Annotated in this window: 44 protein-coding genes and 1 tRNA gene; 16 read left to right on the top strand and 29 right to left on the bottom strand. The window is 69.9% G+C overall.

Going from position 1 to position 57,671, the window contains the following annotated elements; translation table 11 throughout:
• Positions 1-43: 43 nt before the first annotated feature.
• Positions 44-664 carry an ATP-dependent Clp protease proteolytic subunit gene (locus AB0E94_RS41890; RefSeq protein WP_360338343.1) on the top strand — a complete coding sequence of 207 codons (621 nt, stop codon included), beginning with the start codon at positions 44-46 and terminating at the stop codon, positions 662-664.
• Positions 665-703: 39 nt separating this feature from the next.
• Here AB0E94_RS41890 and AB0E94_RS41885 read toward each other — a convergent pair whose 3' ends face one another.
• On the bottom strand, positions 704-1,129 hold the full coding sequence (locus AB0E94_RS41885) for a 50S ribosomal protein L11 (RefSeq protein WP_360338340.1): 426 nt from the start codon (positions 1,127-1,129) through the stop codon (positions 704-706).
• A gap of 185 nt (positions 1,130-1,314) precedes the next feature.
• Positions 1,315-2,088, bottom strand: coding sequence for a transglycosylase SLT domain-containing protein (locus AB0E94_RS41880; protein WP_360338337.1), 774 nt, complete (start codon positions 2,086-2,088; stop codon positions 1,315-1,317).
• 150 nt (positions 2,089-2,238) lie between these two features.
• Here AB0E94_RS41880 and typA point away from each other — a divergent pair, with 150 nt between their 5' ends.
• The gene (gene typA, locus AB0E94_RS41875; protein WP_360338334.1) at positions 2,239-4,101 is read left to right on the top strand and encodes a translational GTPase TypA; all 1,863 of its coding nucleotides are present in this window, start codon (positions 2,239-2,241) and stop codon (positions 4,099-4,101) included.
• A gap of 1,162 nt (positions 4,102-5,263) precedes the next feature.
• Here the strand turns inward: typA and AB0E94_RS41870 are convergent.
• A complete protein-coding gene (locus AB0E94_RS41870) occupies positions 5,264-6,250 on the bottom strand; it encodes a TerC family protein (protein ID WP_360338361.1) in 987 nt (328 codons plus the stop codon).
• Positions 6,251-6,686: 436 nt separating this feature from the next.
• Between AB0E94_RS41870 and AB0E94_RS41865 the strand changes: the two genes are divergently transcribed.
• Positions 6,687-7,001 (top strand): antibiotic biosynthesis monooxygenase family protein, encoded by a 315-nt coding sequence (locus AB0E94_RS41865; protein ID WP_360338331.1) that lies wholly within the window; start codon positions 6,687-6,689, stop codon positions 6,999-7,001.
• Here AB0E94_RS41865 and AB0E94_RS41860 read toward each other — a convergent pair.
• The 4 genes from AB0E94_RS41860 to rpsA all read right to left on the bottom strand — a co-directional run bounded on the left by AB0E94_RS41860 (position 6,992) and on the right by rpsA (position 13,300).
• A complete protein-coding gene (locus tag AB0E94_RS41860; protein ID WP_360338328.1) occupies positions 6,992-8,029 on the bottom strand; it encodes a GNAT family N-acetyltransferase in 1,038 nt (345 codons plus the stop codon). The genes AB0E94_RS41865 and AB0E94_RS41860 overlap by 10 nt on opposite strands.
• Before the next feature lie 83 nt (positions 8,030-8,112).
• Entirely contained in the window at positions 8,113-10,215 is a 2,103-nt protein-coding gene (gene uvrB / locus AB0E94_RS41855) for an excinuclease ABC subunit UvrB (RefSeq protein ID WP_360338325.1), read from the bottom strand.
• Between the two features lie 348 nt (positions 10,216-10,563).
• Positions 10,564-11,664, bottom strand: coding sequence for a dephospho-CoA kinase (gene coaE / locus AB0E94_RS41850; RefSeq protein ID WP_360338322.1), 1,101 nt, complete (start codon positions 11,662-11,664; stop codon positions 10,564-10,566).
• A 130-nt stretch (positions 11,665-11,794) separates the two neighbouring features.
• Positions 11,795-13,300, bottom strand: coding sequence for a 30S ribosomal protein S1 (rpsA, locus tag AB0E94_RS41845; protein WP_360338319.1), 1,506 nt, complete (start codon positions 13,298-13,300; stop codon positions 11,795-11,797).
• A gap of 322 nt (positions 13,301-13,622) precedes the next feature.
• Between rpsA and AB0E94_RS41840 the strand changes: the two genes are divergently transcribed.
• Both AB0E94_RS41840 and AB0E94_RS41835 read left to right on the top strand, forming a co-directional pair.
• Positions 13,623-14,423, top strand: coding sequence for a class I SAM-dependent methyltransferase (locus AB0E94_RS41840; RefSeq protein WP_360338316.1), 801 nt, complete (start codon positions 13,623-13,625; stop codon positions 14,421-14,423).
• A 177-nt stretch (positions 14,424-14,600) separates the two neighbouring features.
• Entirely contained in the window at positions 14,601-14,780 is a 180-nt protein-coding gene (locus AB0E94_RS41835) for a DUF2945 domain-containing protein (RefSeq protein ID WP_360338313.1), read from the top strand.
• Between the two features lie 99 nt (positions 14,781-14,879).
• Here AB0E94_RS41835 and AB0E94_RS41830 read toward each other — a convergent pair whose 3' ends face one another.
• The gene (locus tag AB0E94_RS41830) at positions 14,880-15,197 is read right to left on the bottom strand and encodes a metalloregulator ArsR/SmtB family transcription factor (protein WP_360338358.1); all 318 of its coding nucleotides are present in this window, start codon (positions 15,195-15,197) and stop codon (positions 14,880-14,882) included.
• Between the two features lie 745 nt (positions 15,198-15,942).
• Positions 15,943-18,645, bottom strand: a complete 2,703-nt coding sequence (gene polA / locus AB0E94_RS41825; protein WP_360338310.1) for a DNA polymerase I — start codon at positions 18,643-18,645, stop codon at positions 15,943-15,945.
• Positions 18,646-18,876: 231 nt separating this feature from the next.
• Here polA and AB0E94_RS41820 point away from each other — a divergent pair, with 231 nt between their 5' ends.
• Complete coding sequence (locus AB0E94_RS41820) at positions 18,877-20,139, top strand: ABC transporter substrate-binding protein (RefSeq protein WP_360338307.1); 1,263 nt, start codon at positions 18,877-18,879, stop codon at positions 20,137-20,139.
• A 127-nt stretch (positions 20,140-20,266) separates the two neighbouring features.
• Here AB0E94_RS41820 and AB0E94_RS41815 read toward each other — a convergent pair whose 3' ends face one another.
• The 5 genes from AB0E94_RS41815 to AB0E94_RS41795 all read right to left on the bottom strand — a co-directional run bounded on the left by AB0E94_RS41815 (position 20,267) and on the right by AB0E94_RS41795 (position 25,055).
• Complete coding sequence (locus AB0E94_RS41815; RefSeq protein WP_317787575.1) at positions 20,267-21,046, bottom strand: ABC transporter ATP-binding protein; 780 nt, start codon at positions 21,044-21,046, stop codon at positions 20,267-20,269.
• Positions 21,039-21,962, bottom strand: coding sequence for an ABC transporter ATP-binding protein (locus AB0E94_RS41810; protein ID WP_360338304.1), 924 nt, complete (start codon positions 21,960-21,962; stop codon positions 21,039-21,041). The genes AB0E94_RS41815 and AB0E94_RS41810 overlap by 8 nt, the downstream gene beginning before the upstream one ends.
• Complete coding sequence (locus tag AB0E94_RS41805; RefSeq protein WP_360338301.1) at positions 21,952-22,944, bottom strand: branched-chain amino acid ABC transporter permease; 993 nt, start codon at positions 22,942-22,944, stop codon at positions 21,952-21,954. The genes AB0E94_RS41810 and AB0E94_RS41805 overlap by 11 nt, the downstream gene beginning before the upstream one ends.
• Before the next feature lie 10 nt (positions 22,945-22,954).
• Positions 22,955-24,247: a branched-chain amino acid ABC transporter permease gene (locus tag AB0E94_RS41800; RefSeq protein WP_360338298.1), complete on the bottom strand. Its 1,293-nt coding sequence runs from the start codon at positions 24,245-24,247 to the stop codon at positions 22,955-22,957.
• Between the two features lie 196 nt (positions 24,248-24,443).
• A complete protein-coding gene (locus AB0E94_RS41795; RefSeq protein WP_317787579.1) occupies positions 24,444-25,055 on the bottom strand; it encodes a response regulator in 612 nt (203 codons plus the stop codon).
• A gap of 146 nt (positions 25,056-25,201) precedes the next feature.
• Here AB0E94_RS41795 and AB0E94_RS41790 point away from each other — a divergent pair.
• Both AB0E94_RS41790 and AB0E94_RS41785 read left to right on the top strand, forming a co-directional pair.
• Positions 25,202-25,275, top strand: a tRNA-Leu gene (locus tag AB0E94_RS41790).
• A 273-nt stretch (positions 25,276-25,548) separates the two neighbouring features.
• A complete protein-coding gene (locus tag AB0E94_RS41785) occupies positions 25,549-26,433 on the top strand; it encodes a hypothetical protein (RefSeq protein ID WP_360338295.1) in 885 nt (294 codons plus the stop codon).
• 146 nt (positions 26,434-26,579) lie between these two features.
• Here AB0E94_RS41785 and AB0E94_RS41780 read toward each other — a convergent pair whose 3' ends face one another.
• The 4 genes from AB0E94_RS41780 to gltB form a co-directional block, all read right to left on the bottom strand.
• On the bottom strand, positions 26,580-27,449 hold the full coding sequence (locus AB0E94_RS41780) for an acyl-CoA thioesterase II (protein ID WP_360338355.1): 870 nt from the start codon (positions 27,447-27,449) through the stop codon (positions 26,580-26,582).
• 58 nt (positions 27,450-27,507) lie between these two features.
• Entirely contained in the window at positions 27,508-28,944 is a 1,437-nt protein-coding gene (pyk, locus tag AB0E94_RS41775) for a pyruvate kinase (RefSeq protein WP_360338292.1), read from the bottom strand.
• Between the two features lie 456 nt (positions 28,945-29,400).
• Positions 29,401-30,870, bottom strand: coding sequence for a glutamate synthase subunit beta (locus AB0E94_RS41770; RefSeq protein ID WP_360338289.1), 1,470 nt, complete (start codon positions 30,868-30,870; stop codon positions 29,401-29,403).
• On the bottom strand, positions 30,863-35,434 hold the full coding sequence (gene gltB / locus AB0E94_RS41765) for a glutamate synthase large subunit (protein ID WP_360338286.1): 4,572 nt from the start codon (positions 35,432-35,434) through the stop codon (positions 30,863-30,865). Before gltB ends, AB0E94_RS41770 begins: the two co-directional genes overlap by 8 nt.
• A gap of 172 nt (positions 35,435-35,606) precedes the next feature.
• Here gltB and AB0E94_RS41760 point away from each other — a divergent pair, with 172 nt between their 5' ends.
• Positions 35,607-36,479 carry a GNAT family N-acetyltransferase gene (locus tag AB0E94_RS41760; protein ID WP_360338283.1) on the top strand — a complete coding sequence of 291 codons (873 nt, stop codon included), beginning with the start codon at positions 35,607-35,609 and terminating at the stop codon, positions 36,477-36,479.
• A 484-nt stretch (positions 36,480-36,963) separates the two neighbouring features.
• Here AB0E94_RS41760 and AB0E94_RS41755 read toward each other — a convergent pair whose 3' ends face one another.
• The 5 genes from AB0E94_RS41755 to trpC all read right to left on the bottom strand — a co-directional run bounded on the left by AB0E94_RS41755 (position 36,964) and on the right by trpC (position 42,201).
• Positions 36,964-38,151 (bottom strand): NAD(P)/FAD-dependent oxidoreductase, encoded by a 1,188-nt coding sequence (locus tag AB0E94_RS41755; protein WP_360338280.1) that lies wholly within the window; start codon positions 38,149-38,151, stop codon positions 36,964-36,966.
• A gap of 5 nt (positions 38,152-38,156) precedes the next feature.
• Positions 38,157-39,260 (bottom strand): prolipoprotein diacylglyceryl transferase, encoded by a 1,104-nt coding sequence (gene lgt, locus AB0E94_RS41750; RefSeq protein ID WP_360338277.1) that lies wholly within the window; start codon positions 39,258-39,260, stop codon positions 38,157-38,159.
• 75 nt (positions 39,261-39,335) lie between these two features.
• The gene (gene trpA / locus AB0E94_RS41745; RefSeq protein WP_360338274.1) at positions 39,336-40,139 is read right to left on the bottom strand and encodes a tryptophan synthase subunit alpha; all 804 of its coding nucleotides are present in this window, start codon (positions 40,137-40,139) and stop codon (positions 39,336-39,338) included.
• Positions 40,140-40,171: 32 nt separating this feature from the next.
• Positions 40,172-41,413 (bottom strand): tryptophan synthase subunit beta, encoded by a 1,242-nt coding sequence (gene trpB / locus AB0E94_RS41740; protein WP_360338271.1) that lies wholly within the window; start codon positions 41,411-41,413, stop codon positions 40,172-40,174.
• Positions 41,410-42,201, bottom strand: a complete 792-nt coding sequence (gene trpC, locus AB0E94_RS41735) for an indole-3-glycerol phosphate synthase TrpC (RefSeq protein ID WP_360338352.1) — start codon at positions 42,199-42,201, stop codon at positions 41,410-41,412. Before trpC ends, trpB begins: the two co-directional genes overlap by 4 nt.
• 449 nt (positions 42,202-42,650) lie before the next feature.
• Between trpC and AB0E94_RS41730 the strand changes: the two genes are divergently transcribed.
• On the top strand, positions 42,651-42,881 hold the full coding sequence (locus AB0E94_RS41730; RefSeq protein WP_360338268.1) for a hypothetical protein: 231 nt from the start codon (positions 42,651-42,653) through the stop codon (positions 42,879-42,881).
• 8 nt (positions 42,882-42,889) lie between these two features.
• Here AB0E94_RS41730 and AB0E94_RS41725 read toward each other — a convergent pair whose 3' ends face one another.
• The 3 genes from AB0E94_RS41725 to hisI are packed head-to-tail and all read right to left on the bottom strand — an operon-like array spanning position 42,890 to position 45,311.
• Complete coding sequence (locus tag AB0E94_RS41725; protein ID WP_360338265.1) at positions 42,890-43,450, bottom strand: Trp biosynthesis-associated membrane protein; 561 nt, start codon at positions 43,448-43,450, stop codon at positions 42,890-42,892.
• Positions 43,447-44,949 carry an anthranilate synthase component I gene (locus tag AB0E94_RS41720; RefSeq protein WP_360338262.1) on the bottom strand — a complete coding sequence of 501 codons (1,503 nt, stop codon included), beginning with the start codon at positions 44,947-44,949 and terminating at the stop codon, positions 43,447-43,449. The genes AB0E94_RS41725 and AB0E94_RS41720 overlap by 4 nt, the downstream gene beginning before the upstream one ends.
• Entirely contained in the window at positions 44,946-45,311 is a 366-nt protein-coding gene (gene hisI, locus AB0E94_RS41715; protein WP_360338259.1) for a phosphoribosyl-AMP cyclohydrolase, read from the bottom strand. Before hisI ends, AB0E94_RS41720 begins: the two co-directional genes overlap by 4 nt.
• A 227-nt stretch (positions 45,312-45,538) precedes the next feature.
• Here hisI and AB0E94_RS41710 point away from each other — a divergent pair, with 227 nt between their 5' ends.
• Entirely contained in the window at positions 45,539-47,206 is a 1,668-nt protein-coding gene (locus AB0E94_RS41710; protein WP_360338256.1) for a hypothetical protein, read from the top strand.
• A 153-nt stretch (positions 47,207-47,359) separates the two neighbouring features.
• On the opposite strand, the gene AB0E94_RS41705 is transcribed toward AB0E94_RS41710, so the two are convergent.
• Positions 47,360-48,097, bottom strand: coding sequence for a DUF2470 domain-containing protein (locus tag AB0E94_RS41705; protein ID WP_360338253.1), 738 nt, complete (start codon positions 48,095-48,097; stop codon positions 47,360-47,362).
• 70 nt (positions 48,098-48,167) lie between these two features.
• On the opposite strand from AB0E94_RS41705, the gene rpsD reads away from it, so the two are divergent.
• Positions 48,168-48,776 carry a 30S ribosomal protein S4 gene (rpsD, locus tag AB0E94_RS41700; RefSeq protein ID WP_360338250.1) on the top strand — a complete coding sequence of 203 codons (609 nt, stop codon included), beginning with the start codon at positions 48,168-48,170 and terminating at the stop codon, positions 48,774-48,776.
• A gap of 118 nt (positions 48,777-48,894) precedes the next feature.
• On the opposite strand, the gene AB0E94_RS41695 is transcribed toward rpsD, so the two are convergent.
• Both AB0E94_RS41695 and AB0E94_RS41690 read right to left on the bottom strand, forming a co-directional pair.
• Positions 48,895-50,655, bottom strand: a complete 1,761-nt coding sequence (locus AB0E94_RS41695; protein WP_360338247.1) for an ABC transporter ATP-binding protein — start codon at positions 50,653-50,655, stop codon at positions 48,895-48,897.
• Positions 50,652-52,415 carry an ABC transporter ATP-binding protein gene (locus AB0E94_RS41690; protein WP_360338244.1) on the bottom strand — a complete coding sequence of 588 codons (1,764 nt, stop codon included), beginning with the start codon at positions 52,413-52,415 and terminating at the stop codon, positions 50,652-50,654. Before AB0E94_RS41690 ends, AB0E94_RS41695 begins: the two co-directional genes overlap by 4 nt.
• A 116-nt stretch (positions 52,416-52,531) precedes the next feature.
• Here AB0E94_RS41690 and AB0E94_RS41685 point away from each other — a divergent pair, with 116 nt between their 5' ends.
• From AB0E94_RS41685 to AB0E94_RS41670, 4 genes are all read left to right on the top strand, one after another.
• On the top strand, positions 52,532-53,158 hold the full coding sequence (locus tag AB0E94_RS41685; protein WP_360338241.1) for a TIGR03085 family metal-binding protein: 627 nt from the start codon (positions 52,532-52,534) through the stop codon (positions 53,156-53,158).
• Between the two features lie 42 nt (positions 53,159-53,200).
• Positions 53,201-54,427 carry an amino acid permease gene (locus tag AB0E94_RS41680; protein WP_360338238.1) on the top strand — a complete coding sequence of 409 codons (1,227 nt, stop codon included), beginning with the start codon at positions 53,201-53,203 and terminating at the stop codon, positions 54,425-54,427.
• Between the two features lie 238 nt (positions 54,428-54,665).
• Entirely contained in the window at positions 54,666-56,489 is a 1,824-nt protein-coding gene (locus AB0E94_RS41675; RefSeq protein ID WP_360338235.1) for a long-chain fatty acid--CoA ligase, read from the top strand.
• Positions 56,490-56,793: 304 nt separating this feature from the next.
• Positions 56,794-57,237, top strand: coding sequence for a pyridoxamine 5'-phosphate oxidase family protein (locus AB0E94_RS41670; RefSeq protein WP_360338232.1), 444 nt, complete (start codon positions 56,794-56,796; stop codon positions 57,235-57,237).
• The last annotated feature ends 434 nt before the right edge of the window (positions 57,238-57,671 follow it).

Raw genomic sequence — 57,671 nt, 5'->3', positions numbered from 1 at the left:
CCGTGGTTAGGCTGGCGTCAGGCCGTGCACACCGGAGGTGACGATGCCCCTGTATCCACACCAGCCGCATCACCGACCCGAGTGGCCGCCGCCGCAGCTGCCACCGGCCGGGCCGGGGCTGCCCGGCTGGCTGGAGGAGCGGCTCTTCGACCAGCGGATCGTGATGATGCGCGGGCATCTCACCGCGGAGACCGCCACCGGGATCGCGGCGGCGCTGCTGACCCTCGACTCGGCCGGGCCGGAGGTGGTTCACCTGCACGTGTCGAGTCCGGGCGGTGATCTCAGCGCCGCGCTGTCGGTGGTCGACGTGCTCGACGCGCTGGCCGCCCCGGTGCACGCGCTGGTCACCGCGGAGGCGGGCGGGGCGGCGCTGGCGGTGCTGGCTGCGGCGGATCAGCGGGCGGCGTACCGTCATGCGCGTTTCAAACTCGTCGAACCGCGCGCCGCGGGGGTGACCGGGACCGCCGACGAGGTCGCGGCCGCCGCCGGGCAGCACCTGCGCGAGTTGGAGGAGGTGCTGGTCCGGCTGGCCGAGATCACCGGTCAGCCGCGCAGCCGGGTGGAGAACGATCTGTCCGCGGGCCGCACCCTGAGCGCGGCCGAGGCCCTGGATTACGGCCTGATCCACGAGGTGGTGGCGCCGAAGAAGAACGGGCCCCGGTGAAGACCGGGGCCCGTTCTCAGAAACTCAGGAACTCGCAGTTCAGGAAGCGACCTTCACACCCATCGAGCGGGCCGTGCCGGCCACGATCTTGATGGCGGCGTCGAGGTCGTTCGCGTTGAGGTCCACCAGCTTGCGCTCCGCGATCTCCTTGATCTGCTGGGCACTGAGGGTGCCGACAGTCGTGGTGAGCGGGTTGGCGGCGCCGGACTGGATGCCCAGGGACTTCCGGATGAGGAAGCTGGTCGGCGGCGTCTTGTAGGCCAGCGTGTGGCTGCGGTCCTCGTAGACCGACACGATGACCGGGATGATCTCGCCCCGGTTCTTCGCGGTGGCCTCGTCGTACTCGACCTTGACGGCACGCATGTTGGCGCCGGTCGGGCCGAGCATCTTACCGAGGTCGACCATCGCGGCGTTACCCGCCTCAAGCGCGAGGGTTACCTCATGGGTCTTCTTCTTGGGAGGCATTGGGTAAGGCTCCTTAGGGTGAGCTGCGGGCCGAGACAACGCAGCTCGCCAGCATCAACGACACACGACAACCCCGAGACCTTACTACCGTGTCGACGAGAGGGTCAAAACGGTGGGTGTACGGGGTCTCGGGTCCGCCACCCAGTGTAGCCCCCGGCTCCGGAGCACCCGGGACCGGCCCGGCGTCAGAACCTGTCGCAGTCACACTCGCGCATGTTCGCCCGGATCAGGTGCACATAATCCGGGTTCGACAGCTTCTTCTTCGCCAGGTACGTCTCCTCGGTCGAGCCCGGGCCCATGTTGTACCCGTTGATGACCAGGTTCAGCAGGCACGGCGACGCGTCGGTCTTGCACTTGGCCGTGCTCAGGTCGTAGTTCTTGGCGAAGTACTTCTCACCGAAGTACTTGGTCAGCCAAGCCAGGTAGTTGGCGCCGACGATCGCGTTCTGCTTGTACTCACTCGAGTCGTAGCTCTTCTCGAACCGCTGGTTGACGAAGTCCTCGGTGTCCGGCATCACCTGCATCAGGCCGTATCCACCGTCACAGTTGCGGATGTTCGACACCCAGCCGCTCTCGTGCCAGGCCACCGACCGGATCAGGTCGGCCGGCACCCGCAGCTTCGGCGCCGACCCCGGCCAGTACACCTTCGTCGCGGCCGCGTTCAGCGCCACCTTCGCCTTCGCCCGGGTCACCGCCTTGCCCACGTACTCGGCGCAGTCCGGTAGCTGCATGTTGAACGGGTCCTCGGTCGGTGTCGGCTTCACCTTTTCCGTGGGCTTCGTCGTCTTCTTCGTCTTCGACGGGGACGGCTCCGGTGTCGGCTCCGCCTCGACAGTCGGCTCGCTGGTCGTCACCGCCACCGGCGCGGCCGCCTGCTTCTCCTCGTCCGCCCCGGCCAGACCACATCCCGCGGCCACCACCAGAACCGTCACCGCGGCCACAATGTTGATCTTGCGCATCGACGCAAACCTCCCCCGTTGGACATCGACGAGGAACGCTAACAGTGGCCGGCTGATCACCGCTGACCCGTAAAACGGACAGATCAGCACAAGATTCGGGCTTTGACCCCGTGTCACGATCGGCAACCTGAGCCGGGAACAATGGACGTCATGCAGACCCGCACCGACCTACGCAACGTCGCCATCATCGCTCACGTCGACCATGGCAAAACCACCCTGGTCGACGCCATGCTGCGCCAGGGCAGCCAGTCCCATGCGCGTGGCGAGATGGCCGACCGCGTCATGGACTCCATGGACCTGGAGCGGGAAAAGGGCATCACCATTCTCGCCAAGAACACGGCGATCAGCTACCAGCCCGCCGAGGGCCCCCCGGTCACCATCAACATCATCGACACCCCCGGCCACGCCGACTTCGGCGGTGAGGTCGAGCGCGGCCTCACCATGGTCGACGGTGTCGCGCTCCTCGTCGACGCGTCCGAGGGCCCACTCCCGCAGACCCGCTTCGTGCTCCGCAAGGCGCTGCACGCCAAGCTGCCGATCATCCTGATCATCAACAAGGTGGACCGGCCCGACGCCCGTATCAAAGAGGTCGTCGACGAGACGTATGAGCTGTTCCTCGACCTCGACGCCGACGAGCACCAGATCGAGTTCCCGATCGTCTACGCGTGCGCCCGCGACGGCATCGCCTCGCTGAACCAGCCGAAGGACGGCACCGTCCCCGAGGACAGCGACTCCCTCGACGTGCTGTTCAGCACCATCCTCGACACCATCCCGGCGCCGAAGTTCCACGAGGACGCCCCGTTGCAGGCGCACGTCGTCAACCTCGACGCCTCGCCGTTCCTCGGCCGTCTCGCGCTCTGCCGCGTCCACGAGGGCACCATCCGCAAGGGCCAGACCGTCGCCTGGTGCAAGACCGACGGCACCATCAGCAACGTGCGCATCTCCGAGCTGCTGGTCACCGAGGGCCTGGAGCGCAAGCCCGCCGAGAGCGCCGGTCCCGGCGACATCATCGCCCTCGCCGGCATCCCCGAGATCATGATCGGTGAGACCCTCGCCGACGCGGAGAACCCGGTTCCGCTTCCGCTGATCACCGTCGACGAGCCGGCCATCTCGATGGTCATCGGCACCAACACGTCGCCCATGGTCGGCAAGGTCAAGGGCGCCAAGGTCACCGCGCGCATGGTCAAGGACCGCCTCGACAAGGAGCTCATCGGCAACGTGTCGCTGCGCGTCCTCAACACCGACCGCCCCGACGCCTGGGAGGTCCAGGGCCGTGGTGAGCTGGCCCTGGCCATCCTGGTCGAGCAGATGCGCCGGGAGAACTACGAGCTCACCGTCGGCAAGCCGCAGGTCGTCACCAAGACCATCAACGGCAAGGTGCACGAGCCGGTCGAGCGCCTCACCATCGACGCGCCCGACGAGTACATGGGCGCCATCACCCAGCTGCTCTCCACCCGCAAGGGCCGGATGGAAGAGCTGATCAACCACGGCACCGGGTGGCTCCGCATGGAGTGGCTGGTCCCGGCCCGCGGCCTGATCGGCTTCCGCACCGAGTTCCTCACCGAGACCCGCGGCACCGGCATCATGCACCACCTGTTCGAGGCCTACGAGCCGTGGTTCGGCGAGCTGCGCACCCGCCAGAACGGTTCGCTCGTCGCCGACCGGGCCGGCGCCGTCACGGCCTTCGCGATGATCAACATCCAGGAGCGCGGGCAGCTCTTCGTCGAGCCCGCCACCGAGGTGTACGAGGGCATGATCGTCGGCGAGAACTCCCGCGACGACGACATGGACGTCAACATCACCAAGGAGAAGAAGCTCACCAACATGCGTGCGGCCAGCGCGGACAACACCGAGAAGGTGATCCCGCCCCGCAAGCTGTCCCTGGAGCAGTCCCTGGAGTTCTGCCGCGAGGACGAGTGCGTCGAGGTCACCCCGTCCGCTGTGCGGATCCGCAAGGTGGTCCTGGACGCGACTACCCGCGGCCGGGCTGCTGCTCGCCGTAAGCACCAGTAGGTTTTCCTGCTTTTCCGGCCCGCCCTTTTCCTGTTCGGGCGGGCCGGTTCTGCGTTTGCGGTGGGTCGGTTCTGGGCGGCACATGGCCCACTCCGGGCGGTCAGGCTTGATCCCTCCGTGGGCCATGTGCCGCCCAGAACCTTGCGCCGCCGGGTGGTTGCGGTTCGTTGGTCGCTTTCAAACCCTTCTCTGGTACGGCCAAAGCACCGCACCGTCCCCTCCGCCCCCCTTCTGGGCCCCGCCCGCCCTCCTCCTGAAGTACCTACGCGCGCATCACCCAGCCAATGCCTCCCCTCCCCCTCTCCCTCCTCCCCCTCTCCCCGCGCTCCCGCCTGCCCTTCGCCTCTGCTCCCGCCCGCCCTCCTAGCTCCTCGCGCTCCCGCCCGCCGCCCGCCCTCCTAGCTCCTCGCGCTCCCACCCGCCTCCGCGCTCCCACCCGCCTCCGCGATCTTGTGGAGTTCCGGCACACCTCTGTCTCGCCGAACTCTCCAAGATCCAACCGGCGCGGCCGCCCCGCCACCCCTCTCCCGCGATCTTGTGAACTTCGGGCCGTCCCGCAGACTTCCCCAAGATTCAGTCGGCGCATCCGGCCCCGGAGGCCCACCCCCACAGATCCTGCGAGTTCGGGCACACCTGAAGCTTCTTCAAGGCTTCGCCGGTTCCGGGGCCAATCCCTCTGCTGTGCGATGTACTCCACCCAGCCCTTCGAGCTGCCGCACCCGCAGGCGACCGAACACCGGCTTGAGACCGGAGATTTCGTATTTGTGGAGGTTTCAGCCTCGACCAGCTTTGGAGATCTTGCACGGTTCTCCTCCTTCGCGGCGATCTTGCACGGTTCTTCATGTCTGGGCATGATTTGTCGTGCAAGGTCTACTGCTCGGGGGAGACCTTGCAGCCTTCTTCACGTCGGGACGTGGAAAGGGCTGCAAGATCGGCGCGAGCGTGGAAAGTCGTGCAAGATCCGCAGGCGGCTGCGCGGATCAAGGTGGGGTGGCTGCGCGGAAGACTCACCTGTCCCGCCGGACTCTCCAAGATCCGGGTGGCCCGTCCCGCTTGGCCGGCGGTTCTCCCGGGGCGTTCACAGCGGTGGGAGCCCACGGGCTGCTGGAGACGCGAACAGGCCCGGTGACCTTGGTCGCCGGGCCTGTCTGGTGGTTCGAGGTTACTGGCTGGCCAGTTCTTTCTTCTTGTCGCGGGAGGTCTTCATCAGGCTGGCCACTGTGGCTACGGCCAAGGTTCCGAGGATCACCAGCAGGGAGAGCCAGATCGGGATCTCGGGGGCCCAGTGGAAGCCCTCGCCGCCGTTGATGAACGACAGGCTGTTGGTGTGCAGGGCCTCCAGGACCAGCTTCACGCCGATGAAGGCGAGCACCACGGCCAGGCCGATGTTGAGGTAGACGAGGCGTTCCAGGAGGCCGCCGAGCAGGAAGAACAGCTGACGCAGGCCCATCAGCGCGAAGACGTTCGCGGTGAAGACCAGGTAGGGCTCCTTGGTGATGCCGAAGATCGCCGGAATCGAGTCGAGCGCGAAGATCAGGTCCGTGGTGCCGATCGCGATCATCACGATGAGCATCGGAGTGAAGAGGCGCTTGCCCGCTTCCGTGACGACACTGAACCGGCCGTCGCCGAACTCGGAGGAGAGCGGCAGGGCCCGCTTGGCCCAGCGGATCAGGATGTTCTCCTTGAACTCCTCGTCCTCGTCCTCGCCCTTCACCAGCGTGATCGCCGTGTAGACCAGGAACGCGCCGAAGATGTAGAAAACCCAGGAGAACTGTGTGATCAGCGCGGCGCCGGCGGCGATGAAGATGCCACGCATGACGAGCGCCAGCACGATGCCGATCAGCAGCACCTTCTGCTGAAGATGCCGTGGCACGGCGAACCGGGCCATGATGATCACGAAGACGAAGAGATTGTCGACGCTCAGCGAATACTCGGTGAGCCAGCCGGTGTAGAACTCGCCTGCCGCCTGGCCACCAGCGGTGAGCCAGACCCCGATGCCGAAGACCACGGCGAGGCCCACGTAGAACGCGACCCACCCGCCGGCTTCCTTGATGCTGGGCTCGTGCGGCCGGCGCCCGATGATGAGCAGATCAACGGCGAGAACCGCGACCAACGCGACCAGGGTGGCGACCCAGACCCATGCAGAAATGTTCAACTAAGGACCTCCGGCAGACACGGGTCGTCGCTGCGCCCACCCTGGACTGGATGAGAACAGCGACGTGCGACTGTCGGAGGTCTCTTCCGCCACGGATCTCGGATCCGTGACCACCGGCCCCGGGCCCGCCCCGAAAGGCGTTCCGTGTTGACGAGACCGGAGCGGGGGAATACTCCCCTCCCACAGGAGCCATTGTTACGCATCCTCGGCGCGAACGGCACACCGGGAGACCAGAGAGTGGTACGGCTCGCCATCGAAACGCCCCAACCGGGCAGATACGACATGCGCCGTACGTCACGGCCTCGTTGATCGGACCGCTTTCCACACCCTACGCCGTGAGCAGCGCCGATTCGGCGGCTTCGGAATCCCGCACTACCCCCGGGGCATCCTAGTATGCTGCCCATCTGGTGCGTATGGGACTCTTGTGGGCATGGTTCTCGAAGTGACGCTGATCGACGTCCTCCCCGGCCGGGAGGCTGACTTCGTCGATGCCTATGAACTCGCCCGGCCGCTGGTGGCGACGACGCCCGGCTGCCGTTCGGTCCGGTTGCAGCGCGCGGTCGAGTCCTCCCGACGGTTCGTGCTTCTGGCCGAGTGGGACAGCGTGGAGGCTCACGAGCACAACTTCCGCCGCTCGGACCGTTTCGCCCAGTGGCGCGCCCTGATCGGCGGTTCCCTGGCCCAGCCCCCGCTGGCCGAGTACTTCACCGACATCCAGGGCCACCGCCCCAACGGTCAGCGGTAGCGCGCCCGCTGTCCCATGTCGTCGAAGCCGAGCCGCCGGTAGAGACCGGCCGCCGACGGGTTGTTGACGTTGACGGTGAGCCACGCCTCGGTGGCCCCGGCAGCTGCCATCCGCCGTAGCGACTCCCGGATCAGGGCGCCGCCGAGACCGGTTCCGCGGGCGGCCGGCACCACGCCGACCTGCACGATCCAGCCTTCGGCCGCGGTGACGAACCCGACGTCCCCACGTCCCGGCAGAGCCACCATGATCGACCACTCCGGCCGGAAGTCGTCGTCCTCGGTGTTCTCCTCGATCCACTCCTGGGCGCTCGGATCGGGGAAGCCCGGACGATCCCGGAACGATGCCGCATAAACCGCATGGAAGCGTTCCGCGGTCTCAGCCGACCAGTCGACGACTTCGGCTCCGGCCGGCCAGCCGGCCACGAAGCCGTCCTCCGCGGCCACCTTGATCCGCATCACGTCCTCCCCGAAGACCTGCAAGAGCCCCCGAGACGCGAAAAGCTCTGCAGCCCCAGCCGTAAGCCCTTCGCACTCCACGGTCACCGCGGCACCCGGACTGCCAGCCGAAGTCACACCCGACTGATCACCGACACCGGCCTCACCCACCGCAAGATCACCGGGAACGGTGGAGGGGATCGCGACGGGAGAGCCGCCGGCGGCAGGAACGGTGGAGGGGGGCGCGACGGGAGAGCCGGCGGCGGCAGGAACGGCGGCGCCCGGAAGGTCGGTCGCGGCAGCCAGGGCGGCGTCAAGAAGGCGCGAGCCGAGACCCTGGCCGCGGAACGCCGGGTCCACCAGCCCGCTGATCATCGGCCCGCCCGGGGAGGGGCGGACCGCGGCAGCAGCGATCAGTGCGCCGCCGTCCCGGGCCTCGAAAGCCACCGTGCCGGCGGCGAGCCAGCGACCGCGCAGGAACCACGGCTCGGTCACCAGGGGCATGCCACCGTCGGCTGCCCGGCACCGCCGCACGAGATCCAGCAACTCGTCCTCGGGCAGGGCATCAGCCACCCGGCGCACTTCAGCCGTCATGGCCGCCAGGGTAATGACACGCACTCCCCCGGACGACCGATTATTCGACCGCCAACGCGACCCCGCCACCCGGCTTCGGCCGGTTACTTCACCCCCGCCATGTCCATGCCGCGCAGTTCCTTCTTCAGTTCGTGGATCTCGTCACGGATCCGGGCGGCCAGCTCGAACTGCAACTCCCGGGCCGCGCCCAGCATCTGGTCGTTGAGGTCCTGGATGAGCTGGGCCAGTTCGGCCCGGGCCATCCCGGCGCGGGCCGGTGTGGCCGCTGCCCGGCCCTTGGAACGGCTCTCCGGGACCGAGGCCTTGCCACGTGACATCTGCCGGCCGGAGCCGCCGACCACCTCGTCGGTGTCCTCGGCCTCCTTGTAGATGTCGTCGAGGATGTCGTGGATCTTCTTGCGGAGGGCCTGCGGTTTGATGCCGTTGGCCTCGTTGTGGGCGATCTGCTTGGCCCGCCGGCGATCGGTCTCGTCGATGGCGTCCCGCATCGACGGCGTGATCTTGTCGGCATACATGTGGACCTCGCCGGACACGTTACGGGCGGCCCGGCCGATGGTCTGGATGAGCGACCGGCCGCTGCGCAGGAAGCCCTCCTTGTCGGCGTCGAGAATGGCCACCAGCGACACCTCGGGCAGGTCGAGACCCTCCCGGAGCAGGTTGATGCCGACCAGGACGTCGTAGTCGCCCTTGCGCAGCTCCTTGAGCAGCTCGACCCGGCGCAGCGTGTCGACCTCGGAGTGCAGGTAGCGGACCCGGATCCCGTTCTCCAGGAGGTAGTCGGTGAGGTCCTCGGCCATCTTCTTGGTGAGGGTGGTGACCAAGACCCGCTCGTCCTTCTCGGTACGCACTTGGATCTCGTGCATCAGGTCGTCGATCTGGCCCTTGGTGGGTTTGACCACGACCTGGGGGTCGACCAGGCCGGTCGGGCGGATGACCTGCTCGACGAACTCGCCCTGGGCCTGCTCCATCTCCCAGTTGCCGGGCGTGGCGGAGAGGAACACCATCTGCCCGACCCGCTCGAGGAACTCGTCGAACCGCAGTGGCCGGTTGTCTGCGGCGCTGGGCAGCCGGAACCCGTGCTCGATCAGGATCCGTTTACGGGACGCGTCGCCCTCATACATGCCGCCGATCTGCGGGATGGTGACGTGCGACTCGTCGATGACGGTGACGAAATCGTCGGGGAAGTAGTCGAGCAACGTATACGCCGGCTCGCCGAAGGTGCGCCCGTCCATGTGCATCGAGTAGTTCTCGATGCCGTTGCAGAAGCCGACCTGCCGCATCATCTCGAGGTCATACGTGGTGCGCATGCGCAGCCGCTGGGCCTCCAGCAGCTTGCCCTGCCGCTCGAACTCGGCGAGCCGATCCTCCAGCTCGGCCTCGATGTCACGGACCGCCCGCTCCATCCGCTCCGGGCCCGCCCCGTAGTGGGTGGCCGGGAAGATGATCAGCTCCTCGACCTCACGGATCACGTCGCCGGTGAGCGGGTGCAGATAGTAGAGCTTCTCCACCTCGTCACCGAACATCTCGATCCGGATGGCGAGCTCCTCATAGGCCGGGATGATCTCCAGGGTGTCGCCCCGGACCCGGAACGTGCCGCGCTGGAAGGCCATGTCGTTGCGGGTGTACTGGATGTCGACCAGCTTGCGCAGCAGCTTGTCGCGGTCGACCTCCTCACCGACCTTCACCCGGGCGGCCATGGCGACGTATTCCTGCGGGGTGCCGAGGCCGTAGATGGCGCTGACCGTCGCGACCACGATCGTGTCGCGCCTGGTCAGCAGTGACCTGGTGGCGGAGTGGCGCAGCCGCTCCACCTCCTCGTTGACCGACGAGTCCTTCTCGATGTAGGTGTCGGTCTGGGCGATATACGCCTCTGGCTGGTAGTAGTCGTAGTAACTGACGAAATACTCGACGGCGTTGTTGGGCAGGAGCTCACGGAACTCCTTGGCCAGCTGGGCGCAGAGCGTCTTGTTGGGCGCGAGCACCAGAGCGGGCCGCTGAAGCCGCTCGATGAGCCAGGCCGTGGTGGCGCTCTTGCCGGTGCCGGTGGCGCCGAGCAGGACGGTGTGCCGATCGCCGCTGCGGACCCGCCGCTCGAGGTCGTCGATCGCGGCGGGCTGGTCACCCGCGGGCTGGTAGTCGCTGACGACCTCGAACCGGCCGTCGAGTCGTGGGATGTCGAGCGCCATGCCCACCACCGTACGTCGGGGGTATGACAAGTTTCCGCGGCGGCGTGCTCAGGATGCACATTCGGCCGGTGGCCTCGGCATTGTCCGGTCCTCGCGGCCCGGCCTAGGCTTGTCGGGTAGGCCGCTCGCGGCGGCCGCCGGCAGCCCGGGTCCCCACACGGCCCGGCGCCGCACCACGGTTCGATGCGCCCCGGACGCCCTGGCGAGCGCACCCGAGGTGGGTCACCCGACCCGGCCGCCGCGAGGGCCCTTCACAATGGCCCCAACGCAAAGGGCCGTCCGGCAAAGGCCCCTCGCAGATGGGCCGCCCGCCAAGAAGGCCCGGCGTGGAAGGGCCCTTCGAGAAACTCAGGACGGCTGCCAGCCCGTCGCTGCCGCCCAGTCGTCGGCCGCCTGCGCCACGTCCGCCGCCGCCACCGCCGACGGGACCGCCCGCAGGTAGTCGCGCAGCAGCAACGCGAACCGCCAGCCCGGCGAGCCGGCCACCCGCAGGTGCAGGTCGACGCGGTACCCCGGATCGGCGCAGCCGTGCAGCCGTTTGGGCCAGGCGCCGCCGTGGCTGCCGGCGCGGTCCGACCACTCGCCCAGCCGGACCGGAAAGCCCAGCTCACCGAGGCGGCCGGCGAGACCGTCGGCCTCGTCCAGGGTGCGCACGCCGATCATCAGGTCGATCACGTCGCGGGCCGGCGGGCCGGGCACCGCGGTCGGCCCGACGTGCTGGATGTCGAACCGGTCACCGAGCCCGTGCCGGAGCCGGGCGATCAGCCGCGCGGCCGCGAGCGGCCACTCCGGATCCGACTCCACGATGCGCGAATCCAGACTTCTCACCGCGGACCGCCCGGACCGCAGGTTCCGCTCGAACTCCAGCAGCCGGTCATGCCACAGCCCGTCGACCCGGGTGTGCAGACCGTCCAGATCGTCCTGGTTCGTCAGAAGGACATCGCCGGCCGCCCGCCGGCTCGCGTCGTCGGTCTGCGCGTCGATCCGCGAGACGGCCTCCGCCGGGGACATGCCACGCAGGCGGGTGAGACGATCCAGCCGCACCTCACGGTCGGCCATCACCACGATCACGAGGTGGTACGACGAAGCCAGCCCCGCCTCGACCAGGAGCGGAACGTCGTTCACCACGATCGACCCGGGCGCTGCCGAGCGCGTCAGTTGAGCGGTCCTCTCCCGTACCCGAGGATGAATGATCTTCTCAAGACGCCGCCGCGCCGACTCGTCGCCGAAGACTCGCGCCCCGAGAGCCGGACGGTCCAGAGCGCCCTCGGCGTTGAGCACGCCCGCCCCGAACACCTCGACGATCTCGGCCAGGCCGTCCGTGCCCGGCTCGACCACCTCGCGGGCCAGCAGATCGGCGTCGATGATCACCGCACCGCGCTCGGCGAGCCGCCGGGCGACCGCGCTCTTGCCGGCACCGATACCACCCGTGAGCCCGACTCTCAGCATGGGATCAAGTATCGCCAGGGCCCGGCGGCCGGGCGCGGCCGGGAGGCGACGGTGTGCAGGAAAGGCGAAAGGCCGCCCCGACCGGAGTCGGAGCGGCCTTTCGGTGGTAATACCTACCGCTGGAGCTGGATCAGCCCTTGCCGCCGGCAAGCTTCTCGCGCAGAGCGGCGAGAGCCTCGTCGGTGGCCAGGGTGCCGGCCGGCTCCTCGGAGGAGCGCGCCGGGGCCGACGAGCTCGAGGAGGAGGTCGACGACGAGGTGGTCACGCCACCGGCCGGAGCCGGGTTGAGCGCAGCCTCGGCGTCGGCGTCGCGGGACGCCTGCACCTGCTTGGTGTGGGCCTCCCAGCGCTCGCGGGCGTCGGCGTACTGCTTCTCCCACGTCTCGCGCTGCTTCTCGAAGCCCTCGAGCCACTCGCCCGTCTCCGGGTCGAAGCCCTCCGGGTAGATGTAGTTGCCCTCGGCGTCGTACGTCGCGGCCATGCCGTAGAGGGTCGGGTCGAAGTGCTCCTCGCCCTCGACGAAGCCCTCGTTGGCCTGCTTGAGCGACAGCGAGATCCGGCGGCGCTCCAGGTCGATGTCGATGACCTTGACCAGAACGTCCGAACCCACCTGAACGACCTGCTCGGGCAGCTCGACGTGACGCTCGGCCAGCTCGGAGATGTGCACCAGGCCCTCGATGCCGTCGTCGACGCGGACGAACGCGCCGAACGGAACGAGCTTGGTGACCTTGCCCGGCACGATCTGGTTGATCGCGTGGGTCCGGGCGAACTGACGCCACGGGTCTTCCTGGGTCGCCTTCAGCGACAGCGAGACGCGCTCGCGGTCCAGGTCGACATCCAGAACCTCGACCTCGACCTCCTGGCCGACCTCGACGACCTCGGAGGGGTGGTCGATGTGCTTCCAGGAGAGCTCGGAGACGTGCACGAGGCCGTCCACGCCACCCAGGTCCACGAAGGCGCCGAAGTTGACGATGGAGGACACGACGCCCTTGCGGACCTGGCCCTTCTGCAGCTTGTTGAGGAACTCGGTGCGAACCTCGGACTGCGTCTGCTCGAGCCAGGCGCGGCGGGACAGAACCACGTTGTTGCGGTTCTTGTCCAGCTCGATGATCTTCGCCTCGAGCTCCCGGCCCACGTAGGGCTGGAGGTCGCGGACGCGCCGCATCTCGACCAGGGAGGCCGGCAGGAAGCCACGGAGGCCGATGTCGAGGATGAGACCACCCTTGACGACCTCGATGACGGAACCACGGACGACGCCGTCGTCTTCCTTGATCTTCTCGATGGTGCCCCAGGCCCGCTCGTACTGAGCGCGCTTCTTCGAGAGGATCAGACGACCCTCCTTGTCCTCCTTGGTGAGGACGAGGGCTTCGATGTGGTCACCGACCGACACCACTTCCGCGGGGTCCACGTCATGCTTGATCGACAACTCGCGCGAGGGGATGACACCCTCGGTCTTGTAGCCGATGTCGAGCAGGACCTCGTCCCGATCGACCTTGACGACGGTGCCTTCGACAATGTCGCCGTCGTTGAAGTACTTGATGGTCTCGTCGATGGCGGCGAGGAATGCTTCCTCGGATCCGAGATCGTCGACGGTGACCTTGTTGGCGCTCGAGGTGGCCTCGATGCTGCTCGTCATGTGGACAGTTGCTCCGAACGGAATGGATTCGTGGTGTCTCCCGCGCTCCACGGAACTGCCGTCGGAAGCGGCACGAGCGAACGAGACGACCAACCCGAGAGCAGTCACATCAACGCAGTCGATCATGCCGAGACCGACGACCACGGAACCTGCTCCCTGCCGAGGCACACGATCCGCGAGCGCATCGACTAGCTTACCGTGCGCATTACCACAGGTTGCAAGCCCTCCTGAGGACCGCGGCACATTGTCGGTCGAGAACCCGTCAGCATGCCCCTTATGGGCCGAATCGGGACGGTCGACACGCCTGCCGTACCGTTGCCAGGTGACTTCGTCCCACTCGTTCGAGACACCCACCGAGACCGAGGCGCGCCGCGCCAACCGCTCCTGGTGGGACCTCGACGCCGACGACTACCAGGACGAGCACGGCGCCTTCCTGGGTGACGTCGACTTCGTCTGGTGCCCCGAACGGCTACGGGAGGCCGACGCGCGCCTGCTCGGACCCGTACACGGAAAAAAGATCCTGGAATTGGGCGCCGGTGCCGCGGCAGCCAGCCGGTGGCTGCGCCGCGAGGGCGCCCATCCGGTCGCCATGGACCTGTCCGCGGGCATGTTGCGGCATGCCCGGGAGGCCGCCGGCCGCAGTGGGGTACGGATCCCGCTCGTCCAGGCCGACGCGATGGCCCTGCCGTTCGCCGCCGACTCGTTCGACATCGTCTGCACGGCGTTCGGCGCCATCCCGTTCGTGGCCGACTCGGGCGCGGCGATGCGCGAGGTGGCCCGGGTGCTGCGGCCCGGCGGCAGTTGGGTGTTCTCCATCACGCACCCGATGCGGTGGGTCTTCTGGGACGAGCCGGACGAGAGCGGGCTGCTCGCCCGTAACTCGTACTTCGACAGGACCCCCTACGTCGAACGGGACGAGGACGGGGTGGTCAGCTACCTCGAACAGCACCGCACCCTCGGCGACCGGATCCGCGAGCTGGTGGCGGCCGGTTTCGTGCTGCGTGACCTGGTCGAACCGGAGTGGCCGGGAGATCATGACCAGATCTGGGGGCAGTGGAGCCCGTTGCGCGGGCGTCTCTTCCCGGGCACGGCGATCTTCGTCTGCGACCTGCCCAAGACCTGAGCCGCGCCGCTCCGCACCCTCCTCCTGGCTCCGGCCCTCATCCACTCCCCTCGCTCTTGCATCCCCTTCCCCTCACTCCATACCCGTTCCCCTCTGGCGCAGCCGTTTCCGGAGCGGCGGGTCGGGTACCCGCCAGCTATGACCAAAGCGAAGAAAACCCTGAAAAAGGGTGAACGGGTGAACTGGAGCAGTCACGGAGAGGACGTCCGCGGCACCGTCCAGCAGAAGATCACCAAGCGCACCGAGACCGCCGGGCGGACCGTCGCCGCCTCGGCCGAGGAGCCACAGTACAGGGTGCGCAGCGACAAGTCCGGGCGCGAGGCGGTGCACAAGCCGGAGGCGCTACGACATCGGTGACGTAGATGCGCAAGGTGGTCGGATACGTCCATAGCGACGTCAGCGACAGCCGGTGGCGCTACTCACTGATGAACTGGGAACGACGACGCATACCCGCGGTCACGGGATCAAGCGGCCCGCGTCGAGGACTCCGGCCAGGCGGGTCAACTCGCCGGGGATGGCCCGGTAGTAGACCCAGGTGCCCCGGCGGGCGCTGTTGACCAGGCCGGCCTCGCGGAGGATCCGCAAGTGGTGCGAGATGGTGGGGCCGGTGAGCGGGAACGCCTCGCTGAGGTCGCAGACACAGATCTCACCGTCGTCGGCGGAAGCGATCATCGACAGCAGGCGCAGACGGACCGGATCGCCGAGGGCCTTGAACGTTCCGGCGAGGTCGCCCGCCTGGTCGGAGTCGAGCGGCCCGTGCCCGATGGCGACCAGATCATGCCCGGAGACCGCCGCGGTGTGCGGCCCGTGGACGTGCGGCCCGGGCCGGAGCCCGGGGGCGAGGGCTACGGCGGACTGCCCGGTCAGGGCCCCGGGTGGCGCGGCAGGCGCGGCACCGGGGCGAACCTCAATCGACGTCGATCGGCTCGGCATCGGCCCAGGGTTGCAGAAGAGCGCAACCAGCGGCGCGAATGCCACCCGGACGGGTACGCCGGGCCGCCCCCGCGTCACTCGACCGAGCGCCAACGCCACCCGTCCGGACCCTTCTGGCCACCGATTCCGGCAGCCGGCAGGTCGAGGCAGCGCGAGGCAGCGAGAAACGAGGCGAGGCAGCGCGAAAACGAGGCGGGGGCAGCGCGGAAACGAGGCGGGGCGGGGCTCGGCTCCGGCTGCGTGGCAGCAAGGGCGGGCGCACACGTTGGCGTATTGCGTGCGCTGGTTGTCGTTATCGCGTGGGTGAACGCTCACGATCGGTCGAACGTGTGCGTTTGCCCTTGCTGGGGCGATGACCAGCGCACGCGATCGGCGATCGTGTGCGCTGGTCGACGCTGCCGGCCCGCGAGCGGATGATCGATCCTCGACGGGAGCAAGGCATCGGGAACGGACCCGTCCGCTGGTCGAAAGCTGAGCTCGACGAGCCAGGACTTTGGCGGGCCGTGACCACAACTCGCAGACCGCAACTCGCAGACCGCAACTCGCGAGCCGTGACAACAACCCGCAGACAGCGACGGCAAGGTCTTTAGTGGTCGGCTCCGTTCCAGTCGCGGCCGGCGCCGATGGAGACCTCCAACGGGACCGACAACGGGTAAGCGCCGCCCATCTCCCGGCGGACCAGTTCCTCCAAAGGCTCCTGTTCGCCGGGGGCGACCTCGAAGACCAGCTCGTCGTGCACCTGGAGGAGCATGCGGGAGGTCAGGCCGGAGTCCTTCAGGGCCTCGTCGACATGCAGCATCGCGATCTTGATGATGTCGGCGGCGGAACCCTGGATCGGCGCGTTCAGGGCCATCCGCTCGGCCATCTCGCGGCGCTGGCGGTTGTCGCTGCTCAGGTCGGGCAGGTAGCGGCGGCGGCCGAGGATGGTGGCGGTGTAGCCGTCCTTGCCGGCCCGCTGCACCACGGCCTGGAGGTAGTCGCGGACCCCGCCGAAGCGCTCGAAATACTCCGTCATCAGCGTGCGCGCCTCCTCGGTGGAGATGCTCAGCTGGTTGGACAGGCCGAAGGCGCTCAACCCGTACGCCAAACCGTAGTTCATGGCTTTGATCTTGCGGCGCTGGTCGGGGGTGACCTCGTCGAGGCCGACGTGGAAGACCGACGACGCGGTGGCGGCGTGGAAGTCGGCGCCCGAGTTGAACGCGGCGATCAGCGCGTCGTCGCCGGACAGGTGCGCCATGATCCGCATCTCGATCTGGCTGTAGTCGGCCGTCATCAACGTGCCGAAGCCGGCGCCGACCACGAAGGCGCGGCGGATGCGGCGGCCCTCCTCGGTGCGGATCGGGATGTTCTGCAGGTTGGGGTCGGTCGACGAGAGCCGGCCGGTGGCGGCGACCGTCTGGTTGAAGGTGGTGTGGATCCGCCCGTCGTCGGAGACCGATTTGAGCAGGCCGTCGACGGTCGACTTGAGCTTGGCGACGTCACGGTGGCGCAGCAGATGGGCCAGCAGCGGGTCGGCGGTCTGCTCGAACAGGTTGGTCAGCGCGTCGGCGTCGGTCGTGTAGCCGGACTTGATCTTCTTCGTCTTGGGCAGGTTGCGCTCGACGAAGAGGATCTCCTGGAGCTGCTTGGGCGAGCCGAGGTTGAACTCGCGGCCGACCACCTCGTGCGCGGCCTGCTGGGCGGATTTCACCTCGGCGGCGAAGTGCGACTCCAGCTCGGAGAGGTAGTCGGTGTCGGCGGCGATGCCGCGCTGCTCCATCTCGGCGAGGACCACCGACAGCGGCTGCTCCACGTCGGCGAGCAGGCGCACCGACTCGCCGCCGTCACGGGACAGCTCGGCGGTGAGCACCTCGGCCAGGTCGAGGGTGGCCCGGGCGCGGAGCATCACGCCCTGCTCGGCCGCGTCGTCCGGCCCGGTGTCGTCGCCCTCGAACGTGAAGGCCAGCTGGGCCTCCTGCGGCTCCTCGACCTTCAGCTCGCGCTTGAGGTAGCGCAGGGCCAGGTCGTTGAGGTCGTAGGCGCGCTGGTCGGGTTTGGCCAGGTAGGCGGCGAGGGCGGTGTCGGTGGTGACCCCGCCGAGCTGCCAGCCGTGCGCGTGGAAGGCGAGCAGGGCCGGTTTCGCGTCGTGGACCACCTTGGGCCGGGACGGCTCGGCCAGCCAGGCCGCCACCGCCCGCTCGTCGTCCTCGTCGAGGCCGGCCGGGTCGAACCAGGCGGCCGGGCCGCCCGCGGTGGCCACGCCGACGCCGGTGAGACGGCCGGTGCCGCGGCCGAACGTGCCGGTGACGGCGACACCGACCGGATCGGTGCCGGCGTGCTCCCGCAGCCAGGCGGCGACCCCGCCGGTGCGCAGGACCTGGCCGGCGAGGTCGAAGCCGGCCTCGGCCTCGGGCTCGACGGCGTCGAGGTACGAATACAGCCGCTCCCGCAGGATGCGGAACTCCAGGGCGTCGAAGACCTGGTGCACGGCCTCCCGGTCCCAGCCCTGCCAGCGCACGTCCGCCGGGCCCAGCGGCAGCTCCAGGTCACGGATCAGCGCGTTGAGGTCGAAGTTGCGGATCACGTCGGCCAGGTGGGCGCGCAGGCTGTCGCCGACCTTGCCCTTGATCTTGTCGACGTTGGCGATGATCCCGTCGAGGTCGCCATACTCCTTGATCCACTTGGCGGCGGTCTTGTCACCGACCCCGGGCACGCCGGTCAGGTTGTCACTGGCCTCGCCGACCAGCGCCGCTTTCGCACGGTAGAGCTCGGGCCGGACGAAATACTTGGTCTCGATCGCCTCCGGGGTCATCCGCCAGACCTCGGAGACGCCACGCACCGGGTAGATGATCGTGGTGTGCGCGTCGGACAGCTGGAACGCGTCCCGGTCGCCGGTGGAGATCAGCACCTCCATGTCGGCGGCGCGGGCCCGGGTCGCCAGCGTGGCGATGATGTCGTCGGCCTCGTAGCCGGGTTTCTCCAGCACCGGGATGCGCAGCGCCTCCAGCACCTCCTTGATCAGGCTGACCTGACCCTGGAAGGGCTGCGGGGTCTCCGACCGGCCGGCCTTGTACTCCGCATACTTCTCGGTGCGGAAGGAGTGGCGGGAGACGTCGAACGCGACCGCGATGTGGGTCGGTTTCTCGTCGCGCAGCATGTTGATGAGCATCGACGTGAAGCCGAAGACGGCGTTGGTCGGCTGCCCGGTGGCGGTGCTGAAGTTTTCCACCGGCAGCGCGAAATAGGCCCGGTAGGCCAGCGAATGGCCGTCGAGCAGCAGCAGGCGGGGGGTCTCGGCTTCGTCGCTCACATCCCGGCACTCTAGTCGCCGGGTCTGACAATCCCCGGTACGCCGTCCGGGCCGACGGTTCACCCGCTCAAACGTCAGACCGCGAGCGGAAAGTTACGGATAGGCAACTGTCCTGTTGCAACCGGAGCTTTGAGCTAGCCCCGGGGTCCACAGCTCATTAGGTTGCCACCATCAGCGTCATGGCAGTGGGGGCCACCCATGCACCCACCGCGCTGGGACAAAGGAGATTTGATGATCCGCCGCAACTTCGCATGGCGCGGTGTCGCCGTGCTGGGTGCCGCTTGCCTTGCTCTGGGCGCGTGCTCGAACGACGGTGAAACACCTTCGACCGGCTCCTCCTCGGCCCCCGCGGCCACGGGTGGCGACGGGGTCTTCAAGGTCGGCACCCTGCTGCCGCAGACCGGTTCGCTCGCGTTCCTCGGCCCGCCGGAGTTCGCCGGTGTGGACCTCGCCGTCAAGGAGATCAACGCCGCCGGCGGCGTCCTGGGCAAGGACGTCGTGGTGAGCGACACCGACTCCGGTGACACCTCCACCGACATCGCCAGCCAGTCCGTGAACAAGCTGCTCGCCGAGAAGGTCGACGTCATCATCGGCGCCGCTTCCTCGTCGGTGTCCCTCTCCGTGATCGACAAGATCACCGGCGCGGGCGTGGTGCAGATCTCGCCGGCGAACACGTCCGACAAGTTCACCACGTACAACGACAAGGGCCTGTACTTCCGGACCGCCCCGCCGGACACCCTGCAGGGCCGCGTCCTCGGTGACCTGGTGGTCGCCGACGGCAACGCGACGGTGGGCCTGCTGGTCCTCCAGGACGCGTACGGCACCGGCCTCGCCAAGAGCGTTCGCGCCGCGGTCGAGAGTGGTGGCGGCCAGGTCGTCGCCGAAGAGGTCTACGACCCGAAGGCGGCCGACTTCTCGGCTGAGATCGGCAAGATCAAGGAGGCCAACCCGGCCGCCATCGTGCTGATCGGCTTCGACGAGACCAAGAAGATCGTCCCCAAGCTGGTCGAGGTCGGCCTGACCGCGAAGACCAAGAAGTGGTACTTCGTCGACGGCAACCTGTCGAACTACGGCAAGGAGTTCCCGAACGGGACCTTCGAGGGCGCCAAGGGCACCCTGCCGGGCGCGAAGACCTCTGACGACTTCCAGAAGAAGCTGCTCGAGGTCGACCCGGCCCTGAAGGACTTCTCGTACTCGGCCGAGTCCTACGACGCGACGATCCTCGCCGCGCTGGCCGCTGAGGCCGCCAAGAGCGACGCTCCCGGCGACTACAGCAAGCAGCTCGCCGCGGTGAGCAAGGCCGGCGAGAAGTGCACCACCTTCCAGGCCTGCAAGGACCTGCTGGCGGCCGGCAAGGACATCGACTACGACGGCGTGAGCGGTCCGGTCGAGTGGAACGACGCCGGTGACCCGGCCGAGGCCACCATCGGCATCTACCAGTACGGCAACGACAACACCTACAAGAACGTCTCGTACCAGACCGGCAAGATCTGATCTGAGCCACTGGTAGCAAGCGAGGGCCCGGCCGCTTCGGCCGGGCCCTCGCCCGTTGTGCCCCGGCCCGCATACGGCACACGGAAAGGCCCCCGGCAGTCGCTGCCGGGGGCCTTCCAGAAACCGATCAGGCCTTGCCGAGGGTCCCGAGGTAGAGCTCGATCACCTTCGGGTCGTGCATCAGGTCCCGGCCGGACGCGGTGTACGCGTTGCGGCCCTGGTCCAGCACGTAGCCCCGGTCGCAGATCTGGAGGCACCGCCGCGCGTTCTGCTCCACCATGATCACGGTGACGCCGGTGTCGTTGATCTGCTTGGTCCGGAAGAACACCTCGTCCTGCATGGCCGGCGACAGACCCGCCGACGGCTCGTCGAGGAGGAGGACGCTCGGTTCCATCATCAGGGCCCGGCCCATCGCGACCATCTGCCGCTCACCACCGGAGAGGGCGCCGGCCCGCTGCTTGCGCCGGGTGCCGAGGGTGGGGAACAGGCCGACCACGAAGTCGAAGCGCTCCTTGAAGCGCTTGGGCCGCAGGAACGTACCCATCTCGAGGTTTTCCTCGATGGTGAGGGTGCCGAACACGTTGTTGGTCTGCGGGACGAACCCGATCCCCTTGGCCACGAGCTTGTTGGCCTTGAGGTTGGTGATGTCCTCGCCCCGGAGCGTGACCGCGCCGGACCGGATGGTCACCAGACCGAAGAGGGACTTGAGCAGGGTCGACTTACCGGCGCCGTTGGGGCCGATGATGCCGACCAGTTCACCCTCTTTGGCGTACAGATCGCAGTTGTTGAGGATGTTGACGCCCGGGAGGTAACCGGCGATCAGGTCGTCGGCACGGACCAGCGCGCCCTCGGCCGCCGCCACGTGGGCGGAGCGGTCCTGGATCTCGTTGTCGGAGCGGCTACTCATCAGACTTACCTCCCTCGGCCTCGGCAGCCACCTCAGCGGCCACCTCGGCGGAGTCGTGCGCGGTGCCGTCGTGGTGCGCGCCCAGGTAGGCGTCGATGACCCGCGGGTCGGCCATCACCGTGTCGGGCGTGCCCTCGGCAATCACCGAGCCCTGGCCCATCACGATCACCCAGTCGCTGATGTCGCGGACCATGTCCATGTCGTGCTCGACGAAGAGCACGGTCATGCCGTCCTCACGCAGGCTCTTCACGTGGCCGAGCAGCGACTGCGTCAGGGCCGGGTTCACGCCGGCCATCGGCTCGTCAAGCATCACCATGTCGGGCTGGACCATCAGGGCCCGGGCCATCTCGAGGAGCTTGCGCTGACCGCCGGAGAGGCTGCCGGCGAAGTCCTCGCGCTTGGCGTCGAGCTTGAACCGTACGAGCAGCTCGTCGGCCCGTTCGGTGATCTCCTTCTCCTGGCCCTGCCAGAGCGCCGGGATCAGGCCCTGCCAGAAGGATTCGCCCTTCTGACCGGTCGCGCCGAGCCGCATGTTGTCGATGACCGACAGGCGGGACAGCGCCTTGGTGAGCTGGAAGGTACGGACCATGCCCTTGCGGGCGACCTTGTGCGGCGGCACCCCGGCGAGCGGGCTGCCGTTGAAGTTCCAGTTCCCCTCGTTCGGCTTGTCGAAGCCGGTGAGCAGGTTGAAGAACGTCGTCTTGCCGGCGCCGTTGGGGCCGATCAGCGCGGTGATCGCGCCACGCTGGATCTCGATGTGGTCGACCTGCACGGCGGTGAGGCCGCCGAAGCGCCGCACCACCTTGTCGGCGACCAGGATCGGGTCCTTCTTCTTGGCGCCCGGCTCGTGCGGGACGTCCTTGAGCGCTTCCCGCGCCTTGGCCACGCCGGGCGGGACGTTGGTGTCAGCGGCCATCGAGCATGACCTCCTTCTTGTCACCGAAGATGCCCTGCGGACGGAAGATCAGCAACACGATCAGGCCGAAACCGACCGCGATGTAGCCGACCGCGCCGGCCTGCGTCTTGTCCATGAACCACTCCGGGATGTACCCGGCTTCGATGGCCTCCGGCAGCACGGCGTTGATGAACGCCAACAGGAACCAGAAGATCATCGACCCGACGACCGGGCCGAAGACGCGGGCCGCACCACCGAGGATCACGATCGTGTACATGTAGAACGTGAACTCGGTGCCGTAGGTGTCCGGTTGGACAGCGGCGTTACGCAGGGCGATCACGAAACCGCCGAGCGAACCGAGGACACCACCGAGGATGAGCGACTGCATCTTGTACGAGACGACGTTCTTGCCGAGACTGCGAACGGCATCCTCGTCCTCGCGGATGGCCTTGATGACCCGGCCCCACGGGCTGCGCATCGCCAGGAACACGATGAACAGGGAGATGGCGACGAGCACCCAGCCGACCGTCATGATCCACAGCTCACGAGCGTCGAAGCTGATCAGAGTGCCGATCTCGAGCGCGCCGCTGTATGGGTTCATCGCGTAGAAGTCGTCGGAGAAGGCCTGCAACCCGTCCGAGCCGCCGGTCCACTCGCTGAGCGAGACCGACCGGAAGAGAAGCCGGACGATCTCGGCCGCGGCGATCGTCACGATGGCGAGGTAGTCAGCACGCAGGCGCAGCGTCGGGATACCGAGCAGCAGCGCGAGAACGACCGCACCGAGAAGGCCGACCCCGATGCCTACCCAGAACGGCAGGCCGAAGGTGGCGACCGTCATGGCCAGACCGTAGGCGGCGACGCCGAGGAAGGCCGACTGACCGAAGTTCAGCAGACCGGTGTAGCCGAAGTGCACGTTGAGGCCGATGGCCGCCAGCGCGTAGGCGATCATCGTGGCGTTAATCAGCGACTCCAGCGAGACGCCGATGATGATGTCCCAGCTCATGAGATCCCCCTCAGCCGATCCGCTCGCGGCGGCCCAGGATGCCCTGCGGCCGGACCAGGATGATCACGATGAGCACCACGAGGGCACCGACGTTCTTGAGCTCGGTCGGGATCCACAGCGTCGAGAGCTGCGTGGCCAGACCGACCACGAGGCTGCCCAGCAGCGCGCCGAACGCGGTGCCCAGGCCGCCGAGGGTGACCGCGGCGAACACCAGGAGCAGGATCTGGAAGCCCATCTGGTAGTTCACGCCCTGGAAGACACCGAGCATCACGCCGCTGAGCGCGGCGAGAGCGCCGCCGATGGCCCAGACCAGCCGGATGATGGAGTCGACGCTGATGCCGGACGCGGCCGCGAGGGCGGGGTTGGTCGACACCGCCCGGGTCGCCTTGCCGAGGCGCGTCATGACCAGCGCCAGCGAGACGCCGATCAGGACGAGGATTGCGATACCGTCCATGATCAGGTTCTTCGGTGCCACCGAGATCGGGCCGATCTCGATGCCCGGCTGCGCCACGTACTGCGAGTACTGCTGGGTGGTGCCGCCGAACTTGTAGAGGTAGATGTAGCGGAGCATCAGGGCCAGGCCGATCGAGATGATCATCATGCCGATCAGGCCGGTCCTGCGGTTCCGCAGCCAGCCCCAGAAAAAGCGGTCCTGGAAGTAACCGAACGCGCCGCCCAGCACCACGGCAGCGACCGCCGCGATCTCCAGCGGAACGCCCCAGCTGACGTTGAACAGCAGGCAGATCACGGCGCCGAAGGTGATCAGCTCGCCGTGGGCGAAGTTCGTGAGGCCCATGGTTCCGAAGATCAGCGACAGGCCGAGCGCGGCCAGCGCGATGATCAGACCGAAATGGATACCCGTATAGACCAGATCGAGGACCCGGGCGAGCGAGGTGTTGCCCTCGTCCTCGGGTTCCGCGGCCCCCGGACCGGTGCCGGCCGCCGCGCCGAGCGGGAACAACACGTTCCGCGCCGCGCCCTCGAACACCGTCAACGTCAGACTTGATCGGCCCGTGGTGACGACCACGCCCTGGGGAAGCGTCGCGGTGTCCAGATCGACCTTGTAGGTGCCGGCCGCCTTCAGCGGGACCACCCACTTGCCGTCCGCACCGGACTTCGCCTCACCGGCCGATGTGCCGCCCTGGTCCGACACCTTGATCACGACGTTCGCCACTGGCTGGCCCGCGTTGATCAAAGTGCCCTGCAACGCCTCACCCTCGGCTAAAGCGCTCGTGGCGCCGAAACCCAGGGAAGTGAACAGGAAACCAAGAACGGCCGTGAAGATGATCACGGCTCTACGCAACGATGCTCCTTGTGTTTAGCAGCAGAAATCCCCGCCAGATGTATCGCGGAAGGACTGGCGGATCATAGCCTGCCAAGCACCTGAGCAGCCGGTCGTAACAAAGCCGTTACGGAGCCTCAACCTTTCGTCAAGTGCCAATACGAAACCGGTGGCACGTGACGTGTACCACCGGCTCGTTACTGCGGGACCAACCGGACTAACCGGCAGGAGTGCCCCCAGTCGATTCCTGCAGGATGCGGTCCGCGACCTCACGCATGGTCATCCGGTTGTCCATGGCGGCGCGCTGGATCCACTTGAAGGCCTGCGGCTCGGTCATCGAATACTTGGTCATCAGCTCGCCCTTGGCGCGTTCCACCGACTTACGCGTCTCCAGACGCTCGGTCAGGCCCGCGACCTCGGACTCCAGCACGGAGATCTCCGAATACCGGGAGAGGGCGATCTCGATCGCCGGCACCAGGTCGGATTTCTGGAAGGGCTTCACCAGGTACGCCATGGCGCCCGCGGCACGTGCGCGCTCGACCAGGTCACGCTGACTGAACGCGGTGAGGATGACGACCGGCGCGATCCGGCCGCCGGCGATCCGCTCGGCTGCCGCCAGACCGTCCATGATCGGCATCTTGATGTCCAGGATCACCAGGTCGGGCTTGAGGTCCTCGGCCAGCCGCACGGCGGTCTCGCCGTCGCCGGCCTCACCGACGACGTCGTAACCCTCCTCCACGAGCATCTCGGCCAGGTCCAGCCGGATCAGGGCCTCGTCCTCGGCGATGAGCACCCGCTTGCGCTCGGCGCCACCCTGCGTGTCGGCCACGGAAACCCCTACCCCCAGAACGTCGATGTCGCGACACCCCGGTATGTGGGTGTCGCCGCCCTAAGCCTAGTAGGTAGGCTGTCGGAGTCTCATCCTGGCGTGACCAACTCACGCCGTGCTGAGGCATGCTGCTTTGGCGCAGCGCCGCCCCTGTATTCCAACCGGCAGAGAAGATGGTCTCAAACACCATACAGTGTGGGTTCGAATCCCACCGGGGGCACAAATATCATCAGGCGGTCGAGGATCACACTCACCCCCTCTGACGTCGTCCTATGTAACACGGTCACGGCCCGGGCGCTATTGATCCGCCGGCCTGGAAAAATCATTTCCCCGGGTGTCCGGCCGTGACAATTACCGGACAATCAATCACACACCGATGACCGTCGCGTTACAGGTGTAAAAGGCATCGGTAAAGCGAGCAATCTGCGCGAACCCCGGGCCCCGGGCCGCCCCGGATGCTGTCATGGCAGGGACAGCATCATCAGGAGGCCTCATGTTGTGGTCCGGATCTTCGCCCTCGACCGTCAAACACGGGAGCATGTGGGGCTTCCTGATGTTCACCGGGGCGGCGTGGCTGGTGATCTCCTGGTCGGTGCTGCGCCTGGAACCCCTGGACATCGCCGCGGTGGCCGGGCCGATCGTGCTGTTCGGCGCGGTCGGCGAGATGCTGCGCGCCTTCGCCGGGACCCGGACGTGGTGGCTGAACGCGTGCCTGCTGGTGCTCTTCGGCGCCACCGGCGGCCTGCTGATGTGGGACAACCAGGACTCGACGTACACCACACCGGCCGCGCTGATCGGGTGGTACCTGATGGTCCGCGGGGCCGTCGACGTCGCGGTCGGGATCCTCACCCGTGGCGCCGACCGCACCTGGAGCCTGCTCGTCACGATCGGGGTGCTCGAGACCGGGCTGGGATTCTTCTCGTCGAGCTCGTTCGCGCGTACCGGATCGATGGTGATCGTGGTCCTCGGCGCACTCGGAACGCTGCGCGCGGTCGCCGACCTGGTGACCGCGCTGCGCCTGCGGGAGGTCGCCGGACCACGTCGGGACGTGCTGGAACTCCCGCCGGAACGGGCCGCCGGGGTGGCCGGTTACACGGCCGGGCTCACCGACTACGAGGGTGCGCCGTCCCGGTCCCGGGCGCGGCACCGGGCCCGCCCGGCGACCGGACCGGCCGCCGAGACGGCACCGCCGGCCGGGGAGAGCTTCCACGACCGGGTGGTACGGACCACCGCCGACCTCGACGCGATGCTCGCCCAGGCCGGGATCACCGGGCCACGGGCCGGAGCGGTGGTCGAGTCACCCAAGGACATCCCGGCCGTCCCGGACACCCCGGAGGGGGTGGAGGGCGAGGTCGAGCGGCCCGGCCGGCCCGGCTGAGCTTGTTCCCCGGTCCCGCCGGTGGCGGATCCGATGTCGGCCGGTCGCCAGGCCGGGGTCCCCACCGGCGGGGCACCGCGGGCCGTAACGAGCCACGCGATGCGGCGAACCGGGTCACGCGATGCCGGACGCCGCGAACCGCGGGGTCAGCCGCCGATCCGGCGGAGCAGACCCTCCTGGACGGCGCTCGCGATGTGCCGGCCGTCCCTGGTGAACATCCGCCCGTTGGCCAGGCCGCGGGCCCCGCTCGCGGACGGGCTGGCGCTGTCGTAGAGGAACCACTCGTCGGCACGGAACGGCCGGTGGAACCAGAGCGCGTGGTCGAGACTCGCCCCGATGACGCCGCCCGGCCCCCAGACCTCGCCGTGGGTGGAGAGCACCGCGTCGAGCAGGGACATGTCGGAGGCGTAGGTCAGCGCGCAGGCGTGGATCAGCGGGTCGTCGGGCAGCCGCCCGTCCAGCCGCATCCACACCCGCTGGAGCGGCTCGGCGTCGCGGTCGCCGGGCGGGACCCAGCCGGGCACACCCACGTAACGGACGTCGACCGACCGGGGCGAGGCCTTGAACATGGCCATCCGCTCCGGATATCTCTCCGCCCAGTCCATGATCGTCGGCACGTCCTCCGGCGCGGGCACGTCGACCGGCGCGGGCGTGTGATGGTCCAGCCCCTCCTCGGGGACCTGGAACGACGCCGACATGAAGAAGATGGTCTTGCCGTGCTGCTTGGCGGTCGACCGGCGGACCGAGAACGAGCGCCCGTCGCGGATGTCCTCGACGTGGAACGTGATCGGCACCGAGGGGTCGCCGGGGCGCACGAAATAGCCGTGCAGCGAGTGCACATGCCGGGACGGATCGACTGTCCGCCCGGCGGCGACCAGCGCCTGCCCGGCGACCTGCCCGCCGAACACGCGCTGCGCGCCGGTCTGCGGGCTCTCGCCCTGGAAGGTGGCCGCGTCGACCTGCTTCAGATCGAGCAACTCGAGAAGCTGGTCGACGGCGGCCTGTCCCTGGAGCAACGTCACGCTGTCACCTTACGGCCGACGGCGTGACGCGCCGCCTGTCACGTGCAGGAGGTCACACCGTCGCCGGGTCGACGAGCGAGCCCAGCTGGTGCACCCGCAGGGTGTTGGTGGAGCCGGGCGCGTTCGGCGGGGAGCCGGCCACGACGACCACGTAGTCGCCGGGCTTGGCCAGGCCGAGCCCCAGCATCTTCGCGTCGACCTGCCGGAACATGTCGTCGGTGTGCTCGACGAAGTCGGTCAGGAAGGTCTCCACACCCCAGCTCAGGGCGAGGGTGTTGCGCACCTCGGCGACCGGGGTGAACGCGTAGAGCGGCAGGTCGCAGTGCAGACGAGCGAGGCGGCGGACGGTGTCGCCGGTCTGCGAGAACGCGACGAGCGCCTTGGCCCCGATGTTGCGGGCGATCTGCGAGGCCGCGACGGTCAGCGCGCCGCCGTGGGTGCGCGGGTCGTGCTGGAGACGCGGGACGCCCATGCCGCCGCCCTCGGTCGTCGACACGATCTTGGCCATCGTGCTGACGGTGAGCACCGGGTACTTACCGACCGAGGTCTCGCCGGACAGCATCACCGCGTCGGCGCCGTCGAGCACCGCGTTGGCGACGTCGGAGGCCTCGGCGCGGGTCGGGCGCGAATTCTCGATCATCGAGTCGAGCATCTGGGTCGCGACGATGACCGGCTTCGCATTTTCCCGGCACAGCTGCACGGCGCGTTTCTGCACCAGCGGGACCTGGTCGAGCGGCAGCTCGACGCCGAGGTCGCCACGGGCCACCATGACGCCGTCGAAGGCCAGCACGATCGCCTCGAGGTGGTCGACCGCCTCCGGCTTCTCCACCTTGGCGATGACCGGGACCCGGCGGCCCTCCTCGTCCATGATCTTGTGGACCAGGTCGATGTCCTCCGGGGCGCGGACGAACGACAGCGCGACCAGGTCGACGCCGAGGCCCAGGGCGAACCGCAGGTCCTCCTCGTCCTTGTCGCTCAGCGCCGGGACGCTGACCGCGACGTTGGGCAGCGAGACGCCCTTGTTGTTGCTGACCGGGCCACCCTCGGTGACCAGGCAGTGGATGTCCTCGCCCTCGACCCCGGTCACCTCGATCGCGACCTTGCCGTCGTCGATCAGGAGGCGGTCACCCACCTTGACCTCGTGCGGGAGCTTCTTGTAGGTGCAGGAGACGCGCTCCCGGGTGCCGAGGATCTCGTCGCTGGTGATGACGACACGGTCGCCGGTCTCCCAGCGGTGCGGGCCGTCGGCGAACTTGCCGAGCCGGATCTTCGGACCCTGGAGGTCGGCCAGGATGGCGACCGGGCGGTCGGCCTGCTCAGCGGCCGCGCGGACCAGCTCATACATCTCCCGGTGGTTCTCCCGGGTGTCGTGGCTGAAGTTCATCCGGGCCACGTTCATGCCCGCTTCCACCAGCCCGAGCATGCGCTCGGGTGACTTGGTGGCGGGGCCCATCGTGCAGACGATCTTTACGCGGCGTGTCACGGCCATCAGGCTAGTCCTTCTCCTGGGGCGGCGCGGCGGCCGACCCCGGTCATCGGCATGAACTGCGGGTGTCGACGGCGAGGTCAACCCGCGAGGTGTGGCGGGTGCGCTGCGTCGTCCGCGGGCTTCAGCGACCGCCGGTTCAGACTAGCGGTCCGCTCACGGCGGTTGACGGCACATGCCCCAACCCCATCTTCCGGTACGAGCCACACCTGCCACTGCCAGCGCAAAAGGCATCCACAAGATCGATGTGAAGCGATGAATGAGCCGTCCGCACCCGGCCGTCGGGCGCACCGCCCGCACCGCCGAGCCGTCCGCCCGGCCGCCGGACCCCGCAACCGATCGACAGACGCCATTGCCTTGACGGCGCGCCCGCCCATTAACGCCCGTTTTGGTGACGGCCTTCGGAAAAGCACCGTGCCCGCCACCGAAAAGGTGACGGGCACGGACCGTGAATACGGATCAGACGGACAGCGGCTGCGAGTCCGAACGGACCGGGGCCGGCAGTTCGCCGGCCGCTCCCAGGTAGCTGTGGATCGCGGCCGCGGCGGCCCGCCCCTCGGCGATCGCCCAGACGATCAGGGATGCGCCCTTGTGCATGTCGCCCGCGACGAAGACACCCTCGGCCCCGGTCTGCCAGCCCTGGTCGGCGTCCAGAACGTTGCGGCGGTTCCGGGTCAGGCCGAACTGCTCGAGCAGGGGCTGGTCCTCCGTACCGTCGAATCCGATCGCGAGAAGGACCAGATCGGCGCGCAACTCGCGCTCGGTGCCGGGAGTGATCGCCACCGTGCGCACCCCGTCGATCCGCTGCACCGAGACGTCGGCGATGCGGATCGCGACCAGGTTGCCGTTCTCGTCACCGACGAACTCCTGGACGGCCACGCCGAAGACCCGGTCGCCGCCCTCCTCGTGCGCGGCGTAGTTGCGCAGAATCAGCGGCCACGTCGGCCACGGGTCCTTGACGCCGGTCCGCACGTCGGGCGGCAGAGGGTACTGGTCGAGCTGGGTGATCGACGCCGCGCCCTGCCGGTGGGCGACGCCCAGGCAGTCGGCGCCGGTGTCGCCGCCACCGATGATGATGACGTGCTTGCCCTTGGCGTCGATCGGGGTGGTGTCCTGGAGGCCGGCGACCATCCGGTTGGCCGGGACCAGGTGCTCCATGGCCAGGTGCACGCCGTTGAGCCCGCGGCCCGGGGTGTCCGGGGTGTCCCGGCCGGCCAGCGCGCCCGCCGCGAGCAGCACCGCGTCGTACCGGTCCCGCAGGTCGTCGGCGGTGATGTCGGCGCCGACGTCGACGCCGGTCTGGAACTCCACACCCTCGGCCGACATCTGCGCGAGCCGCGCGTCGATGACGTGCTTCTCGATCTTGAAGTCGGGGATGCCGTAGCGCAGCAGGCCACCGATCCGGTCGTCCCGCTCGTAGACGGTGACGGCGTGCCCGGCCCGCGCGAGCTGCTGCGCGGCGGCCAGGCCGGCCGGGCCGGAGCCGACGATCGCGACCGACCGGCCGGAGGACGCCGGCGCCGGCTGCGGCTTGAGGCCCGCGCCGAACGCGTAGTTGGCGATCTCCACCTCGACCTGCTTGATCGTCACCGGGTCGTCGCCGATGCCGAGCACACACGCCGCCTCACACGGCGCCGGGCAGAGCCGGCCGGTGAACTCCGGGAAGTTGTTGGTGGCGTGCAGCGAATCCGACGCGGCCGCCCAGCCACCGGTCCGCACCAGGTCGTTCCAGTCCGGGATGCGGTTGCCCAGCGGACAGCCGTCGTGACAGAACGGGATGCCGCAGTCCATGCAGCGGGTCGCCTGGTCGCGGATCAGCTCCTCGCCCGCGGGCGGGTAGACCTCTTTCCAGTCCAGGATCCGGACCGGCACCGGCCGGCGCTTCGGGAGCTGCCGCTCGTAGCGGAGGAAACCGTTAGGGTCAGGCACTGGTGACTCCCATGACCGCCTCGTCCACATTGCGACCGGCAGCCTCGGCGGTCCTGATCAGTTCCATCACGCGCTTGTAGTCGCGCGGCACCACGGCGGTGAATCGCTCCACCGCGTTCGCCCAGTCCTTGAGCAGCTTCCCGGCCACCGCCGAGTCGGTCTCCGCGTGGTGCTTCTCGACCAGCGAGCGCAGCTGGTCGCGCTCGTCGTCGGTGAGCGGGCCCAGGTCGACCAGCTCCGGGTTGACCAGCGCCTGGTTCAGGTCCAGCAGGAACGCCTTGCCGCCGCTCATGCCGGCCGCGAAGTTCCGGCCGGTCGGGCCGAGCACCACCACGGTGCCACCGGTCATGTACTCGCAGCCGTGGTCGCCGACACCCTCGACGACCGCGACGCCGCCCGAGTTACGGACCGCGAACCGCTCGCCGACCTTGCCGCGCAGGAAGATCTCGCCGCCGGTCGCGCCGTACAGGATGGTGTTGCCGGCGATGGTGTTGTCCTCGGCGATGAACGGCGCGTCCTCGGTCGGGCGCACGATCAGCCGGCCACCGGACAGGCCCTTGCCGACGTAGTCGTTGCTGTCGCCGATCAGCCGCAGCGTGACCCCGCGCGGCAGGAACGCGCCGAACGAGTTGCCACCGGTGCCCCGCAGGGTGAACGAGATGGTGTCGTCGGGCAGGCCGTTGCCGCCGTACCGCCGGCTCACCTCGCCGCCCAGCATCGCGCCGACACTGCGCTGGTCGTTGGTGGCACGGAGCTCCGCGCGGACCGGCAGGCCGTCGGTGAGGGCCGGCTGGGCCAGCTCGATCAGCTGGTTGTCCAGCGCCTTGTCCAGGCCGTGGTCCTGGGCGACGACACCCCGGCGGGCGGCGCCCTCCGGCAGCTCCGGCACGTAGAGCACCGGCGACAGGTCGAGACCCTTGGCCTTCCAGTGGTCGACGGCCTCGGTGACGTTCAGGATCTCGGCGTGGCCGATCGCCTCGTCGATGCTGCGGAAACCCAGCTCGGCGAGGATCTCGCGGACCTCCTCGGCGAGGAAGAGGAAGAAGTTCTCGACGAACTCCGGCTTGCCGGTGAACCGCTCACGCAGCACCGGGTTCTGCGTGGCGATGCCGACCGGGCAGGTGTCCAGGTGGCAGACCCGCATCATGATGCAGCCGGAGACGATCAGCGGCGCGGTGGCGAAACCGAACTCCTCGGCGCCCAGCAGAGCGGCGACGACCACGTCACGGCCGGTCTTGAGCTGGCCGTCGACCTGCACGGTGACCCGGTCCCGCAGCTTGTTGAGCAGCAGCGTCTGCTGTGCCTCGGCCAGGCCCAGCTCCCACGGGGTGCCGGCGTGCTTGAGCGAATTCAGTGGGGACGCGCCGGTGCCGCCGTCGTGGCCGGAGATCAGGATGACGTCGGCCTTGAGCTTGGCGACACCCGCCGCGACCGTGCCCACGCCGATCTCGCTGACCAGCTTGACATGCACCCGCGACTGCGGGTTGACCATCTTGAGGTCGTGGACCAGCTGGGCCAGGTCCTCGATGGAGTAGATGTCGTGGTGCGGCGGCGGCGAGATCAGGCCGACGCCGGGGGTGGCGTGCCGGGTCTTCGCGATCCACGGCCACACCTTGTTGCCCGGCAGCTGGCCGCCCTCGCCGGGCTTCGCGCCCTGCGCCATCTTGATCTGCAGGTCGTCCGCGTTGACCAGGTATTCGCTGGTCACACCGAACCGGCCGGAGGCGATCTGCTTGATCGCGGAACGGCGCTCCGGGTCGTACAGCCGCTCGACGTCCTCGCCGCCCTCGCCGGTGTTCGACTTGGCGCCGAGCCGGTTCATCGCGATGGCCAGGGTCTCGTGCGACTCGGCGGAGATCGAGCCGTAGCTCATCGCGCCGGTGGAGAACCGCTTGACGATCGCGCTGACCGGCTCCACCTCGTCGATCGGGACCGGCTCGCGGTCCGGCGCGAACCGGAACAGGCCACGCAGGTGACCGGCCTGCGCCGACAGCTCGTTGACCTTGCCGGTGTAGCGGCGGAACACGTCGTACTGCTTGCTGCGGGTGGCGTGCTGGAGCAGGAAGACCGTCTCCGGGTTGAACAGGTGCAGCTCACCCTCGCGGCGCCACTGGTACTCGCCGCCGACCTCGAGACGACGGTGCGCCCGCTCGGCCTTGTTCGCCGGGTACGCCTTCTCGTGCCGCGCCTTGATCTCGTCGTGGATCTCGGCCAGGCCGACGCCGCCGATCCGGCCCGAGGTGCCCGCGAAGTAGCGCTGGAGCAGCTTGTTGTCCAGACCGACGGCCTCGAACACCTGCGCGCCGCAGTACGACGACACGGTCGAGATGCCCATCTTGGACATGATCTTGAGGACGCCCTTGCCGAGCGCCTTCACGTAGTTGCGGACCGCCTTGCGCGGCTCCACCCCGGCCAGCGCGCCGGTGGCGATCAGGTCCTCGACGCTCTCGAAGGCCAGGTACGGGTTGACCGCCGCCGCGCCGAAGCCGATCAGGGTCGCGGCGTGGTGCACCTCGCGGCAGTCACCCGACTCGACGACCAGAGCCACCTGGGTACGGGTCTGCTCCCGCACCAGGTGCTGGTGCACGGCCGCGGTGAGCAGCAGCGACGGGATCGGCCCCAGGTCCGCGTTGGAGTCACGGTCGGAGAGCACCAGGATGCGCACGCCGTCCTCGATCGCCTCCGACACGTGCCGGCAGATCTGGGTGAGCCGGGCCTTGATGCCGGCTGCGCCGTCCCGCAACGGGTACAGCCCGGACACCCGGACCGCCTTGAACCCGGGCAGGTCGCCGTCCTCGTCGATGGAGAGGATCTTGGCGAGCTCGTCGTTGTCGATGATCGGGTACGGCAGCACGATCTGCCGGCAGCTGGCCGGACCCGGCTTGAGCAGGTTGCCCTCCGGCCCGATCGTCATCGCGAGGCTGGTGACCAGCTCCTCCCGGATGGCGTCCAGCGGCGGGTTGGTGACCTGCGCGAACAGCTGGTGGAAGTAGTCGAACAGCAGCCGCGGCCGGGTGGACAGCGGCGAGATCGGGGTGTCCGTGCCCATCGAGCCCAGCGGCTCGGCGCCACTGCGGGCCATCGGCGCCACCAGGATCTTCAGCTCCTCCTCGGAGTAGCCGAACACCTGCTGGCGGCGCAGCACCGAGTCGTGCGTGTAGATCACGTGCTCACGGGCGGGCAGGTCGTTGAGCTCGATCAGCCCGGCGTGCAGCCAGTCCGCGTACGGCTCGGCGGCGGCCAGCTCGGCCTTGATCTCGCCGTCGTGCGCGATCCGGCCGGCCGCGGTGTCGACCAGGAACATCTTGCCCGGCTGGAGACGGCCCTTGGCCACCACGTCGGCCGGGTCGACATCGATGATGCCGGCCTCGGAACCGAGCGCGACCAGGCCGTCCTTGGTGTGCCACCAGCGGCCCGGGCGCAGGCCGTTGCGGTCCAGCACCGCGCCGATGACCGTGCCGTCGGTGAACGCCACGGCGGCCGGGCCGTCCCACGGCTCCATCAGGCTCGCGTGGAACCGGTAGAAGGCACGCCGCGAAGGCTCCATCTCCGGGTCGTTCTCCCACGCCTCGGGGATCATCATGAGCACCGCGTGCGGCAGGCTGCGCCCACCGAGATGCAGCAGCTCGAGGACCTCGTCGAAGCTGGCCGAGTCGGACGCCTCCGGCGAGTTGATCGGGAAGAGGCGCTTGATGTTGCCCGGCAGGTTCGGCGTGGACAGCAGCGCCTCACGGGCGGCCATCCAGTTCTTGTTGCCGCGGATCGTGTTGATCTCACCGTTGTGGGCGATCAGCCGGTACGGGTGGGCGAGCGGCCAGGACGGGAACGTGTTCGTCGAGAACCGGGAGTGCACCAGGGCGATCGCGCTGGCCACCCGCTCGTCGGACAGCTCCGGGAAGAACGCCGGCAGCTGCTCGGGCGTGAGCATGCCCTTGTAGGTGATGGTCCGCGAGGACAGCGACGGGAAGTAGGCCGCGACGCCACGCTGCGAGGTCTCCCGCTCGGCCTGCTTGCGGATGCAGAACGCCACCCGGTCCAGGTCCAGGCCGGACAGCGCCGCGCCGGCCGGGCCGGTGGGTGAGTCGACGAGCCGGTGCGCGGACAGGAACACCTGGCGGATCGCGGGACGGGCGTCCTCCGCGGTCGCGCCCAGGTCGGACGGGTCGACCGGGACGTCGCGCCAGCCGAGCACCTCGCCGCCCTCGACGAGCACATATTTCTCGAACACCTTGATCGCACGGGCCGCATCGTCGAGGTCCGTGGGCAGGAAGACCAGGCCGGTCGCATACTGCCCGGCGGGCGGCAGCTCGAAGCCGGCCACCGCCCGGTAGTACGCATCCGGAATCTGGATCATGATGCCGGCGCCGTCACCGGTGTTCTGCTCGGCGCCGCGCGCGCCCCGGTGATCCAGCCGGATCAGCGCGGTCAGACCCTTGGCCACCACATCGTGGGAACGACGACCGTGAATGTCGGCAATGAATGCCACACCGCAGGCGTCTCGCTCCGTCTGAGGGTCATAAAGCCCCTGGGGGTGCGGATATGCCACCGGGCCTCCTGTCGTCACTGGTGTTTCATTCTGAGGTCGGGACGACGTCGGCCCTGCAAAGTCTCTTGAGTCTACGTTAAGAGCCTCTGATCTCCGCCAGATGCGGATTGATCACACCTCGTGCGGTCACACACCGATCTGCGGACGAACTGAATAGCACAGCCGGTACGGGGACCGGTAGTCTCGCGCGATGGCGCCAGTGGATTCCGGCCTCTTCGACCGGCTCGAGCGGTTCTACGACGCTTTGCCCCGACCATGGACGCGAGTCGAAGAGATCGGGTCTCTCGTTCTCTTCATCCGCGAGGGCGAGGGCTGGCCCTACTATGCCCGGCCGAGGCCCGGTTCGCACACCCCCTCCGCCGCCGACATCATCGAAACCCGGGCCCGCCAGCGCGAACTCGGCCTGCCGGAGACCTTCGAGTGGGTCCACGAGACCACCCCCGATCTGCTCGCGGTCGCCCGTTCGGCGGGCCTCGACGTGCTGCTCGCCCCACTGCTCGTGCTCGATCCGGCCGCCCTCGTCCCGAACCTGCCACTGCGCGACGGGACCATCCGCTACCTGGATCCGGCGTCCGGTGGCTTCGCCGACGATCTGCGCCACTCGCGTACCGTGGCCCGGCTCGGATTCGCCGCGCCGGCCTATCAGGCGCCGCTCGAAGCAGCGGAGAAGACGCTGGTCATCGACGGCGCCGGGCCGGCTGAGCGGGACGCCGGGGCGGCCCTCACCGCGGAGGCGCTGCGGCAGGCGCGGGAGATGTTCGCCGGCGGCGACTACCTCACCGCGGTGGCCGAGTCACCCGCCGAAGGGATCCTCGCCACCGCCACCAGCCAGCGCTCCGGGGACGTCGCCGAGGTCGTCGGGGTGGCCACGCTGCCGTCGGCGCGCCGCCGCGGGTACGCCTCACAGCTCACCGCCACCATCGCCGGACGGCTGCTCAACGAGGGTGTCGACCTGGTGTTCCTGTCGGCGGGCGACGACGACGTCGCCCGGCTCTACACCCGCGTCGGCTTCCGGCGGGTGGGCACGGCCTGCATCGCCGAGCCGGCCGCCGCGCCTCTCTAGCGGCCTCAGCGATTCCTCACACTTCCCACATGATGGTACGCGGTAAGCACCCAAGCTCTTCCCACTGCTTACCGCCGGAGGGCTGCCACGCCCCCGAGCAGCATCACATCCGTGCAAGATGATCTTTTCGAACGGGTGAACAGAACTGTGAGATCTTCCATCCCCGTCCCAAAACCCAGCTTGTTGAGGGCGCCGAGACGACGGTGAGCGCCGGCCACCGGGAGGCGGCTGGGTGCTGCCGCCGACACGACGCGCCCTGGACAACGGGGAGAACCAGCCGCCGCTGCCTCACGGGGTAACGGGTGGCTGGAGCGGCCGGCCAGCCCGGTGGTCGCGGTTCGGCCGGGACCGGGCTCGGGCGTCGCGCGGAACCGGCGGAACGGGAATGGTGCGTTCGTGTGCGGTCACGTGCGTACCAGAAGAATTGTGGTGTTGAATTCACGCATTGCCGGAAGTTGAACGCGAACGCCATTTCGGCGAACGATTATTCGGGCGGCGTCCAGTCGGCCGAAGGGTCGAGGGAACGGGCCAGCATCCGCGGGCGCATGTGGTTGAGCGCGGCGTCGCGGGCGCGGAGCGCAAGCCGGCCGCGGGCCTGGACCACCGCGGACATCCGCCGGTTCTGCCGGACCACGGTGGTGGTGCGCGGGCGGCGCAGCCGGCTGTAGGTCTCGACCGCCGCGGTCAGCGCCGTGCCCGGTTCGACGTCGGCGACCAGCGAGCGCAGCGTCGCCACGTCCTCGAAGGCCAGGCAGGCGCCCTGGCCGAGGTGATGCGGCATGGCGTGCGCGGCGTCACCGACCAGGACGACACCACCCGGGCCGGCCGGGAAGCCGTAGGCGCGCGGCAGCGGGCGCAGCTCCCGGACCCCCTGCGGCACCAGGTCCTCCGGATGGGTGGCCGCCAGCAGCGCGCCGACCGGCTCGTGCCAGCCGGCGAACCACCGGCGCAGCAGGGCGAGCTGGGTCGCGGGCGCCTCGGGCCGGGCCGCGCCGGCCGCCGTGGCCACCCAGTAGACGCCGCCGCGCCCGGCCGCGTGATCGCCGAGCGGCATCGCCACGAACCGGTAACCGGCGCCGAGCGTCTCGCCGCCGACACAGCGGTCGCCGTCCAGCCGGGGCACCCGGAACCCGGGGATGACCGCCTGCCAGGCGGCGAAACCGGAACCGACCGCCACCGACTCGGGGGCGACCGCGGCACGCACCCGGCTGTCGATGCCGTCCGCGCCGACCAGCAGGTCCGCCTCGATCGTGGTCCGGCCGTCGCTGACCATCGGGCGGGTGCGCAGCCCGGTCCGGATCGTGGTCGCCTCGAAGCCGGTGCGCAGATCCACGTCGCCGAGACCGGCGACCAGGGCGTCGTAGACGTCCTCCAGGTGCGCGACCGCCGGGGACGAGCCGGCGCCGGACCGGGCCCGCGGCGCGACCAGCCACTGCCCGTCCGGCCGGCGGACCCCGCCGTCCGGCAGCGGCGACGCGATCGCCGTCCAGCCGCCGTCCGGGTCGAGGGACTGCAGCGCGCGCAGGCCGTTGGGCCACAGCACCACCGCGGTCGGTGGCGCGGCGACCCGTTCGGCCCGTTCCAGCACGGTGACCCGCCAGCCGGAACGGGACAGCGCGCCCGCGGCGGCCAGGCCGGCCATCCCCCCGCCCACCACCACGGCCGTACGCATGGGAATCAGTTCTCGTCTGAAGGTTTGTCGGCCGGTTTGTCGGATTCCCCGACGGTGGCGGCGACCGGCTCGTCGGCAGCGGCAGCAGCAGCGGTGTCGTCGGCAGCGGGCACCGCCCCGGTCTTCTGGTACTCCAGGAACTGCTCCTCGGTCACCACCCGGTAGCCGATCGGCATCTTGCGCTCGGCGCTCTTGCCGGTGGCGGACACGTCGACCTGCGAGACGTCGCTGTCGGCGGCGTCCGGGGCGGGCGCCGCGTCCGGTCCCTCGATCGGGACCACGTAACCGCGCGGGCCCTTCACCACGAAGAAGTAGATCGCCGCGCCCAGGAACACGATGATCGAGGTGTAGACGTTGAGCCGGACCCCGAAGAAGAGGGTCGCGGTGTCCTCACGGAGCATCTCGATCCACAGGCGGCCCGCGGTGTAGGCCATCACGTACAGCGCGAACGCCCGGCCCCGGCCGAACTTGAACTTCCGGTCCAGCAGCCAGACCAGCGCGGCGACACCCAGGTTCCAGATCAGCTCGTAGAGGAAGGCCGGGTGGTAGAGGTCGGGACGGGTCACCGGCTCGCCGTCGATCATCACGGCGTGACCGGGGTTCGACGAGTCCATCTCGTGCACCTCGAGACCCCACGGCAGGGTGGTGACGCTGCCGTACAGCTCGTTGTTGAACCAGTTGCCGAGCCGGCCGATCGCCTGCGCCACCGGCAGCGCCGGGGCCAGCGAGTCGGCGATGACGCTCAGCGGGATGCCGATCTGGCGGGCCGCGATCCACGCGCCGACCGCGCCACCGGCGACCGCGCCCCAGATGCCGAGGCCGCCCTCCCAGATGAAGAACGCCTTGACCGGGTCACCGTCAGCGCCGAAGTAGTCGCCCGGCGAGGTGATCACGTGATAGATCCGGGCGCCGATGATGCCGAACGGCACGGCCCAGACCACGATGTCCAGCGAGACCCACGGCGCCGCCCCACGGTGACGCAACCGCTGCTCCAGCAACAGCGTCGCGGCAACCATGCCGGCGATGATGCAGAGCGCGTAGGCGCGGATCGGGAACCCGAACAGGTCCCACACCGACTCGGTGGGGCTGGGGATGGCGGCGATAATCACGGGTGCACACGCTACCGCCGCGCGGTCGATCTGTGATGCCCAGGGCACCGGCTGAAATCAGCCGGTGCCCTGTTGTTATCTGCGGCGTACTCCGTCAGCCAGCTCGGCGCTCAGGGCCCGCAGGTTGCTCAGCGCGGAGCCGCGGTCATCGGCGTCCAGCACGCAGCGGATCAGCGCGCTGCCGACGATCACCCCGTCGGCGAACGCCGCCACCTCGGCCGCCTGCTGCCCGTTGCCGACACCCAGGCCCACGCCGACCGGCATCTCCGGGTCAGCCGCCCGGATCCGCTGGACCAGCTCGGGGGCCTGCGACGACACGGTCTTACGGGCGCCGGTGACACCCATCAGCGCGGTCGCGTAGACGAAGCCCCGGCAGTTCGCCAGGGTCATCGCGATCCGTTCGTCGGTGGAGCTGGGCGCTACCAGGAACGTCCGGTCGATCCGGTGCGCGTCGGAGGCGGCGATCCACTCGGCCGCCTCGTCCGGGATCAGGTCCGGCGTGATCAGCCCGGTCGCCCCGGCCGCGGCCAGGTCACGGGCGAACGCGTCGACGCCGTACTTCTCGATCGGGTTCCAGTAGGTCATCAGCACGACCGTGGCGCCCGCCGACGAGACCGCGTCGATGATCTTCAGAGTGTCCCGGGTGCGGACCCCGTTGGCGAGCGCGATGTCGCTCGCCTTCTGGATCACCGGGCCGTCCATCACCGGATCGGAGTACGGCAGCTCGACCTCGATCACGTCGCAGCCGGCCTCGTGCATCGCGATCATCTGCTCGATGCTGTGGTCGACCGTCGGGAAGCCGGCCGGCATGCAGCCGACCAGCACCGACCGGTTCTCGGCCTTCGCCTTGGCGAACGTCTCTCCAATACGATTTGACATTCTGTTTTCCGCCGCGGGGCTAGCACTGCTGCTCACGTGTTCTCCCCCGGGACGACCGTCTCGTTCTGGTCGAGGATGCCGAAGTAGGCGCCGGCGGTGTGCACGTCCTTGTCGCCGCGACCGGACAGGTTGATCACGATCGTCGGCGTCCGGCCGAGCTCCTCGCGCAGGCGCGGGGCGATCTTCGCGGCGCCGGCGAGAGCGTGCGAGCTCTCGATCGCCGGGATGATCCCCTCGGTCCGGCAGAGCAGTTGGAACGCGGCCATCGCCTCGGCGTCGGTCACCGGCTCGTAGACCGCCCGGCCGGAGTCGTGCAGCCAGGCGTGCTCCGGGCCGACGCCCGGATAGTCCAGGCCGGCCGAGATCGAGTGCGACTCGATGGTCTGACCGTCGTCGTCCTGGAGCAGGTAGGTGCGGTTGCCGTGCAGCACACCGACCGAGCCGCCGGTGATCGACGCCGCGTGCCGGCCGGTCTCCACACCGTCGCCGCCGGCCTCGAAGCCGTACAGCCGGACGCCCTCGTCGGGCACGAACGCGTGGAAGATGCCGATCGCGTTGGACCCGCCGCCCACGCACGCGGCCACCGCGTCCGGCAGGCGGCCGAGCTGCTCCAGGCACTGGGCCCGGGCCTCGACGCCGATGCCGCCGACGAAGTCGCGCACCAGCTCCGGGAACGGATGCGGGCCGGCCGCGGTCCCCAGCAGGTAGTGGGTGGTCTCGACGGTGGAGACCCAGTCCCGCAGCGCCTCGTTCAAGGCATCCTTGAGGGTACGGGACCCGTTCGTCACCGGGATCACGGTCGCGCCGAGCATCCGCATCCGGGCCACGTTGAGCGCCTGGCGCTGGGTGTCGGTCTCGCCCATGTAGACGACGCACTCCAGGTCGAGCAGGGCGGCCGCGGTCGCGCTGGCCACGCCGTGCTGCCCGGCGCCGGTCTCGGCGATCACCCGGGGCTTGCCCATCCGCTTGGCGAGCAGCGCCTGCCCCAGCACGTTGCGCACCTTGTGGGCGCCGGTGTGGTTCAGGTCCTCCCGCTTCAGCAGGATCTCCGCGCCCAGGGCCGCGGAGAGCCGGGTCGCCCGGTAGAGCAGCGACGGCACGCCCGCGTAGTTCAGCAGCAGGCCCTCGAAGGTCTTCTGGAACTCCGGGTCCTGCTTCGCCGACCGGTACGCGGCGTCCAGCTCGTCGAGGGCCTTGATCAGCGCCTCGGGCACGAACCGTCCGCCGTACCTCCCGAAGTGCCCGGCGAGGTCCGGCAGGGTGGGGGCGCTCACCGCACCGGCCTCGGCGTGGCCGGGTGGTTTCCGGCGTTGACCAGCTCGGCCACCGCGTCACGCGGCGACTTCTGGGTCACCAGGCCCTCGCCGACCAGCACCGCGTCGGCGCCCGCGGACGCGTAGCGGATCAGGTCGTGCGGGCCGCGCACACCGGACTCGGCGATCTTCACGACGCTCTGCGGGAGGCCGGGGGCGATCCGCTCGAAGACCGACCGGTCCACCTCGAGGGTGCGCAGGTCGCGGGCGTTCACCCCGATCACCTTCGCGTTCGCCTCGAGCGCCCGGTCCGCCTCCTCCTCGTTGTGCACCTCGACGAGGGCCGTCATGCCCAGCGACTCGATGCGCTCCAGGAGGCCGACCAGCACGTTCTGCTCCAGGGCAGCGACGATCAGCAGCACCAGGTCGGCGCCGTGGGCGCGCGCCTCGTGCACCTGATAGCTGGAGACCACGAAGTCCTTGCGCAGCACCGGGATCTTCACCGCGGCGCGAACCGCGGCGAGATCGTCCAGCGAGCCGCCGAACCAGCGGCCCTCGGTGAGGACGCTGATGCACCGGGCGCCGCCCAGCGCATACTCCCCCGCCAGCTCGGCCGGGTCGGGAATGTCGGCGATGGCGCCCTTCGACGGGGACGCCCGCTTCACTTCGGCGATCACCGCCACGCCGGGCTTGCGCAACGCGGCGTACGCGTCGATCGCGGGCGGGGCCGCCGCTGCGAGCTCCCGCACCCGCTCGAGAGGCACCTGTGCCTGCCGCGCCGCGACGTCCTCCCGGACGCCGGCGAGGATCTCCTCGAGGACGTTCTGCTTTGCCGCTCCGCGAGCGGTTCCGCCACTGCCCGCTTCCGCCTGATCGGATGTCACGTAATGACTCCCCTCTCCGGGTGTCTTCGGCCCGATGCTAGGAGGTGACGGCGGGTGACGGGGTGCCGGGGGTATGGCGCGCCTCACGGAATGGACTGCGGCATAATGCCTGGCTGCCCGTCGGGGATGTCTCATCGCTCACACCGTGCGAATAGTGCGCAAGCCGCTGTGCAGGGACCCCTCCCCCGTTCGGCCGATACCACTCCCCGTTGACAGGAGTGTCACCGAGCGGAAATACGACTCCACCATCATGTGACTCGGGCAGACTTGTCCCGGCGTTCGGGTTCTTTCTCGCACGCCGCCAGCCGGCCGGACGATGATGCGGAGTCGACCCCATGGCCACTGAGTTACCCCAGCCGATGAACTTTGCCGGTATGTCCCGAGTGCTCGTCTCGGTGGCGGCCGAGGTCGCCAACGGCGTCCAGCGGGCCGTCGTCGGCTCGGACAACGTGCGGACCGCGCGGGAGAACGCGTGGGACGCCATCCAGGCCGACCGGGCCCGGGCCGCCGCCCGGGTGGAGACCGCCCGGGCGGTCGCTGCGATGATCGCCAGCAACCCGGCCGGGCGCCGGCGGATCAAGCCGCTGACCAGCGCAAACCGGTAAACAGCCGGTCAACGGGCGGTCGGGTCCTCACCGCGGTCCAGGGCGTCCCAGAGATCCCGGCCCGAGGCGGCTTCGCTCGAGGCGGGGGCGGCCGGGCGCCGTTCGTACCGCGCGGACATCGCCGACCACAGGTGGCCGTGACGCGCGGCCAGCACACCGGCGACCGCCAGGGTCGCGCCGCCGGCCACGCAGGCGACCGGCCAGACCGGGCTCGCCGAGCCCGGGTCGATGCCGGACCGGGCCAGGATCGCGCCGGCCGCGACGCCCGCGCCGGTCAGGACCAGGAGCGCTCCCAGCACCCGCCGGACCACGCCGCGGGTGGCGAGCAGCGCTCCGGTGCCGGCGAGACCGACCACCGCCAGCCCGATCAGCCACGGCTGGGTCTCCGCCCCGGTCTGCACAGTCCGCAGATCCGACAATCCGGGCCTTTGCTCGATATCGATCGCCCAGACCCTGGTCACCGCGAAAAGCGCGAGCCCGGCCCCGGCCAGACCGGCCGCGACAGCCGCGGGATAGGTCCTCTTCGAGCGGGGCTCCGACGGGCTGGGCGTCGGCTGGCTGGGATTCATCGGGCGGCGCGCAGGGTCTCCGCCGAGGCGATCGCGGCGAGCACCGCGGCGGCCTTGTTGCGGGTCTCCAGTTCCTCGGCGGCCGGGTCGGAGTCAGCGACGATGCCGGCGCCCGCCCCGACATACGCCACCCCGTCCTTGAGCAGCGCCGTCCGGATCGCGATCGCCATGTCCATGTCGCCGGCGAACCCGAAATAGCCGACCGTGCCGCCGTAGAGGCCACGCCGGGTCGGCTCCAGCTGCTCGATGATCTCCATGGCCCGGACCTTGGGCGCGCCGGAGAGCGTGCCGGCCGGGAACGTCGCGGCCAGCGCGTCGAACGCCGAACGGTCGTCCCGGAGCCGGCCGACCACCGTCGACACGATGTGCATGACGTGGCTGTACCGCTCGATCCGGGCGAACTCCGGCACCTCGACACTGCCCGGCTCGCAGACCCGGCCCAGGTCGTTGCGGCCCAGGTCGACCAGCATCACGTGCTCGGACCGCTCTTTCGGGTCGGCGAGCAGCTCGGCGGCGAGCGCGGCGTCCTGCTCCGGGGTGGCGCCCCGCCAGCGGGTGCCGGCGATCGGGTGCAGCAGCGCGGTCCGGTTGGCGCTCACCTTGAGGTGCGCCTCCGGCGAGGAGCCGACGATGTCGAAGTCGTCGAAGCGGAGCAGGTACATGTACGGGCTCGGGTTGGTCGCCCGCAGCACCCGGTAGACGTCGAGCGCGTTGGCGTCGGTGGGCCGCTCGAACCGCTGCGCCACCACGATCTGGAAGCACTCGCCGGCCCGGATCGCCTCCTTGGCCTCCTCGACCGATTTCTGGTACTCCCCCGGAAGAGTGCGGCTGACCGGCTCACCGGCCGGACGGCGATCGACCGTGGAGACCATCGGCGGGGTGGGCCGGGACAGCGCGGTGGTCATCGCGTCGAGCCGGCCGACCGCCTGGTGGTACGCCGCACGGCGGGCCGCGTCGTCGGCGTCGGCGTCCAGCACCGCGTTGGCGACCAGCAGCGCCGAGCCCTCGTGGTGGTCGAGCACCACCAGGTCGGTGGCGAGCAGCATGCCCAGCTCGGGCAGCCGCAGGTCGTCGGCGGCGGTGGACGGCAGTTTCTCGAAGCGCCGGACCAGGTCGTAGCCGATGTAGCCGACCAGGCCGCCGGTGAGCGGGGGCAGGCTCTCGTCGAGGGCGCCGGTCAGCGCGGCCACCGTCTCGCGCAGGGCCGCCACCGGGTCGCCGCCGAGCGGGACCCCGGACGGCGGGGCGCCGAGCCACTCGGCCTGCCCGTCCCGCTCGGTCAGGGTGGCGACGCTGCGCACGCCCACGAACGAGTACCGCGACCAGGCCAGGCCCTGCTCGGCCGACTCGAGCAGGAAGGTGCCCGGTCCGCCGGCCAGTTTCGTGTACACCCCGATCGGGGTCTCGCCGTCGGCCAGCAGCTTGCGGGTGACCGGGACGACCCGCCTCTTCGCCGCGACGAATCCGGCCTCGTCCGGGACGGTGGCTCCGCTGGTCACTGGCCCTCCGTAAGCAGGTCGTCGGTGAAGCAGGTGTGTGTGCCGTTGTGGCAGGCGGCGCCGGTCTGCACCACGGTGACCAGCAGCGCGTCGCCGTCGCAGTCGAGGGAGACGCCGCGCACGTGCTGGTGGTGGCCGGAGGTGGCGCCCTTCACCCAGTACTCCTGACGGCTGCGGGACCAGTAGGTGGCCCGGCCGGTGGTCAGGGTGCGGCGCAGGGCCTCGTCGTCCATCCAGCCGAGCATCAGCACGTCGCCGGTGCCGTGCTCCTGCACGATCGCCGCGACGAGGCCGTCGGGGGTGCGCTTGAGGCGGGCGGCGATGGCCGGGTCCAGGGCGGTCTCTACATCGGGTACGGGCACGGATGCGATTCTCCCCCATCACCCGGCACAGCTGTAACGACCCGCAGGGGGCCCACGATCCGGTAACCGGGGGTGTGCTCGGCGATCCGGAGCGGTACCGTCGCCGGGAAGCGCGGTACTGGCCTTACTGCCCGGCGCCCGCCGCCCGGTGTGCCGCACGGCTGAAAAACTGCGTATCCAAGGCATCCCGGCGGGCGCGGACTCGCAACCGGGAGTGGTGAACCGAGATGGAGCCGACGTCCAGCCCCGACAACGCACGGCCCTCGCCCGGCCTGGCCCGCTTCTGGCAGGTCCGTCCCGAGCCGGAGCCGGTGGCCGACGAGCCGTTGGAGACCCCGGCCGATCTGCTGAACGGCTCGCCGCTCGGCACCTTCCGCAGCCGGCCGATCCCGCCGCTGGCGCCGATCGCCTCGGCCACCCGCCATCCGAGTGGCGCAGCCGACCCGTTCGGGCTGAACCGGGCCGGCCGAAACGTGCCGCGCCACCCCGCCGGCCACCGCCCGGAGACCGGTCCGCCGGAGCCGGAACGGCACGGCGATCCTGATCACTCAGTACCTCCGGAGGACGAGGCGGAGGCCGTGCAGGACGTAAAGTCCGGTGCGCCGGAGAGTGGCTTCGGCCTCGGCCGGCGTGCCGGGCGGTTCCTCTTCGGCGGCCACGAGGGCGGCGACAGCGACCGGGACGGTGACGATCCGGAGCCCGCCGGCGAGACCGCCGAGGGTGAGCCTCAGGTCGGTGACCAGCCGACCGACGAGGAGCCGGCCGCCGCCACACCTGTGGAGGAGCCCGCGGACCAGGCTCCACCGGACGCCGGCCAGGAGGCCGCCGAGGTGGCGGGACCCAGCGACGAGAACGGACGTGAGGACATGAACGGACGGGCAGGCGCGCCCGGTTACGCGCAGACCGGCGAGGCCGGCCCGGACGCCTCGGGCGACCCCGTCGAGGAGTCGCCGGGGCAGGCTCCGGCCGACCCGCCGCGCGCGGCCGCGGGCTGGGCCTCGGTGCCCGGCCTGACTCAGCCGATCCCGGCGGTTCAGGGCATTCCGGTCTCCGACGGCCCGGTGTCCGGCGCTCCGGTTTCCCCGGCGTACGCGCCGAACCCGTACACGGTCGCGGATTTCACCCCGGATCACCCGGCCGGGACGTTGCAGCCGGTGTCCGGCCTGCCGGCCGCGGCGCCGGAGCCGGCCGACCCGGGCGTGCCCGCGCCGGTCTCACCCGCGCCGGACGTCCCGGTGACGGTTTCCGCCTCGGTGCAGATCCCGACGACGCGGACGCCACCGGACCTGACCATCGATCTCGGCGACGCCGGCCTGCCGCCGGCCACCGAGGGTGGGTACGGCTTCGCGCCGACCGGTTACAGCCTGGGCCGCCCGGCCGAGGCGTTCGGTGTGGCGTCGATCACTCCGGCTGCCCCGCCGGCCGGCACGGTCACGCCGCCGTCGGACTTCCTCACCTTCCCGCCCGCGCCGCCGGTCCGCCGGGCCCGCGAGGAGGTCGTCGAGGAGCCGCTTCCGGTGGCCCGCCGGTCGGCCAGCCTGGAGGACGCCGAGCCGGTCCGCCGGCCGGGCCGTCGCGCGCAGGCCGACGAGACGGGCGCCGACCACACCGGTGAGGAGCCGCTGATCGGCCGCACCATCTGGGACGAGGACGCGGCCCGGCACTTCCGGGCGGCGTGGCACGAGGTGAAGGCGGAGTTCGTCGACGACCCGGTCACCGCGCTGACCCGGGCCCACGACCTGCTCACCGACGCGGTCAACGAGCTGACCGAGGTGCTGCTGGCCGAGCGGGACGAGCTGGACCCGCTGCGCGGCACCGACACCCCGGACACCGAGAGCATGCGGATGGCGATGCGCGGCTACCGGGAGTTCCTGGACCGGATCCTGTCGCTGTAAAAATGTGAGCCCTGCCACCCGCGGCACCGGGTGGCAGGGCTCGGAGACGGGATCCCGCGGCATGACGGCGGCAGAAGGTCGCCGCGGGATCCCGCCTCGTTTCTCAGCGGCGCCGCTGTTGCAGCGGCGCCGCTTCAGTCTTCGGCGGCAGTTCTAGGCGGCATCGCTGTTGCAGCAGCGCCGGCAGAGGATCGGGTGCAGCAGGTGCGCCAGGTCGTGCCGGTCGGTGACCGGGCGGGGGAAGGCGAGGCGGGCGCTGCGGCCGCCCATCCGCACCAGGAAGCCGTAGCGGTCCATCCGCACCACCTTGGGCTCGTCACCCGGCCGGGCCTCTTTGCCCAGCTGGCGGCGCACGTAGTCGCTCATCTCGCCCATGTGGTGGTCGGCGAGGTCGGCGATCAGGTCGAACTCGACGGCACGCAGCGGGTCCGGGGTGGCCTCGGCGTAGTCGTCCGGATCGATCTCGACGAGCTTCTCGTTGCGCTCCCAGCGGACCTCGGCGACCTCCATCCGGTAGAGGGCCTGGCTCTCGCCGATGTCGAGCAGGTCGCCGCAGGCGTCGGTGTCGGCGTAGTCGAGCGCGGCGGCCCGGGCGTCGTCGCCGTCGAGTCGCGCAGCCCAGCCGGAGACCCAGATCCGCCCGAGCGACGGCGAGGACGCCATCGGCGGCACATCCCGGATGTCCAGAACGAGCGCGGTGTCGTCGTTGCCGTCCTGTGGGCGAAGCGCGCCGGCGAGAGTACCCTCGCTGGGCACGAGGAGCAGCACTCGTCCCTGAGCGTCGGTCACGTGCCGGACCGGAGTGGGTCCGGGACGGCAGGCGATGTGGGCGACAGCGGGCAGGTGACCGGCCGCGAGAGTGCGCGCGATCTCGGCGGGACTGGGTTGCATGACGAGCACCTCCGGGCACCGGTTAGGCTTACCTAAGTTAGGCAAGGCTAACCGTAACAGGAGATCGCAGTTGAACAACTCCCGACCCAAGGCGAAGCTGTCGCGCGCCCTCGGCATCCCTCTGACGCGTAAGTGCGTCAAGTACTTCGAGCGGCGTCCGTTCCCGCCGGGCGTGCACGGCCGCGGCCGTCGCAAGGCCTCGGACTACCAGGTCCGGCTGCTGGAGAAGCAGCGGCTGCGGCACCAGTACAACATCAGCGAGGTCCAGATGCGGGCGGCCTACGACGCCGCCCACAAGGCTGAGGGCAAGACCGGCGAGACGATGGTCACGCTGCTCGAGCGCCGCCTCGACGCCACCGTGTTCCGGGCCGGTTTCACCCGGACCATCTACCAGGCCCGCCAGCTCGTCGTGCACGGTCACTTCACCGTGGACGGCAAGAAGGTGGACCGCCCCGGCTACAAGCTGAAGCCGGGCCAGGTCATCGAGGTCAAGGAGACGTCCCGGCAGAAGCCGCCGTTCCAGATCGCGGCGACCGGCACGCACATCGACGGCCCGACCGCTCCGTACCTGTCGACCGTCCTCGAGGAGCTGCGCACCACGGTGATCCGTGTCCCGCAGCGCTCCGAGGTCCCGGTCCTCTGTGACGAGCAGCTGGTCGTCGAGTACTACGCCCGATAACACCTCGGGCAGGCTCTTGAATCGCTGAAATGGCGGGCCTCTCGCAGCGGTCGCGGAACCTCGCGGCCGCTGCGGGCGACGCGCTCATCTCACCGGCCCCCGGCCGGTCAGAAGCTGGTCAGCGTGTCTGCTCCAACCAGCTGGCGTAGAGCTTGGCGTAGATCGAACCCGTCTCGGCGACGAGGCGGGCGTGCGGGCCGCGTTGCACGACGCGGCCCGCATCCACCACGATCACCTCGTCCGCGGACTCCGCCGTGGACAGCCGGTGCGCGATGGCCACCGTGGTCCGGCCGCGGGTCACCAGGTCGAGCGCGTACTGGAGACGCACCTCGGTGGCCGGGTCGACCGCGCTGGTCGCCTCGTCCAGCACCAGCAGGTCCGGGTCGGCGACGTACGCCCGTACCAGCGCCACCAGCTGCCGCTCGCCCACGCTGAGCGACTCGCCCCGCTCGCCCACCGCGGTCTCCAGACCGGCCGGCAGGCCGGCGAGCCAGTCGCCGAGCCCCAGCTCGGCGAAGGCCGCCCGCAACTGCTCGTCGGTGAGCGACGGCTCGGCGAAACGGATGTTCTCGGCGATCGTCGCGTCGAAGAGGAAGCCGTCCTGCGGCACCATCACCACCCGGGACCGCAGTGACGAGAACCGCACCGAGGTCAGCGGCACCCCGGACAGCAGCACGGCGCCCCCGGCCGGGTCCATCAGCCGGGTGAGCAGCTTCGCGAACGTGGTCTTGCCGCTGCCGGTCTCCCCGACCACGGCGTACTTGCGGCGCGCGTCCAGGGTCAGATCCACGTCGGACAGCACGAGCGGCCCGCCCGGATAGCGGAACGACACATCGTCGAAGCGCACCGACAGCGGCCCGGCCGGCAGCTCCACGCCCTGGTCGTCGGGGTCGGCCACGTCCGGGTCGACGTCCAGCACGTCCAGGATCCGCCGCCAGCCGGCCACCGCGTTCTGCGCCTCGTTGAGCTGCTCGGTGGCGATCTGCACGGGCTGGATGAAGAGCGTCACCAGGAACAGGAACGCGGTCAGCCGGCCCACCGTGAGCTCGCCGTCCACCCCGAGCAGGACACCGGCCACCACCACCCCGGACAGGGCCAGGCCGGCGCTGATCTCACCGCTGGAGAAGCTGGTCACGCTGGTGCGCATGGCCCGCTGCTGGGCGGTGCGCAGCTCGTCGACCGCGGTGTCCAGGCGGCGGGCGGTCCGGCCGGACACCCCGAACGCGCGGATCACTGTGGCGCCGACCACCGACTCGGCCACTGTGCCGAGCATCACACCGGTGCGTTCGCGGACGGTACGGTAGGCGACCCCCAGCCGCTTCTGGAAGAGCCGGATCACCCCGATGGCCGGCGCGAAGGAGAGCAACACGACCACGCTGAGCTGCCAGGAGTAGGCGAACATCACCACCGTGGACACCACCAGCTGCCCGCCGGCGAGCAGCAACTGCACGCCGCCGGTCTGGAGGAACTGGGAGATCTGGTCCACGTCGCCGGTCACCCGGGACACCATCGACCCGCGCCGCTCGGACTGCTGGTGCAGCATCGACAGGTCGTGGATGTGCCGGAAGGTGCGCGACCGCAGGCCGCCGAGCGCGGTCTCGCTGACCGTGAACAGGCGCCTGGTCATCAGGTACCCGCACAGTGTCGAGATCGCCAGCGCGGCCAGGGTCAGCGCCACCACCGTGACGACGACACCCGGATCCGGGCCGGACGGGCCGTTGATGCCGTGGTCGATGCCCTGCTGGACGGCGATCGGCACGGCCACCCGGCCGGACATCTGGAGGATCGCCAGGCCGACCGTGCCGGCCAGCCCGATCCGCAGCTCCGGCGACAGCGACAGCCCGCGCCGGACGGTGGCGAAGGTGCCCAGGTCGCTCATTGATCCGCCTTCTCGTACGCCGTGACCAGCTCGCGGTAACCCGGCTGGGACTCCATCAGCTCGGTGTGTGAACCGGTCGCCACCACCCGGCCCTGATGCAGGTAGACGACCTGGTCGGCGAGCGCGATGCTGGCCCGCCGGTACGCCACCACCAGCAGGGACGTGCCCGACTCGCGCAGCGCGCCGAGGATCGCGGCCTCCACCCGGGGGTCGACCGCGCTGGTCGCGTCGTCCAGCACCAGCAGCCGCGGGCGCCCGGCCAGGGCACGGGCCAGGGTGAGCCGCTGCCGCTGCCCGCCGGAGAGCGACGTGCCCCGCTCGCCGACCTCGGTGTCCAGCCCGTCCGGCAGCGCGGTGACGAAGCCGTCGGCCTGAGCCAGGCGCAGCGCCGCCCGTACCGCATCGTCGTCGATCTCCGGCCGGTCCAGCGCGACGTTGCCGCGGATGGTGTCGTCGAAGACGAACGGGATCTGCGGGACCAGACCGGTCGCGGCGGCCAGCGCGGGCGCCGACAGGTCGGGAAGTTTCACCCCGTCGAGGGACACCGCGCCGGAGGCCGGGTCGACCAGGCGCATGGCCAGCGCGGCGATCGTAGACTTGCCCGAGCCGGTCGCGCCGACCAGCGCCACCGTGGTCCCGGCCGGGACGGTGAAGGTCACGTCGGTGAGCACCGGCGGGCCGCCGGCGTAGCGGTAGTCGACCCGGTCGAAGCGCAGCTCGGCCGGCCCGGCGCCGGGCAGATCGCCCGCGCCGTAGGTCAGGTCGCCCTCGGCCGCCAGCACCGCCTGCACCCGCTCCCAGCCGGCGACGCTGCGCGGCAGCTCGCCGACCACCCAGCCGATCGCCCGCACCGGGAACGCCAGCACGGTGAACAGGAACGCGACGCTGATCACCTCGGTGACGGTGATCGCGCCGGCCTGGAGCCGCCAGGTGCCGATCAGCAGCACGGCCAGGGTGCCGACGCTGGGCAGGCTCTCCATCAGCGGGTCGAACACCCCGCGCAGCCGGCCCACCGCGACGAGCGCGTCACGCAGCTCGGTGACGAACACCCCGAACCGGCGGGACTCGTCGGCCTCCCGGCCCATCGTCTTGACCACCAGCGCGCCGTCGAAGCTCTCGTGGGCGACCGCGGCGACCTTGGCCCGCATCCGCTGGGCGTGGATCTGGCGCGGGGCCATCCGCCGCGAGTAGAAGAAGTTCAGCGCGAACAGCGCCGGGAACAACGCGACCCCGACCAGGGCCAGCACCCAGTCGGTGAGGAACAACGCGCCCAGCGCCCCGGCGATCATCACGATCGTGCCGACCGCGAACGGCAGCGGCGCGATCGGCGCGAACGCGGCCTCCACATCCGAGCTCGCGTTGGAGAGCAGCGCGCCGGTGGCGTGCCGCTGGTGCCACTCGGGCGGCAGCGACAGGTAGCGGCGGGTCACCGCGCGCCGGTACCGCGCCTGGAGGCGGAACTGCATGAAACCGGCGCCAATCCGGCGGGCCCAGATGCTCGCCACCCGCAGCCCGCTGATCCCCAGCAGGACCGCGACGGCCAGCGCGAGGCTGCCCGAGCCGACCCGGCGGTCGGCGAAGGCGGGCACCACGATCCGGCCGATGACGGCGCCGACGATGTACGAGTTCGCAATGATCAGAAAGCCGAAGAAGCTGCTGCCCACAGCGCTGATCGTGAAGAGCCGTGGCTCTGTCCGGATCGCCTGGCCGAGCACCCGCAGTCCCCGTACCAGCACATCGTTGCCGGTCCCGCTGGTCACATTCCTACCTGACTGGTAAGCATTAGTCGGCACATCCGACCTTACCGGTCCATCCTTGCCCACTGCGCACCCGTTTACATTGTGGCCACGATTACACCTGGGCCTACGATCGATCCATGACCAACTACGCCCGCATCGAGCGGGAGCGGCTCGCCGACCTGCTGACCAGCACGGGACCGGATGCTCCGACGCTCTGCGAGGGGTGGACGACACGCGATCTGGCGGCGCACATCGTGGTCCGGGACCGGCGGCCCGACTCGGCGGCCGGGTTGCTGATCAAGCCGCTGGCGGGCTATGGGGAGGGCATCCGGCTGGCCCGGGCGGCGCTGCCGTACCAGGAGCTGATCGCCCAGCTGCGCACCCCGCCGGTGTGGAGCCCGATCAGCAATCCGGTGGTCGACCCGCTGGCCAACACCATGGAGATGTTCATCCACCACGAGGACGTGCGCCGCGGCAGCGCCGGCTGGGAGCCGCGGGCCCTCGACAGGGAGTTCGAGACCACCCTGCACCGCAACCTCAAGCTGATCGTCCGGGGCATCCTGCGCCGGCTCGGGATCAGCGCCGAGATCGCGGCGAACGGCCTCGACCCGATCCGGGCCGGTGACCAGCCGCCGGTACGGGTCACCGGCGATGTGGGCGAGATCGCAGTCTTCTTCTTCGGGCGGCAGCGCGCCTCCCGGGCGCTGGTCGACGGCGACCCGGCGCTCGCCGAGCGGCTCCGGACGGCCCGGCTGGGCGTGTAATCGGGTGGAGGCGGCGGGCGGCCCCGCCTAGGTTCGCCAGTCATGACCGCCGCTCGCACCGATCTGTCCGTCACCCAGGGCGCCGCGCTCTCCGTCGGCGCCGTCCTGGGCACCGGGCTGATCTCCCTGCCCGCCCTGGCCGCCGAGGCCGCGGGGCCGGCGTCCCTCGTCGCGTGGCTCGCCCTGATCCTCCTGTCGGCGCCGCTGGCCTGGACGTTCGCCGCCCTCGGCGCGCGCTGTCCGGACGCCGGCGGGGTGGCCACCTATGCCGGCATGGCGTTCGGCCCGCGGGTCGCGGCGGCGGTCGGCTGGACGTTCTACTTCGCGGTCCCGCTCGGCGCCCCGGTCGCGGTGGCGTTCACCGGCGGGTACGTGTCCGACGTGCTCGGCGGCGGGCGGCTCACCGAACTCGCCACGTTCCTGGTGATCGTCGGTACGGCGTACGTCATGAACTGGTTCGGTCTTCGCATCTCCGGCCGGGTCCAGGTGGTGCTCTCGATCTCGCTGGCGACCATGCTGGTGGTGACCGTGCTGGCCGCGCTGCCGCACCTGGACCGGGCGAACCTGACCCCGTTCGCGCCGCACGGCTGGTCCGGGATCGGCGCCGCGGCGGCCCTGCTGGTCTGGGGTTTCGCCGGCTGGGAGGCGCTGTCGTCGCTGTCCGGCGAGTACCGGAACCCGCGCCGCGACGTGCCCCGGGCCACCCTGATCGCGGTCGCCGTCGTCGGTGTCCTCTACCTGGCGGTGGCGGCGGTGAGCGTGCTCGCGCTGGGCCCGGCGCTGGCCGGCAGCCGGGCGCCGCTCGCCGACCTGCTGGCGATCGGGCTGGGTGGCCCGGTGCGGGCGCTGACCGCGGTGATCGCGGTGGTGCTGACGCTCGGCGCGGTCAACGCCTACTTCGCCGGGGCGAGCCGGCTCGGGGTGGCTCTCGCGAACGAGGGCGCGCTCCCGGCCCGGGTGTTCGGCGCCCAGCGGCGCTCGCTGACGTTCATCTTCCTGGCCGGCATCGCCTGTGTGCTGCTGCCGCTGGACCTGCACACCGCCGCCCTGCTGACCACCGGGTGCTTCACCCTGGTCTACGTGATCGGCACGGCGGCGGCGCTGCGGCTGCTGACCGGACTGCGGGCCCGGCTGGTCGCCGGCACCGCCTTCGTGGCCGTGGTCGCCCTGCTGTGGCTCAACGGGCTGCCGGCCCTGCTGAGCCTGGTCATCGCCGGGGGTTCGCTGGCCTACCAGATGATCCGGCAGCCGGTGCCGTCCGGTCGATGAAGGTGCCGATCCCCCATCCGCCGAACGCCGCCCGCGCCCGGACAGCCGGTTCGTCGTCACCGACCGTGTCGGCGCCAGTGCCGCCGACCATCGGAAAAGCCATGCCGGACAACGCAGTTCCGGGCTGACTAGGATAGGGGTTGATCCGACTCTAGCCGTGGTGCCGCCCGCGCATTACTCTGCGGTAACACTGACGTTACGTACACACCCCCCGTGAATGGTTGAAGGCGGCGCTCGAATGGCTCTCGAGGTTCCCTACCGGTCCATCCCGGACATGCTCTTCCAGCGCGTGGCCAAGACTCCCGACGCAAAAGCCCTGGCCGGGCCCAACGCCGACGACAGCGGACCGGCCTGGCTGACCTGGCGGCAGGTCGGCGAGCGCACCCGGGCGATCGGCGCCGGGCTCCGTGAGCTGGGCATCGGCCTGGAGGACCGGGTCGCGATCCTGTCCAACACCCGGCTCGAGTGGATCCTGGTCGACCTTGGCATCAACGTGGCCGGCGCGGCCGCCACGACGGTCTACCCGACGACCGAGCCGGAGGACACGTCGTTCATCGTGTCCGACTCCGGGTCGAAGGTTCTGATCGCGGAGAACGCGAAGCAGGCCCTGAAGATCTCCGGCGCCACCACCGCGGTGACGAAGGTGGTGCTGATCGACGGCCCCGCCGACGCCGCCGCCACACCGCCGCAGATCACCCTGGCCGAGCTGGAGCAGCTCGGCAACGAGGCGCTCACCCGCGAGCCGGGCCTGATCGACGACGTGGTGGCCCAGCTCGGCCCGGACAACGTCGCCACCCTGATCTACACCTCCGGCACCACCGGCCGTCCCAAGGGCGTCGAGCTGCTGCACAAGGGCTGGACGTGGGAGGGCGTCGCGCAGGAGGACCTCGGCCTGTTCTCGCCGACCGACCTGCACTACCTGTGGCTGCCGATGTCGCACGCGTTCGGCAAGACGCTGCTCTGCGGCATCCTGCACGTGGGCGTGCCGACCTACGTCGACGGCCGGGTGGACAAGCTGATCGACCTGCTCGCGGTGATCAAGCCGACCCTGATGTGCGCCCCGCCGCGCATCTACGAGAAGGTCTACAACAAGACCGTCACCAGCGGCCTCTCCGGCACCGGCCTGAAGCCGAAGATCTTCACCTGGGCGGTCGCCACCGGCAAGAAGCGGGTCGCCCTCCAGCAGGCCGGCAAGCCGGTCCCGGCCGGCCTCGCCGTCCAGTACTCGATCGCCGAGAAACTGGTCTTCTCCAAGCTCCAGGCCAAGCTCGGCGGCAACATCAAGGTGCTGGTCAGCGGCTCGGCGGCCCTCAGCCGGGACATCTCCGAATTCTTCGCCGCGGCGAACCTGCCGATCCTCGAGGGCTACGGCATGACCGAGGCCTGCGCCGCCAACTTCGTCAACCGCAACGGCAAGCTGCGGATCGGCACGGTCGGCCAGCCGCTCGGCGACCTCGAGGTCCGCATCGACACCGACGGCGAGGTGCTGATGCGCGGCGCCCCGGTGATGCGCGGCTACCACAACCTGCCGGAGGCCACCGCCGAGGCGTTCACCGAGGACGGCTTCCTGCGCACCGGCGACATCGGCGAACTCGACGCCGACGGCTACCTGAAGATCACCGACCGCAAGAAGGACCTGGTCAAGACGTCGGGCGGCAAGTTCATCGCGCCGTCGGCGATCGAGGGCTCGTTCAAGGCGGTCTGCCCGTACACCTCGCAGGCGGTGGTCATCGGCCAGAACCGCAACTTCGTCACCATGCTGATCGCCCTCGACGAGGACGCCATCACCACCTGGGCGGCGTCCGGTCCGCTGGCCGGCAAGAGCTACGCCGAGATCGTCGCCGCGCCCGAGACCCACGCGCTGGTCGAGGGCTACATCGGCGAGCTCAACGCCAAGCTGAACCGCTGGGAGACGATCAAGAAGTTCGCGATCCTCCCGCGCGACCTCAGCATCGAGGCCGGCGAGGTCACCCCGTCCATGAAGATCAAGCGCCGCAGCGTCGAGACGAACTTCTCCGAGCAGATCGACACCATGTACGCGGGCAGCCTCGCCCAGATCTGACCCCGATCGGCATCAGGCCGGCGGACCGCTCATGGTCCGCCGGCTTTTCCTTGGGTACGCCGTGGGCCCTCCACCGCCGAACCACACCTCCCCACCTACACCGCGACGCCGGCCTCTCCTCCCGGCCGAAAGGCGCCTCACGGGCGTAGCGCCCCCTCCCCGGCCGGCTCTCACCGCCGCCTCAGACCGCCCAACACAACAGCCACGACCAGCCGCCTCAACCCCTGCTGGCTGTCACCGCTGTCTCAGGACCGCCAGGACAGCGGTGACAGCCAGCCGGGCCGGGGCGCTCTAGGCTGCGCGCATGACGGATTCAGCCCGCTCGCGGGAACAGCGCAAGGCGGACACCCTGGCCCGGCTGGCCGCGCCGGTGCTGGACGCCTGGGTCGCCACCGACGGCCCGCACCTGGTCCCGCTGACCCTGGCATGGTTCGAGGAACGGTTGATCGTGGCCACCGACGGCACCAGCCCCACCGCGAAGTCCCTGATCGAAACCGGCCGCGCCCGGATCGGCATCGGCCCCACCCGCGACGTCATCATGATCGACGCAGCCCTGGACCGCTGGCTCCCGGTGGCCGGCTCCCCGGAGATCGGCGAGGCATACACCCTCCAGAACGACTGGGACCCTCGAACCGCTGGCCCCTCCTACGTCTTCCTGCTCCTGCGACCGCAACGCATTCAGGCATGGCGCGAGGTGAACGAGATCCCCGCCCGAACCCTGATGCGAGACGGCACCTGGCTGATCTAGAAAGCGTTCACCCTCGGAGCTTGCCGTCACGATCAAGGTCGAGACCGCCAGCCGTCGCCCAGCACTGGAATGCAGGCCGCTTTACCGTGCTGAGCGACGGCCGGCGGTCTGCGGCTCGTTCGGCGGGGTCGGCTGGTGCGGGTGGCGTGCGTCGGCAACGTCGGCCAGCGCACACGTTGGCCGTTTGCGTGCGCTGGTCATCGCCCCAGCAGGGACAGGAGCACACGCACGGCCGATCGTGAACGCTCATCCACGCCAGGACGACTACCCAAGCACACGCAACGCCAACGTATGCGCCCGTCTCCGCTACAGCGACGCCCGCCAAGCCGCGCTCGACGTGCCGAGCGGCGGGCGGCGGGCGGCGGGCGGCGGGCGGTGCGGGTGGTGGTGCGGGTGGTGGTGCGGGCAGCGGTGCGGGCGGTGGGGGTGGTGGT

This window comes from Actinoplanes sp. NPDC026670 (assembly GCF_040638175.1).
Lineage (GTDB): Bacteria > Actinomycetota > Actinomycetes > Mycobacteriales > Micromonosporaceae > Actinoplanes.
The sequence above is the reverse complement of the archived record's forward strand: the minus strand, read 5'-3'. Positions and strand labels throughout refer to the sequence as shown.

Bases quoted from the DNA above. Each gene is read 5' to 3' on its own strand.
- AB0E94_RS41890 (WP_360338343.1), top strand. From the start codon at position 44: ATGCCCCTGTATCCACACCAGCCGCATCACCGACCCGAGTGGCCGCCG.
- AB0E94_RS41885 (WP_360338340.1), bottom strand. From the start codon at position 1,129: ATGCCTCCCAAGAAGAAGACCCATGAGGTAACCCTCGCGCTTGAGGCG.
- AB0E94_RS41880 (WP_360338337.1), bottom strand. From the start codon at position 2,088: ATGCGCAAGATCAACATTGTGGCCGCGGTGACGGTTCTGGTGGTGGCC.
- typA (WP_360338334.1), top strand. From the start codon at position 2,239: ATGCAGACCCGCACCGACCTACGCAACGTCGCCATCATCGCTCACGTC.
- AB0E94_RS41865 (WP_360338331.1), top strand. From the start codon at position 6,687: ATGGTTCTCGAAGTGACGCTGATCGACGTCCTCCCCGGCCGGGAGGCT.
- AB0E94_RS41860 (WP_360338328.1), bottom strand. From the start codon at position 8,029: ATGACGGCTGAAGTGCGCCGGGTGGCTGATGCCCTGCCCGAGGACGAG.
- uvrB (WP_360338325.1), bottom strand. From the start codon at position 10,215: ATGGCGCTCGACATCCCACGACTCGACGGCCGGTTCGAGGTCGTCAGC.
- coaE (WP_360338322.1), bottom strand. From the start codon at position 11,664: ATGCTGAGAGTCGGGCTCACGGGTGGTATCGGTGCCGGCAAGAGCGCG.
- rpsA (WP_360338319.1), bottom strand. From the start codon at position 13,300: ATGACGAGCAGCATCGAGGCCACCTCGAGCGCCAACAAGGTCACCGTC.
- AB0E94_RS41820 (WP_360338307.1), top strand. From the start codon at position 18,877: ATGATCCGCCGCAACTTCGCATGGCGCGGTGTCGCCGTGCTGGGTGCC.
- AB0E94_RS41815 (WP_317787575.1), bottom strand. From the start codon at position 21,046: ATGAGTAGCCGCTCCGACAACGAGATCCAGGACCGCTCCGCCCACGTG.
- AB0E94_RS41810 (WP_360338304.1), bottom strand. From the start codon at position 21,962: ATGGCCGCTGACACCAACGTCCCGCCCGGCGTGGCCAAGGCGCGGGAA.
- AB0E94_RS41805 (WP_360338301.1), bottom strand. From the start codon at position 22,944: ATGAGCTGGGACATCATCATCGGCGTCTCGCTGGAGTCGCTGATTAAC.
- AB0E94_RS41785 (WP_360338295.1), top strand. From the start codon at position 25,549: ATGTTGTGGTCCGGATCTTCGCCCTCGACCGTCAAACACGGGAGCATG.
- pyk (WP_360338292.1), bottom strand. From the start codon at position 28,944: ATGGCCGTGACACGCCGCGTAAAGATCGTCTGCACGATGGGCCCCGCC.
- AB0E94_RS41760 (WP_360338283.1), top strand. From the start codon at position 35,607: ATGGCGCCAGTGGATTCCGGCCTCTTCGACCGGCTCGAGCGGTTCTAC.
- AB0E94_RS41755 (WP_360338280.1), bottom strand. From the start codon at position 38,151: ATGCGTACGGCCGTGGTGGTGGGCGGGGGGATGGCCGGCCTGGCCGCC.
- trpA (WP_360338274.1), bottom strand. From the start codon at position 40,139: ATGTCAAATCGTATTGGAGAGACGTTCGCCAAGGCGAAGGCCGAGAAC.
- AB0E94_RS41730 (WP_360338268.1), top strand. From the start codon at position 42,651: ATGTCCCGAGTGCTCGTCTCGGTGGCGGCCGAGGTCGCCAACGGCGTC.
- AB0E94_RS41725 (WP_360338265.1), bottom strand. From the start codon at position 43,450: ATGAATCCCAGCCAGCCGACGCCCAGCCCGTCGGAGCCCCGCTCGAAG.
- AB0E94_RS41710 (WP_360338256.1), top strand. From the start codon at position 45,539: ATGGAGCCGACGTCCAGCCCCGACAACGCACGGCCCTCGCCCGGCCTG.
- AB0E94_RS41705 (WP_360338253.1), bottom strand. From the start codon at position 48,097: ATGCAACCCAGTCCCGCCGAGATCGCGCGCACTCTCGCGGCCGGTCAC.
- AB0E94_RS41695 (WP_360338247.1), bottom strand. From the start codon at position 50,655: ATGAGCGACCTGGGCACCTTCGCCACCGTCCGGCGCGGGCTGTCGCTG.
- AB0E94_RS41685 (WP_360338241.1), top strand. From the start codon at position 52,532: ATGACCAACTACGCCCGCATCGAGCGGGAGCGGCTCGCCGACCTGCTG.
- AB0E94_RS41680 (WP_360338238.1), top strand. From the start codon at position 53,201: ATGACCGCCGCTCGCACCGATCTGTCCGTCACCCAGGGCGCCGCGCTC.
- AB0E94_RS41675 (WP_360338235.1), top strand. From the start codon at position 54,666: ATGGCTCTCGAGGTTCCCTACCGGTCCATCCCGGACATGCTCTTCCAG.
- AB0E94_RS41670 (WP_360338232.1), top strand. From the start codon at position 56,794: ATGACGGATTCAGCCCGCTCGCGGGAACAGCGCAAGGCGGACACCCTG.